This is a genomic window from Neorhizobium sp. 05N33 (assembly GCF_056397445.1).
The window spans coordinates 1-57,671 of the sequence record NZ_JBFTNK010000015.1 but is presented as its reverse complement, the minus strand read 5'-3'; the positions used below and the strand labels follow the sequence as shown (position 1 = coordinate 57,671).

Sequence of the window (57,671 nt, the reverse complement as noted above, 5' to 3'; positions counted from 1 at the left end):
GGGGTTGCGGAATCGGTGCGGAATACGGCTGTCGAAGAGGTAAGCCTCGCCGGCCTTGAGGATGCGGATGTCGTCGCCGACCGTCACTTCCAGCTCGCCCTCGACCACATAGCCGCCTTCCGAGGAACCGTGCTGCAGCCGTGTTTCGCCAGTGTCCGCATGGGGGCCGTAAATCTCGTGGAGGATCTGTAGGTTATGCGCCCGCGCATCGCCGATCTGGCGAAAGATCAGCGTGCCGTCACCGCCTGCAATCGGCGATGTGGCAACCTTGGAAGTCAGGTCGACCAGGTCATGTGCCGAGAAGAACGGGCCTTTCGGCGGGCTGCGCTCCGGCTCGAAAAAATCGCCCATGCCGACGCCGAGACCGTTCAGGATCTTGCGGAGCGTCGAAACGGAAGGACTGACCTTGTTGGTCTCGACATTGGATATCTGTGCGTGCGGAACGCCGGCCCGCTCGGCGAGCTGGCGCTGCGAAAGCCCGGCCGCCCCGCGCATGGCGTTGAGGCGCGCACCGATATCGAACTTTTCATCCATTGGCTTGGTCCCGACTGTTCGGGTCGGTTATGCCGTGGATCTGGATCGCGATCAACTGGATGATATTTTGAGCGGATGATGGCCGCAAGCTTTGGCGCAATCAACGTAGGGTCGCCCCCGTCGATAGGCCTAAGGATATAGCTCATTTGGCGCAACTGCCTGCGACTCACGCGCGTGTTATCCTCCGGCCCTGCGGATCACAGAGGATTTCGCCGATGTTCAGGTGCAGAGACTGCAAGGACACGGGCTGGGTTTGCGAAGCTCATCCCGCCAAGCCGTATACCGGTACCCGATGCTGCGGCTGCGGTGCGGTTGAAATGCCATGTCCCCGCTGTTTCGCGACCCATGGCCTGGACAAATATCCAGAGGTCGGGCGGGTCTTCCCGAAGCAATTCGGCTTCGAGCTCAGGTCATCGGTTCAAGGTTCTGACGATCGCCCCTAGCGGAGCGATACCGTATCGAGATATCCGCCGACCAGTTCGGGTTCGGAGCGCTCTGATGTGGTGCAAGTGTAAATCTACGCACCCAGCGGAGTCTCCTTGAGGAAAGCTGCGGCATCTTCAGGAAATCGACCTTTAGAATGACAGCCTTTTCGTTGCCGCATTGAACCATGATTGGGCGAGCATCCCTATGCATTTGGCAGGGTGTTGGCTAACGGAGAAGCGCCCATCGCCGCCGTGTGATCCCCATCAAAACTGAGGGGAATGCGAAGGGGGGAACGCTATTTTTTTCCCGGTTTCCAAGGTGGGACGCCAATTCCAGGTTGACCGGCGCGATGGGTAATTTATATATCTGCTAATGTTCTGATTGAGCCTAAACGCAGATCGGGAGATGGGGGGTAAGCGCTTGGAGGTTGGAGCGCCCGCTTCCGTGACGGTTGGATTCGCAATTGAAGCGGCCGCCAGGCTAACCCCGGGGGAGTTTGGGTTCCATGGTGAAATATTTCCTGAATGTCGATCTGAAGGACGGTTTCATTCCGGATACGGAAGGACTTGATTTCCTCAACCTCGAAAGAGCCACAGCTGAAGTCATCTCCGGAATGAGAGACATCATCGTCGAGCATATTCAGCAGGGAGAAACCCTGGCGTTGCGGGCCATATCGATCACCGACGATGCCGGGCATCTCATATCGATCGTTACGTTGGCCGACGCCGTCAACGGTTTCCTGCCTGGGATGAAGGTCTCGGGCCTGGGGTAAGGCTTTGCGGATTTAGGTCGGGAAGCCGTAACGTTCGGTGATCCCCCAGAACATCCGGTTGATTGCGACGAGCGAGTTGATGCTCTCCTGAATACGGCCGATTTCCCGGGCGTCAAGTTCCTCGATCTTTCCGTATTTGATCTCGTCCCGGCTTTCGAAGATGCGCATCGATTGCGTGACGTTGCGGCCGCTGTCGGGATCGAATGAATAGATGCAGTGGTTGTATTTGTTACGGAGCTTGGCTTCCTCGGAAAGGCGGCGGGTGGCTTCCAGGATCTCCCTGCGGCAGACCGGTGCGGTCTTGCGCATCTTGGTCAGCCTGTCCACGAGGTCGATGCGTGCGCGCGTCGTGTTCAAGGTCAGGAAGATGACGATCGCCGTTTCCTTGTCCACTTTGGCAAGGCCGGCAATCATGTGGATCAACAGGCTTTCTGTGTTGGTCCACGTATAGTTCAGCTGCCCAATCAGGAGCAGGATGTCCTGCAGCCTAGTACTTGTCGCCCGAGAGGGAGCGGCCGTCCTGGCCGCGGTTCGTGTCGCCTGCATTGCCGGTTACATCCTTGCGTCTATATTCAAAATAGAGAGCGACGACTTCCGTTCTGTTATGCACGCCAAGCTTGGTAATGATGTTGTGAATATGAATCTTTACTGTGTGTTCTGATAGGCTCAGGGCGGCGGCGATGATCTTGTTCTGGTTGCCCATGGCCATTCTGGCGAGAATTTCGTTCTCACGCTTCGTGAGCTTTTCGATCGCCTGTTTGCCGGCATTGTATGGGGCCGGCTTGGTGTCAGCCGGATCCTCGCTTGTTTCCGGAGGCGGGCTTCGCTGAGCGCGGTAACCTGTCGACGGGAAATATGTACCGCCCTTCAATACGATCCGCAGGCCTGACAGGAAGACATCGAGATTGACGTTGAACGGCAGTATCCCCTGAACGATTTCAAGCTCTTTTGCTCTTTGATGATCGGAGGCTATTTCGCCGTCATCGGTACCGATCAGCGCGAGCGTTGCAGCGGGATGATAGCGAGCCAGTTCCGGCCAGTATTCGGCGAGCGCAGAGGCTAGGCGGACATCCGCCAGCATGAGCTGAACCGGATTGTCAAATTCCGCCGAGGCCAGCTTGAGATCGGGAACCGTCTTGACGCAAAGCCACGGAAATTCGCTTTCGATGGCCGCAGTCATTGCGGTGGAGATTGTTCCCGGCGAGCAGATGAAGAGGAGTGTCCGGATTGCATTCATTCTCTTCAAGGCGTTTGTTGCCAGATCCAAGCCGACATGTTGTGAAACACCATGCGGAATTTGCATGGATAGACCTCCCTCCCGTCGTTGATCGAAAGTACACGCAAAGTGGTGCTCCGAAGATCTTATTAGGGAACGGTAAACCAAGACCGGAAGGGTGGGAATAGACCGAACGATTTACCGAATAGATCGAATCGGTGATGGGATTTGGCATTACAGGTCGTTTTTCCGCGAACGAACCATGATCAGACAGCGTTTCCTCCGGTGAGACGCGAGTTGCTGCATACATAAGGCTGCATTTATCACCGATGTGCCTACCTCTTCTTGGTTAGACCATTTCACCCATAGAACTATGCTCACATAGTATTCATCAGGTTGCGCTAGCTCGAAATATTACCTTATTTCTTCTGAGCAATCGGGACAAAGTGCCTCATCCCGAAGCAGCTGAAGAACGAGCGCTGAAGAACGTTCGTCGATGCGCGCTGTCACGAGCATACGGCCATGCCGCCGCTCGTTCCAGGTCTCTCGGGAAACTAGGGGAGAGCTAAAAAAATCAGACATCACGAGAGAAAGACCGGCGAACGGTCGCGTTGACGCGCGCCCTCTCGCCAGAGGCCAATGACTCACTTCAACAGCGACGAGCAAAGACCCCAAGAAGATGAATGGTGGTCACGCCGTCGCAGTCAAAGAGGATACTGTGATGGTAGACAAACGCCACGCGTTCAACACTGTTGTCGACGATCCGACGGACAGCCAGGAACAGCAGCAGCAACAGCAGCAGCAGGAACAACAACAGCAGCAACAGTCCAGCGACCAGAGCCAGACGAGCGAGTCGACGAACGACAACTGGAATGGCAACGGCAATCTGAACCTGAACGGTAACGGCAACCTGAACCTTAACGGCAATCTCAACGAGAACGTCAATGAGACCACCGTTGGCGTCGCTGTCGATGTCGGTGTCGATCTTGAAGGTTACACGCCGACGGACGACGACTTTGCCGATGTCGACATGCAGCACAGTTCCATCGACGGGATGTTCAACATTCGCATCGATGACTTGCTCAACAACTCCCTGAACGGTGAAGGCAATGATGTCGGCAACGTCTTCAGCCAGGTCGCCAACATCCAGGACAATGACAAGCTCGAAAGCGCCACCGTCAGCAACGATGGGTCGTTCGAGCTGAATGGCACTGCCGAGGGCGGCATTGCGCTCGCCTCCGACGGTATCAATGCCGGCGGCGGCGGTGGCAATGGCGGAAGCCATGCAGATGCCGATGGCGGTGATGGCGGCAATGGCGGTACCGCGCTTGGCGGCTTCGCGGTTGGCGGTGACGGCCTTGGCGGTTTGGCCGCAAGCGTCGCAGCCGGCGGTAAAGGCGAAGGCGGCGATGCCGATGGCGGCGACGGCGACAGCGGCGATGCCGAAAGCGATGCCGATGGCGGCAAGGGTATCGGTGGCCGTGGCGGCAATGGTGGCGACGGTCTCGGTCTCGGCCTGGGTCTCGGCCTCGGTCTTGGCGCCGGGCTCGCCTTTGCCGGCGATGGCGATCAGGGCGGCAGCAACACGGCTGGCGACGGCGCTGCAGGCGGCAATTCCGGCAACTCCACCGGTGGCAATGCTTCCGACGCCGGAGACGGCGGGGATTCGAACGGCGGCGCATCGGCAACCACGATCGGCAGCAGCCTCGGCCTGCTCAATCCGATCTTCGCCGACGGTGATGGCGGTGCGGGCGGCCCTGCCGGCGACGGTGGTGGAAACACCGGTGGTGCCGGTGGCGATCCGACCGGCGGTGACGGCGGCGATGGTGGCGACACCGCGGATGCCGGTGACGGCGGCGCTGGCGGCGGTGCCCTCGGGGCCGGTCTCGGAGCTGGTTTCGGCGCCGGGCTTGGTGCCGGGCTTGGTGGCGACGGCGCAGCAGGTGCCGCCGGTACCGGCGGTGCAGCTACATCCGACGCAGCAACCAGCGGCGATGCTACCGGCGGTGACGCAACATCGGGTGCCGGCGAAGGCGGCGCGGCGCTGAGTGGCGCATGGGCCGATGGTACCGGCGGTGGCGCGGTAGGTGGCTGGGCATTCGGCGGTGCTGGTGCTGCTGGCGGCGATGGCGGCCTGGCCTATACCGGCGCCGGCGGAGCTGGCGGCGACGGCGGCGTCTGGGGCTCGCACAACGGTGACGACGGTTTCGTGACCGGCACAAGCTCCGCTTCGGCCGATGCGTCGATCGACACCCACGCCTTCAACCAGGAAATCGTGATGGGTGCGAACCTGCAGCAGAACGCAATCGACATGACGATCGTCGGCGGCGACCTCCACAGCACGGTGGCAGGCGACGACACCCACGACGGCACCAGTCTCTAAGCCGTCGCTTTCCCTGGTCCAGGCAGAGACCTTCACATCGCGGACTGCGCAGACCTCCTGCGCAGTCCCTCATTCCGAACGACCTGTGGTCCAGGCATGCCAATGCAGAGGCAGCGGTTATGACGATGATGGATACAATCACGGAGGAAATCGCTCATTTCATCGGGCTCTTCCACACGAACGTCGAGGATGCGCGCCTGCGGGATAATTACACCGATTTCTCGCTCAACACGCCCGAACAATTCATCCCGCCATCTGTCGCGACCCCATCCCATTTCGAGGCGCCTTACGACCTGCTCGGCTTCGATCCGTCGGTGGTCTACAAGGCTCCCGCCACTTTCACGCCCATCTGGCATCCCCACTTTGTGGGTCGATATGACCATCCGTCAATTCCCATCGTAGAAATCAGGACACATTACGGCCGGCATGAGATGCCGCGGCACGAGTATCCGTCCTATGCGAGCGGCAAGTCATTTACATTGGGGATACAGCCTCTTGGCTCGGTGGTGAACTTCATCGTTCAGGCCGCCTCGCTTTCCGACAATGACAGCTTCGGCGTCGGAGGGCACGGCCTCACGTTCAATCCTGCTCCGGTTGACAACGGCGAGCTGCTGGATAGGGCGCAGGAGGTCTTGTCGGACGCGCCGGTCGGCCATCTCGACATACCCGAATCCTCGGCAGACCTTATCGAGATCATCAAGTCCGTCGCCAGCGAGCTGGAGTCCCTTTCAGCCGATTCCGGCGGGCCGATGGAAGCTTTCGTCCATCAATCCACGACGATCGAAGGTACCTACGTCAACGGAGTGCTCGTCGACGAGGCGCCGAAGCTGGAAGATTATCACTCCTTCGGTAAGGATACAGATGACGCCGACGCGGAGGAGGATGCTCATTCATCCAACGCCAAGATCTTTGCGGATGGCTCCGTCCAGGTAGACGCCTCGGTCGAACTGATCGGCGGCGCCAATACCACCGTCAACGATGCCGTCCTCAAGAATATCTGGACCGGCGCAACGGTGACGGCGGTCGTCGGCGATCATTTCGAGATCAACGCGATCATCCAGGTCAATGTCATTCAGGATGTCGACGCCATTACCTCGGCGATCAGCAGCTGGACGAACGACGGCGCACCCGACGAAATATTCAACATCGCCACATTCCACAGGGTCGATCCGCTGCAGGACGACAGTGCCTCCTCGCATGCCAGCGGAGGTTATCCCGGAAGCTGGATCGTCACGGAGATCCAGGGCGACCTGCTGATCGTCAATTGGCTGGAGCAGTACATCTTCATGTCCGACAATGACGTCGGCATCCTGTCGTCCTCCGGCGCCACCACCAAGGTCATTGGCGGCGACAACATGAGCGTGAACCAGACCTCGATCTACGAGCTCAGCCATGCCTACGATCTGATATTGGTTGGCGGCAGCCTTTACGACGCCAATATCATCCACCAGATGAATATGTTGTTCGACAACGATATTGTCGGCGCGGTTACGGGTTTCGAAACGACCGGCGAGGGCACGTTTTCCAGCGCCGGGAACCTGCTCTGGAACCAGGCCCATATCTATAATATCGGCGGCGCCGATCGTTTCGACACGCTGCCTTCCGCCTACCTGGACACGGCCGCCGATTTTGCCGGCGGCGGAAGAAATCTCTCCAGCGGCGTTCTGACTGATCCGGCGTTTGCGGGATTGGCCGGGTTGCGCGTTCTTTATATCAGCGGCGACATGCTGAACATCCAGTATATCAGCCAGACCAGCATCGTCGGCGACAGCGATCAGATCGCCCTGGCGATGAATGCCGTCAATCCTCACGCGGAAGCGACATGGTCGATCTCGACCGGGGGAAATACGCTCATCAACAATGCCGCGATCGCCGACCTGGACTCTCTTGGCCATACCTATGTCGGTGGCGAGCAATACTCCCAGGAAACGCTTTTCCAATCGGGATTGATTTCAAGCCATCCGGAATGGGCGGCTCACGATCCCGATGCACTGGTCAACGAAGCGGTGGCCTTTCTCGACGATTCGATGCTGCAAGCCGATCCAACCGAGCCTGGATACGGCGTGCCTGTGGATCATGACGGCCACTATCAGAACGATGGACTGCAACATGTGCTCGGATAATGGGGGGAAACATGTCGGACGCCCAAAAGAGGGCCGACCCAGAACAGGCCCACGATCACGATGAAAGTCGGCAACTTGCCGGGGAGGAATTTTATGCAAAATTGGAGCGCGCCGTGGACGAATGCCTGAAAATGACATCCGGTGACGCAGTCCCTTCAGCAACGATATCCAGGCTGGAACCCAAGAACTCACCACCGAGTTCACTGCGCGTAAACGAGGGCTCGTCGGGCGCCGATATTCTGGCCATGCCTGCCAATGGCAGGATCATCGAACCGGAGATCGAGCCGAAGCCTCCGCAGCGCGAAGCGACGGAGGCAAAGGCGCCGGAAGGCATGATCACGATCGATGCCGACACCGGGCCATTGCGGACAGAGGCAAAGCCCTTTGGAAAGCCGCCGACGACCGGTGGCGGGCGTGGCGGCGACGGTACGTTTCACAAGCGCCTCGCGCCGGTCGACTTTTCTGCCAGCCTGCGCGCGGGCGTTACTGCGGTGCGGCGGAACCTGGCGATCGTCATGTTTTTCACCGTCGCCAGCAATATCCTCGTGCTTGCGATCCCGACCTACCTGTTCCAGATATCGGACCGGGTGCTGACCAGCCGTTCTCTCGACACGCTGGTGATGTTGACGATCGTGATCGTCGGAGCGGTCATCCTGCAGGCGGCCTTCGACGCTCTTCGACGCTTCATCCTGATGCGGACCGCGGTGGAAATCGCGGCACAGCTTGGCGCTCCGATCCTGAGCGCGGCCGCCCGCGCCTCGCTTCAAAGCAATGGTCGCGAATATCAGGTGCTGGGCGATCTTCAGCAAGTTCGTTCATTCCTCGTCTCCAGGACTTTGCTGTCGTTTCTCGATGCGCCGATCGCACCTCTCTTCGTGGTGGCGGTCTTTCTCATCCACCCGCATCTCGGCTTCATCGTGGTGCTGACAGCCCTCATGCTGCTGGCCTTCACCCAGATCAACCAGCGGATGACCGCCGAGCCGTTTGCCGAAGCCAACACGGCGCAGGTGAAGGCCAACCTTCATCTGGAATCGATGTCGCGCAATTCTCAGATCATCAACGCGCTCGCCATGATCCCGGAGACGGTGCAGATCTGGGGCAAGGACACGGCTTCGTCGCTCAAGTCGCAGGTCATTGCCCAGGACCGGAATATCACCATTGCGGCCATATCAAAGGCCTGCCGCCTTCTGACGCAGATCGCGATGCTCGGCTGGGGCGCCTTCCTGTCGATCGAAGGGCAGCTCACCGGGGGCATGGTGATCGCTGCCTCCATCATTGCGGGTCGCGCGTTGGCGCCGATCGAAGGGGCCATCGAAGGATGGAACCAATACAGCCAGTCCCGCGCGGCCTACGGGCGCATATCGGCGCTGCTGAAATCCTCGCCATTGAATTTCGACCGCCTGAACCTGCCGAAGCCCGAAGGGCGCCTGGACGTCGAGCGCCTCCTTTATGTACCGCAGGGAACCAAGCGCGTCGTGCTCAACGGCGTTTCGTTTGCCCTGCAGCCGGGAGATTCCCTGGCGATCATCGGCAATTCCGGTGCCGGCAAGACGACACTCGGAAAAATGCTCGTCGGATCGGTCCTGCCGACGTCGGGGAGTGTCCGATTGGATCTGATGGATCTGAGGAACTGGGATCAGCGCCAGTTCGGCGAAAATATCGGCTACCTGCCGCAGGATGTGCAGCTCTTTCCCGGCACGATAAAGTCCAATATCGCCCGGATGCGGATGGACGCCGACGATGAGCAGATCTACCGGGCCGCAATGCTTGCCGATGTTCATGAAATGATAGCCAGCCTGCCACACGGATACGAAACCGTGGTGGCGGCCGATGGCTCTCCTCTTTCCGGCGGCCAAAAGCAGCGTATTGCGCTTGCCCGGGCATTTTTCGGCGATCCAAGGATGGTGGTGCTGGATGAGCCGAATTCCAATCTGGACAATGCGGGCGATGCGGCGCTGCTCCACGCACTTCAGCATGCCAAGGAACACAAGATAACCGTCGCGACGATCACGCAACGTCCGGCTCTCCTCAGCAGCGTCGACAAGGTCCTGCTGCTGGTCAACGGCACCGTCGCGCTGTTCGGAATGCGGGCGGACGTGCTGAAAGCCATCGAAGCGCGCGGCATCGATATCAATACCGGGTCATTCGGCCATCAGTTGCTATAGGGGTTGGGGCATGTCTGCTGTCGCGAAGGTACACGATCTCGAATGGTACTCGGAGGTTCCTCGGTCGGTCTGGAAACAGACGGTCGCCGGCCTTGCGCTGACGGCCATAGCCTTCGGCGGTTTCGGTACTTGGGCTGCGACCGCCCCGCTTGCGGCAGCCGTCATCGCCCAGGGCAGTTTCGTCGCAACCGGCCGCAACAAGATCGTTCAGCATTTCGAGGGCGGCATCATCAGGGAACTGCTGGTCAACGAAGGCGACCAGGTTGTCGAAAACCAGCCGGTGATCAGGCTGGACGAGACCGCGTCGCAGGCCAAGAAACGGGAATTCTTCCTCAGACGCGTCAGGCTGGAAGCAACGGCCGCCCGGCTTACCGCTCAATCCGAGGCCGCCGACTCCATGACGATTTCGTCATACCTCAACGATTTCAGGGATGACCCGGATGTTTCCGCGATTATCCTCACGCAACAGCTCAACTTCAAGGCTCAGCGCATGAAGCTGGCGACCGAGCTTTCTCTGCTGAAGCAGAATATGAAGGCATTGGAGTTCCGGAGCGAAGGTTACACCCGCCATCGCGATGCCATGTCGCGGCAGCTCATGTTGCTCAAGGACGAATACGATACCAAGCGGGTCCTGCTGACCAAGGGATTGTTGCGCGCAACCGAGGTCAGAGCGCTTGAGCGGGCGATCGCCGATGCCGAGGGGCAGATCGGCCGCCTGGAGGCAGAAGTTTCGGAAACCGGAGCCGAGCTCCTGAAGGGGCAGCAGGAGATCACGCGTGCGGAGGAAACGTATCGGGAGGAGGCACTCGACCGCTTGCAATCGATCCAAGGCGAGCGTGATGCGGCGCGTGAACAATCACGCGAAGCCGACGACGTGCTGCGCCGGGCGACGATCCTCGCGCCGGTCTCCGGCACTGTCGTGCGGACCTACTACCATACGACGGGTGGCGTCATCGAAAGCGGCAAGGGGATCATGGAGATCCTCCCGGCCGGCGTGCCGTTGATCATCGAGGCAAAGGTGCCGCGCAACGAGATCGACAGCGTCAAGGTGGGACAAAAGGCGACGATCCGTCTTATCGCCTTAAATCAGCGCACCACCCCGGTCCTGAGGGGCGAGGTGTTTTATGTCTCTGCGGACGCAATGGAGGATAGCAAGGCGGGGCTCTCAAACCACGACGTCTATGTCGCGCGCATCAACATCTCGTCCGAGGAGATCGCCCGCATCAAGGGATTTACCCCGCAACCCGGCATGCCTGCGGAAATCATGATTCAAACCGCAGTCAGGACTTTTTTCAGCTATCTGATCAAGCCGGTTGTCGACAGTATGTCGAGAGCATTCACCGAGCGTTGATAGGTGTGACCCGCCCGAAGCCAGCACCTGGTGGGGTGCTTTCTCGCTGCCAAAAAAGAAGCCCTCGCCGATCAAACAGCGAGGGCGTCCACAAACGGGAAGTCATCGAGGCCGACAGGACGCCTCGCACACCATAACACCACGAGCCATGAGAAATGTCAGGTTCACCAAAAGGAGAAGGCCCGACCGTTTTTCCCGTTCGAGCCTTCAGCAGTCTGTTTGGCGAAAGTATTATTCCCTTATCTGCACACCATATCAACTCAATCAAAAGGATTAGGTTCTATCAAACGTTGCAGTAAGTATGTGATTTAATAATCACCGGTTGATTCCTCTTTTTCCACATAGGATTTGAGGCGATGTACATGAGGTAGATCGCTATTCACTCAAAATTTATTGAGCTAAATTAGGTATCGGAAAGTTACACTTGAGGTGTGGCCCGTTTGCAATATCGCCGATCTAGGATTGTGGTACTTTGTAGTGCGGACTTGAGCAGAACGCCTCGGGTTTCGGCGTGGTAGGCTGACCGGTTGCCATACCCAGGCAGCCGGTCAGTTGTTTGATGAATACCTTCATCGCATCCGCTCAATCTTTCGACGACCAAAGTCTGGCGGGCATCCGCTCCTCGAGGACATCGGATTTCAGGCCCATTGCTTTTGGGGATGGAGCGCATCAGTCGCCAACCGGCGTCCATGGCAAGGACGTATGTCCATACCTTTCGCGGTTCCGCCTTCGGGTGATGTCGCGGGTTCCAACTGCCGAGCAGAAAGCGGATGAGACGGCTTACAGGGCAGGTTTGCGCTTAAGAACCTGTTGGATAGCTTGCCATTTCGGGTGGCTGCCGCCCTCTTCTTCCAGCAATCCCCAGCTGCCCCATTTGTTGGGTTCGCTCATCGACGAAAACACGGCGTAGAGGCCTCCGCCCGACATCCGCCAATTCTTGAGATGGCGAAGGTAGAGTTCGCCCATTCGGCGGTCGCGATTGGCTGCAACGAAGAGATTTGTCAGTCTTTCGTTGTTTTCCGCTCCGCTGCTGCCAACCAGGTGCTGGCCCCCTTCGTAGGCGTAGAGCTTGACGCCGTATTGTTTGGCGATCGCTGCCTGCTCCTGAATCGTTTTCTTGTTGTCTGTCTCGACTTCATTCTCGAGTGCCGAGAAGAGGCGGTTGAGCGACCATCTCGAAACCTCTTCCTGTCGGTCCGGCGCGCCAAAGCCCCCACCGAAATAGGGAGCTATCGCAAGCACATCCGCATGCGCCTTGACACCTTTCCACGACAGGATCGTCTCGCTGGTCCAGACGTTTACGGATTGTGCCGAATAGACGCCGACGATCCTCTGTCTGGCGGCACCGAAAATGTCTTCCCAGATTGCCAGTATTTCGTTTGTCCGCTGTGCGTAATAGCGGAGCTGCGCTTCGTAGTCATTGGTCGAGAAGCCGAGAGCAAGGCCGCGGCTGCGGGCATGGTCGGCCTGATCGAAGCTGGTGTTCCAGACTTCATTGGAATATTCCACATGGATCTTGAGATCCGGGTCGAGGTCTTTCCTGACCTGTTCCGCGAAACGACGAACATAGTCGTCGTCGGCAAGATGGGGCATGTTGAACCACGGATCCGATTTTACCAGATTGCAGAGCTCGATCATGTGTTCGAGCGGGACGCCGAGTTCGGATTTACCGAACTGGCCGGGCCTTGGCCTGTCGCTCCAGCTCTGGACCTTCGAATTGTTGGTTCCCATCCAGTCCATGAAGCGCAGCGTCGACATGCCGCTCAGCCGGTCCAGAAATGGCGCCCTGAACGTCTCCTTCGGTATTGGTCCGCGCTCATACACCCGGATATTGCGGATCGGATCGGTCGGATCGGTTTCCATCACCATGGAGGTGAAGGGAGCTTCCTTTCGAAGATTGCGCACATCGTCGCGCCCCGGCGACCGAGACTCCAGTTCGGCGCCGGCTATGTAGCCAAGCTTGCCCTTGCCGTCGTAGTGGACCGAAAGCTGGACCGGCAGGTTTTTTCGATGCGCGGTGAAGATCAGGAAGCTCTCGACGAACGATCCGGCCGGAACTCGCGTCGGATACCCGTCCTTGGTCATCGGCGGTAGTGGCGTATCCCATGTGAAGGGGGCGTCCTTGACCTGCACCCGCCAGGGCGAAGCATTGTAGGCGAGGTTGGAAAAAGCCTGCTCGGTTGCCCAATAGCTCATTCCGGTGATGTTCAGTCCCACTTGCTCGGGAAAAATCTCGTCGCTCGCGTTGGCGCCGGAGGGGATGCCGCTCAGGACTGGTGCGATCGCGACATTCGACAGCATTTGGAGAAACATTCGGCGGTTCACGGCGGATCCTTTCCTGATGCTGGCGTTGGGTCGTCGGTTAACTGTGGGCGCGGCCGTCTTGAATCGAACGGCATAGCAGGAGCGCAGGCAAGCAAGGCAAATGGCGGTACGGGGGCTACGATCGAAGTAGGCGTTAGCTCTTTTGGATATGTGTGGGAAGGCGAGCCGGGCGTGTAGCCTAAGTCGAGGCGCGCAGCCGGGGTTGCGCATTGGCAAGGGGCAGCCATATGGGGAAAAGTCGCAGCGCGAGACGTCTTCGCACGGGCGCGGTTTCAGGCGCGAGAGCTTAAATGCCTGAGTATCTCCGTGCTCTCCTCTACGTTCTGATCATCAGTGCTCCCGCGCTTTATATCGCCGGCAAGGTTGCCGTGCCCCTCATCGGCGAAGCTGAATTCAAGCTTTGGCGCAATTGCTGGGTCATCGCGACCTGCGCTACTTTCCTGTCGCGAAGTTTCTTCGATTTCGCTGCCGCGCTTGCGATCATGAGCCTATATATCCATCGAAATTCCAAGCAGCCCGTCCTGCTCTACGTGATCCTGATGTTCGTGGCGCCCTGCGTTCCGATCGGGGTGGGCATTCCGGGCGTTTTCAACAGGATCATCGATCTTGATCCGCCGCGCCTGCTGGCGGTCGTCATCCTGTTGCCGATCGCGATCAGGCTCTGGAGAGAGCACGACAATCGAGAACTTCGCGGCCCGGACGTCCTGGTCATCGCCTTCTTCGTCTATATATCCTTGCTCGCCCTGCGTCTGGGGGATCTGAATTCTATTCTGCGCGTCGTACCGGGCTATTTTCTCGACATCCTGCTTCCCTACTTCGTCTTCAGCCGATCGCTGCGCTCGGCGCTGGAAATAAACCAGGTATTGCTCGCCTTCGTCGTCGCGGCGCTGCCGCTTGCCGCGATCGGATTTTTCGAAATCTGGAGAAACTGGCGGATCTACTACGTGGTGGTGCTGCAATGGGACGTGGTGTTGATCACCGTCTATCTTTTCCGCGACGGTTTTCTGCGTGCGGCTACGACGTCGGTGGAATCCATCGCGTTCGGATTCCTTTGCATGACCGCGGGTGGCTGTCTGCTGGCGTTGCGGACGCCAAAGTCGTTGGGCCTCTGGCGATATGCTGCGCTCGGCGTGCTGATGATCGGGCTTCTGTCCAGTGTCTCGCGCGGCCCCTGGCTTGGTTTCGCGCTCTGCGCAATGGTGCTGCTGCTGACCAATCTGCGGGTCTCGCTCAAGCTGCTGGTCGGAATGATCCCGGGTATTGCCACTCTGATATTTGTGCATCCGCCATTCATCGACCGGTTTACCAACCTGCTTCCATTTGTCGGTTCTGCCGACAAGGGCAGCGAGACCTATCGCTCCAGGCTTTTCGAAAACTCGATTATCGTCATCGAGCGTTATCCGCTTTTCGGATCGGACACATTCGTGCGCGAGCCGGAGATGCAAACGATGATCCAGGGGCAGGGCATCGTGGACGTGGTGAATACCTACCTGCAGATTTCACTCCATTATGGATTGATCGGCCTGCTGTTGTTCGCGATGTTCTTTGGCGTGCTCGCGATCAAACTCGCTGCCATGTTCTGGACGAGCAAATCGGATATCGTCAGTTATGAGGGCGTGCTTGCGCTCCTAGCCGCCATGCTTTTCACCATCGCGACCACCAGCAGCGTTTCGGTCATTCCCTATATCTACTGGCCGTTCTCTGGTCTCTGCGCCGCACTTCTGAGACGAGGCGCGGGCATGGAGTGGGAGTTTTTTCCGCTGGCCAGGGCAGGGATGAAAAGCATGGGAACCGGGCTGCCATACCCGGTCATGCAGACTTCCGTCGAGGTCAAAAAGATGCGGGTTCTGGGGTCGCGCCACTAGCGGCGGACAACCGCCGAGCCGGTGTTCAGCAATGGCTACTATTTATATTCGATGATCCGCTGTTGGCGATTGATCAGCCGGTTTACATAAAACTGAGCGATGCCCTGCATCTCCGGGAACTTGCCGAGGACATCGAATGTGGCGAAGATCCATCTATCACCTGGTTTGGATGCGGTTCTGAACGCCAGGCGCAGGATCTGAAGCGGATAGGCCAGCAGCAGCGCGAGGCCTACAGGATCGAGAACCGTGCCGAAGATCGCTGCCAGTGGTACCAAACCGCCCCAGAAAACCGCGCGCCTGAAATTCCTGGTCCATATCCTGGATGGAGATTTCCGGTGGAGATGGGACACCTGTGCATAGGCATGCCCGCAACGCACGCTTCTCCGCCACCATTGGCTCAGACGGCTTATGTCCGCATCGTGACGCGTCATTTCGCAGGGAAGGCGCCAGATCTTCCAGCCCCTCTCTCGCAGGCGGACGCAAAGTTCCGGTTCCTCTCCCGCGATCAGCTCGTTGGAGTAACCGCCGAGATCCTTGAGGGCAGAGGCTCTGATGAGGATATCGCCGCCGCATGCCGGGACTTCGCCGGGCGGGCCCTCCCATTCGCGGTCGCACATGGCGTTGAAGATCGTGCGGTCGGGATGCCGTTCGCGCCGATCTCCGAAGACCAGCGCGACATCCTTGCGCATGACCAGAAAGGTTGTGGCCGTCGCGATCCACCTGGCGTCAAGTTCGCAGTCCCCATCCAGGAACTGCACAAAGGCCGTGTCGGGCCAGCGTCGCATGACAGCATCAAAACCTGCATTGCGCGCGCGCGCCGCCGTGAATGGAATTGCCATGTCGAGCGGCAAAACCTCTGCGCAGAGCTTGGCGGCCGCCTCGACGCTGCCGTCCGACGAGGCTGAATCCACGTAGATCGTACGCTCGCGATGGTTCTTCAGCGAATTGAGGCAGTCGATGAGACGCTGCCCTTCGTTACGTCCGATCACAACGACGCAGACATCAGCCCCGAGCCCCGAGTAGCTGCCGCGGTGCATTTGGATATCCATGTCCATGTGCGCGTATCCCCCGGCCGTTGGTTTATTGGTCATCTGTCGCGATCTCGGCCTCGGAACGTGATAAGCCTCTATACTGTCTGTATAATTTCGGCTCGCTGGTGTAAATTTACCTCTTTGGTGGAAGCCGATGCCGCGCTCCTAAGCTCTTTGTTGCACTGAGCCCGCGAAACCCTTTTTGCTATACCTGATCCAGGGGAATTGCCGCTGATAGGCAAATATGAAGGGGCGCTTGTGGAATGCGGATTGCGTATTTCACCAACCAATATCCGGCGCCGAGCCACACGTTCATACGGCGCGAAATCGTGGCGCTTGAGGCGAGGGGGCATCGGGTCGAAAGATATGCGATACGCCCCTTTCGCGGCACATTGAAGGATCCCGAGGATATCGGGGAAGCCCGCCGCACCCGCCATATCCTGCGGACCCCGTTGATAAGAGCCTTCGCAAGCGTCGTTCGCCAAGCGCTTGGCCGCCCCGGTCCTTCGTTGAAAGCCTTGGGAATTGCGCTCCGGTTCGCGAGGACGTCCGGAGGGCGTTACCTGCGTCACCTGGTCTATTTCTGGGAGGCGATGATCCTGGCCGATTGGTGCCGCAGGGATAAGATCGATCACCTGCATGTGCATTTCGGCACCAACCCCGCGACGGTCGCGACATTGGCGCATGAGATCGGCGGCATGAAGTTCAGTTTCACCGTGCACGGGCCGGAGGAGTTCGATCGGCCTGAGACCCTGGGCCTTGGCGACAAGATCCGGGCATCGTCGTTTGTGGTCGCTGTCAGCTCCTACGGCCGCAGCCAGCTGCTGCGCTGGGCCGACCTTGGAGACTGGCGGAAGATCGAGGTGGTCCACTGCGGTATCGACCAGCGTTATCTGAGCGACGATGTGGAGCTAAACCGCTCCGATCCGCGTCTTGTCTGCGTCGCGCGGCTCTCCGAGCAAAAAGGCCATCTCCTTCTGCTTCAGGCGGCGGCTAACCTGCGGGCCGAGGGGACGCATTTCGAACTCGTTCTTGTCGGCGATGGCCCGTTGCGGGCCGAAATCGGACGCGAGATCGAACGGCTCGGACTCGGCGACACAGTCGTACTGATGGGCATGATCTCACAGGACGATGTGCGCAATGAAATTCTTCGCGCCAAGGCTCTGGTTCTGCCAAGCTTCGCGGAGGGCCTTCCCGTCGTGCTGATGGAAAGCATGGCGCTGAAGCGCCCGGTGATCTCGACCTATGTCGCCGGCATCCCGGAGCTTGTTCAACCGGACAATGGCTGGCTCGTTCCAGCCGGCGATCTGGAGGCATTGACCGGCGCAATGCGGCAGGCGTTGTTCGCAAGCGATGTCGAGTTGTTCCGCAAGGGCGAGGCGGGGCGGCGGCGGGCGCTCGAACGGCACGACATCAACAAGTCGGCGGCGGCATTGGAAATATTGATGGCCAGACCGGGCATCATTTGAGCCGGATGTTGTTTGTGAAAGCGCTCAGACCCTGCGAAACGGCCCCGAGTGACGGATGAAATCCTGCAGCAGATGCGGCGGCCCGCTGGAGCTCTTGCCTTCGGCGAGAAGCCGGATGCGCCAGGCGATGTGTCCGCAAAGCCAGGCAAGGTCCGAGAGGACCGAGAAGACGGCTCCGTAATGCTTGAGATGGTAACGCCGCCGGGACTCGAACCAGTAGGCTGGTCGCCTGGACGGTTTGACGTGTCGAGTCACGCCCGTCGACTGGCCGACCAGGTGGATGATGCGGCTTTGCGGCACATGCCAGCAGGACCATCCGGCGCGCGCTGCCCGAATGCAGAAATCCACTTCCTCATAATACAGGAAATATCCTTCATCGAGGGTGCCGATCTGATCGAGGACGTCTGTCCTGACCATCAGGCTGGCTCCGGAGACCCAGTCGATCCGGCTTGGCTCCCGCGGCATATCCGGGGCGATACGCCAGCGCCCGAGCAGGCGGGTAACCGGCCCCAGCTTCGCCTCGCTTTCAAATTCATTGGCAATCGAGGGAAATCGGAAAGCGCAGGCCTGACCTTTCCCGTCCGGATGTTCCAGACGGCTGCCGGCGATGCCGGCGTCGGGCTTGCGGTCCATGAATTCGACCAGGCGCGTAACACTGCCGGGGCGGGCAATGGTATCGGGATTGAGGAGCAGGACATAGTCTGGTCGACCGAAGTTTGCCATCGCATATTCAATGCCCCGGTTGTTGCCGTAGGCAAAGCCGCCGTTCACTTCCAGCGGAAGGCATACGGCATTCGTCCAGCCGTTCTTCTTTATGGCTGCTGCAATGAGATCGGCCGAGCGATCGCCGGATCCCCCCTCGACGGCAACGATCCGCGTCCCGTCCGGGACCGTGCCTGGGACGCTCAAGGATGCAAGGCAATCGATGGTGAGATCGGCGGTCCGATAGTTGACGATGACGACGACCAGTTTCAGCGCCGTGGCGTCGTCCTGCCGGTTAAGTTCGACATCCATCAAAGGCCGTGCCTCTTCGTTTTGTTCAGGACCACCTGCATGCTTTTCTCGGGGCCAAGATAGCTCCGGCAGATCTCCAGTTCCGCAAGTTTTGACTTACCGATCGCGAGTACGATCAAGGCGGTGTCCGACATTTCGACAAACGGGATCACCTCATCCGAACTCAACATGGGCGGCAGATCGAAAAGAACGATCGTCGGTCTCAGCATCTGTCGCGCAAGATCGACCTGCGCCGTCATCCGCGCCAGGTCCGCCGGCAGCGGAATTTTGCCCGGCCCCCAGGCCGCGCGCAGCAGATGACAACGGACGCTTCGAATATCCACCGTCGTCAGCCAACCGTGAACCGGATCGTCCGATACCGGACGAGGCGACAGCCCGAGTATATTGCCTATTGCGGGATCCCGGGAGTTCGCATCGACGAGCAAGACATTAGCGCCGGGTACGCGGGCGAAGCTGAGCGCCAGATTGATGGCGGTTACGGTGGTGCCGCATCCGATCGTCGGGGCGGTCACCGAAATCACCCGCGTGTCCCGGTCCTTGTGTGCGTTGAGCAACTGGTTTCGCAGGACGTCGTAGGAATGTGCCATCGGACTGTCGCTGTCGAAGGCGATGATGCGATTGGAATACAGAAAGGTGGGGGAGACTGGAGAGATGCCCGGCAGCGGCGGACACTCCTCATGGGAGTGGATGACCGAGCCGTTGAGGTAATTGGTATTCAGCTCAGCAAGGCCGGTCCCATCCAGTCTCTCCGCCATTCTTCCCCGAGATGAAATATTCTTGATGACTTCCATGAAATTCCTGCCCTGTCCCATCGATACCATTTTCAACTAGAGGCGGTTCGGCCGTAGTCGAACCACGTCACCCTCCCGCAAGCGGACTTGGGTTCGCAAAAGCGGAATTCCGGAATGCCCTGGCAATACGCCGCTTCGGCTTCCACCGTGGAATAACCACCAGCGTTTCTCCGGCCAGAGCGTCGCTGAGATCGAACGTGCCGCGGATGGTCTGGTCAAACAGATGCGCGCCGTAGATGCCCGCCGCCGCAGCCATGGCCGCTGCAGCACAGGCTCCAGCGATCAATTGGAGTCGCCGTGGTCCCGTAGCGGCTTTGGGAACTTCCGGCTCCTCGACCACCTCGATCTGCTGGGCGGCATCGCCGTCCTCCAGTCGCTCGCCAAGGCGTGCCGCATCGAGCTTAGTCTGCATCTCGTCCATGTTTCGCTGCAACGACACCTTCTCGGCTTCATTCGCCGCGATCTGTGCTCCAACTTCGGGAGCGTGAGAGACAAGCTCCCGCAGCTTGGCGATGCGTTCCGTAAGGGCGCTCCTTTGCGCGATATTCTGTTGCTGGCGCGGCTTTGCCATCGCGATACGTTCTGCGATCAGCATGAGCTCGGGCGAAAGCGTCTTGATCTCTTCAGGCGTCGGCATATTCCCCGATGTGTCGCGCGGTGCCGGTGCAACTTGAGCCCGCATCTCATCGAGACGCTGCTTCATGGCGCGAATCTGGGGATGCGTGTCCGAATAAATGACCGACTTGACTGCGAAATCACGCTCAAGCTCGACGAGCTGTGCATGAAAGCGCGTACTTTCGGTCGTCTGTCCGACGCCCATGCGCAGCTGGGCTTCGTAGATTCCTATCTCTTCGTTCAGCGCAACGGCGGCCCGGTCGAGTGCCGCGAGTTCCACTTCCTTTGCCTGAAGCTCAATCAGCAAGGTTGGGATTCGCGTGGGATGAGATTCCTTGTTTTCCTCGAGATATTTGGTCCAGACGCCTTCCCTATCGCGGAACCGCTGGGTGACGTTATTGGCCTCCTGCGTCAGGAATTTCGTTGCCTCCGAAGCGCGTGCCATGCGGATGCGCCGGTTTTCTTCGATAATTTGCGAAACGAGGTCCGAAACTACATTCGCGGAAATGACGGGATCGCCATATTTGAAGCCAATTCTGACCGAGGCGTTACTTGCGACGCGGTCGGCACCCTCGGTCACCGATATCAGCAGAGTGATCTGGTTGCGTATCAAGGCCGCAAAATTGTTCTTGGCCAAGGTATCCGGCATATTTGGAAAGAGACGGTATTTTTCGGCCAGTGCCAGCAGGTTATTGCGCGACAATACCCGTTGCTCGATGAATTGCAGGCGGTCGTTCGATACGGTCGGTGATACGAGCGTCGTTGGTATCTGCTGAAATTCCATCAGCAGCAGCGCCTCGGAATAATAGCTCCGTGGCATCGTGTAGATGAAATAGGCGCCAACCAGAATGGCAATCAGTCCTGGTACGATGGCGTAGAGAGGTTTGGCGAGGGCGATTTCGATATAATAGATAATATTGCGTCCTAACTCGTTGATCATGCTGTCGCCTCATTGCTTCGCGTACGAGATACATTGGTCATCACGAAGTCTCCGTCATCGAGCTGCCCTCGTTACTTCGGACGAGCGGGTTTCGGCTCGAGCCACCGGCTGACCAGCCCCCGCATCCCCGGTCTTTGTCGGGTCTGTGTAGACGACCCGCAACAGGTCGCCCGGCAGGATCGGGGTCATCTCGGTTGCGACGAACTCGCGGGTTTCGCCGTTGGCGGTCCGCACGACGTGATAGCCGAGCTGCCGCCGCTCCCTCTGCTGGCTTGAGGCAGCACTCTCCCCATAGATGGTCATGATCCGCGTGCTGTCGGCCAGCCGCGCTGCGGTTTCTTCCTGCTCGCGCTGGGCCGCGTTGAGTTCGACCAGCAATTGGGTCCGCTGTGCCTGTCGAGCGCTATCGTAACGGGCGAGCTCCGCCATCTTGGTGCGCTCGGCAACTGCAATTTCAGATGTCAGTCGGCTGATCTGTCCCTCGAGCTCGGCGATCGTGCCTTCCTGGACCATCTGCTGCGAACCTTCGGTCACGCCCTTGGCGACGAGCCCGGTGATGCTCTGGAGGCGGCGTTTGGCCAGGTCGATCCGTTTCGTCATGGTATCGACCTGCTCCTGCATCGCGAGACTGTTTCGCTCCGTGAGCTGGTTTGCCTGTGCCTGGGCTTTTTCCTCCATGGAAAGCGCTTCCATGCGGGCGTTCAACAGCGATTGTTCCTGGGCAAGGGCCGGATCGGCGGCAAGCGCTTCGGTCGTGCCGATGGATTTTTCGCCCCGCAGTTCTGCCTCGAGGCGGACGATGCGGGCCTTCAGTTCCTGCAGGCGTTTTTGGGAGTGTTCGACGTCGCGGCGTACAATCACGGACCGGTCCTGATCGGCGGCCAGCAAAGCCGTGCGGTAAACGCCGCCGGCAACGCTGAGGCCGTGAAGGACAGTCATGTTCGCCCGATACGGGTATGCGCCGGGTGTGGCGACCTCGCCAAGAACGTAGATCAGCTGCGGGTTCTGGGTGTTGGGCCGCAACATGATCGTCAGATTGGGTTTGTCGTTGAAATAGGTTTTCAGCCGATCGAGAAGTTGCGCCTCCAGTTCCGAAAGGGAAAGCCCGGCGCTCTGAATATGGCCTGCAAGGGGGAATGACAGCCATCCGTCGGGGGCAATGACGACCTCGCGGGTGAGCTCTGGCTCCTGGGCAATCCATACCTGAAGCGTATCGCCTGGCTGTAGGCGATAGGCTGTCTGGGCGGCAACGTCCCCAAATGTCAGGCAGAGCAAAAGCCCCGCGAGACTCGTTATCCCACGCATCTGTAGACCCCCGGTGATTGGTAACCCCTTCCCATCCAACTGGGATAAGACGGTTTATACTACGGCCGCGTCGGGCACCTGCAAACAAGGCACAAAGAGGTACGTGTCCGATCCCTGTTCCTAACCCGAACGGATGAGTGCCAAGCAATCCGTCCCCTTTAGGATAAGGCCATCCGCCGCCAAGAAAGCTTGTGAAATGGCGACCCGGCGCTGACCATGATCCTTCTGCATTCAACCGATTAGTGCCTGCGGTTACCGACCGCGCGTGGTCCGTCATGCGAGTGCCGCAGCCGACAAGGTCGCGTGTCGCGGGAGCGTCGGAACAAGGAGGGGTGATGGGTCGCAGGATAGGTTTCTTCATACCGGAATTTCCGGGTCAGACCCATATATTCCTGTGGCGTGAACACGAGGCCTTGTCCGAGCTCGGTATCGAGGCTCAATTCGTTTCCACGGCGCCTCCTCCGAAAGCGATCGCGTCACATGCCTGGGCCGACGAAGCCCGCAGGGAGACCGACTACCTTCTGCCGCTCGGCTTCCGCGGAGCGCTTGCAGCGATGGCGGAAATTGTTCGCGCCGGTCCGCGTCGGGTCGGCCGGAGTCTTGCCGCCGTTTTCGGTGCGGAAATCAAATCTCCAGCCGGTCGACTGCGCATGCTCGCCATCCTATTGGTTGCCGGCAAGCTCGTGCGGCTCGCGCGTCGTGGAAACTGGTCCCATATTCATGTCCATTCCTGCGCCGACGCGGCGAACGTCGCGGCGCTGGCGTCGCTCTTGTCCGGAATACCCTATAGCCTGACGCTTCATGGCCCGACACTCGAGGGCTATGGTCCCAACCAGCGGCAGAAATGGAAGAATGCCGCCTTTGCGACGGTAATCTCCAAGCGGTTGTTCAACGATATCGATGTCAAGCTAAACGGCTCGAAACCGTCCCGGATCGCGATTGCGCCGATGGGGGTGGATCTGGAGCAGATTCGCAGGAGCCGTCCCTACAACCCTTGGAAACCTGGGGAACCATGCCGGATCTTTACCTGCGGCAGGCTCAATCCGGTGAAAGGACATGACCTCCTGCTTCAAACCGTCGAAATTCTGCGAAGGCGTGACATCGACGTCCGCCTGCAGATTGCCGGCGAAGACGAGCAGGGCGGCAGCGGCTATCGCAGGACATTGGAAGCCCTGATTGCGGAAAAGAAGCTCACCGGCTGTGTCGAACTTCTGGGAGCGGTCTCCGAAACCCGGGTGCGACAAGGGCTGGAGGACGCGCATATCTTCGTGCTCGCCAGTCTGAACGAAGGGATTTCTGTCGCCATCATGGAGGCGATGGCAATGGAGATGCCGGTGATCGTCACCGATGTCGGTGGAAATAGCGAGCTCGTCGACCATGGTGTGGATGCCATGCTGGTTCAAGCGCAGCGTCCGGAGGAGATGGCAGCCGCTATCGAAAGAGTATTGCTGAACGATGATCTCTCACGCCGGTTGAGGCAGGCATCGCGGGCCAAGATCGCCGCGAAATTCCACCATCGCATCAGCGCCCAGGCGATTGCTTCACTGCTGGAGCACGAGGAAAATATCGTTATCTGATACTTCGAAATGAGTAGGCCGATAACCCAAAGATCACGGCGAAACCATTGGCCGCTATGCGATTATCCTGCCCAGGGCGGTAGTTTGGGGGCATGGAGCCTCAGCGTTCGAAGCGCCGTCGCGGGCCCCGGGAGGATGGTTGATTGATATCTTTTCCGCCGATCATGCATTCTTTGAGAAGAGCGGCCCGGATCTCTGTTCCGGACATCGAGGCGGTCGCATGCGAACGTTGGACGATCGCTCCGCAAGTCAGACGCTTCATCCACCCGGCCAAATTTCTTCCGCATCATCTCGATCGCATCACGGGTGCGGAATTCGGTTCCGTTGCCGAGATATTGAAGGGCTTCAGGGGAAATTACGAAACCATCCAGGAGGCAACAGTCGGTTACCGGGTCAAAAATATCGACCTGATCGACGGCGTACTCTATGGACAGAAGTCGTCGAGGAGCCTCAGGCCTCGCAGCCGCCGGCTGCCGGTCTATGTGCCCCCCAAGCAATCGGCTAGTGGGGCACTGTTCGAGAGCTGGGTCGGCAATCGCTGGTTCGGCAACTGGCTTTTGGATGACTGTCTGACTTATTCGCTGGCGGACGAATATCAGACGCCGGTCAGGACGCGGCTGGCCACGTGGGAGCACGAGCCGCAATACGCCCAGAAACTGGGCTTCAAGCCGATCCAGGTCAGCGACGTCCATTTCAACGAAGTGGTCCTTTTCCGGGACAAGGGGCAGAACGCGAGCAAGAGGAAACGGGCCGATCAGCTGCGCGAAAAGCTGCTGGCGTCGGTGCCGCCTTTTCCCGTTCATCCCGGTGTCTTCATCCTGCGGGGGAACGGGGGAAGCAGCCGGAACCTGACAAACGAGGCCGAGATCGCCGAACAGTTCGCATCGAAACTCGGATTCCGGATCCTCGATCCGATGGCGTCGTCGGTTGACGACATTATTCTTGCCTGTGCCGGCGCCCGCATCGTCGCCGGCGTCGAAGGCAGCCATCTGGTGCATGGCCTCACCGTCATGCCGCCGGACGCGACCCTCTTCGTCATCCAGCCCCCGGACCGGGCGGTTTCAGCTCTCAAGATCATCACCGATCGTCAGGGACAGGGCTACGCTCTCGTCATCGGCGAGGGAACCTGCGAAAACTTCAGGGTCGATTGGGATGATATCGGCCGCACATTGGAGATGGTGTTCGCATGACCTCACGGCTTCGTTTTCTCCACCCTCAATCGGTTGCGATGCAGGACCACAATAGTACGGCATCTCTGCAGGCGCCTCCCGTCCCGTTCGGCCAACTGGTGCGCAAGGACTATGACCGTCACGGCGGGACGGTCCTCAATGCCGCCTTTATCGCGCTGTTGGTCTATCGCTTTGGTCGATGGGCGGGCAGCCGCCGAAGCTACGTCGCCAGGCGGTTCTTCCAGAAGATCTACGGCGCGATCAACATGGTCGTTTCAACGCTGACGCGCGTGTGGATCCCGGCCGAGGTGACGCTTGGCGAGGGTTTTCACATCATCCACGTCGAGGGGTCGATCTCGATCCACCCGGCGGTCGTGATCGGAAAACGATGCGGCATCATGCACAATGTCACGATCGGCACGAACATGAGCGCCGGCGCGCCCAGGATCGGCGATGACGTCTTTATCGGCGTAAATTCCACCATTCTTGGCGACATTCGGATCGGCGATCGGGTGCGGATAGGAGCGAATACGGCGGTCTCCACCGATGTCCCGTCGGATTCGATCGTCGTCGGCTCACCGGCCAGGATCTATCCCCGCCTCGGCCCGTTTTTGAGCGAGCACACCAAGGCTGATGCCGGCCCTTGATCCACCCATCGCTGGAGGAGTTTGCCATGAACGCGTTGACCACCAACTTCTATCAGCTTCTGGCTGACAACCTTGATGCAAGGCCGGGCAAGCCGGCGATCATCGACGGTCATCGTGCAGCGAGCTATGCCGCTGTGGTGGCCGAGGTGGATCGGCTGGCGGGCTATCTTCAGAGCCGCAATATCCGGCCGGGCGACCGGGTGATCGTGCACCTGCGCAAGAGCATCGCAGAAGTCACCGCCATGTTCGCCATCGCCAAGGTCGGTGGAGTGATCGTCAACGTCAACACGCAATGGACGGTCGAGCAGCTCGAATATGTCGCCAACGACTGCGGCGCACGCCTGCTGATCGTCGAGGCAAGGGTCGCCGAGGCGCTTGGCGCACGCAAACTACCCGACACGGTCGACAATGTCCTGGTCAAAGGCAAATTGCCGGCCGACACCATATTCGATGTCTGGGATCATCTTCCGGAGGACTTTTCCGGCGACGAGATCGCGCGCCTCGACACAGAACTTGCAATGATCATCTACACATCCGGTTCGACGGGCATGCCGAAGGGCGTGATGCTGACCCATCGCAACATCGTTGCCGGCGCCCGGTCCGTGTCGCGCTATCTGGGCCTCAGGGAGGACGATCGGCTGCTCAGCGTCCTGCCCTACAGCTTCGACTATGGCCTGAATCAGCTGACGACGATGATGCTGATGGGCGGTACAGTCGTGCATCAGGCGGTGCCGATGGCGACCGAAATCGTGCTGGCGATGCAGCGGCATCGGGTGACCGGCGTCGCCGCCGTGCCGCCGCTGTGGAGCCAGATCGTGCGGCTGCTGAAAGACAACCCCGTGGAATTTCCTGCGCTCAGGCGGATCACCAATTCCGGCGGCAAGATTTCGCTCAATATCCTGGAGCAGATACCGCGGGTTTTTCCGGATGCGGATGTCTACTTGATGTACGGGCTGACCGAGGCCTTCCGCTCCACCTATCTTTCGCCGCAGAAGTTCACCCGCAAGATGGGCGCGATCGGCCAGGCGATCCCCGGCGCCGAAGTCTATGTCATCAAGCATGGCGAAGGCATCGCCTATCCCGGCGAACAGGGTGAACTGGTTCACCGCGGCCCGCTTGTGAGCCTTGGATATTGGGGCAAGCCCGAGGTAACGGAGCAAAAGATCAGGCCGTGTCCGGAGCTCTGGCACCTGATCGGCGACGAACCGGTCGTCTATAGCGGCGATATCGTCAGGATCGATGCCGATGGCGACCTGTGGTTCATCGGCCGTAACGACGCGATGATCAAGACCAGCGGCTTCCGCGTCAGTCCCGATGAGATCGAGGATCTCGTCTGCCGCAGCGGCGTGGTGGCGGAAGCAGTCGCCTTCGGTGTCGACGACGAGGAACTGGGGCAAACCGTGCATGTGGCGATAACGCCGATCGGCGAGTTCGATGAGGAAGCCTTGCTGCGTTACTGCCGGCGCGCGATGCCGTCCTATATGGTGCCGCGCCAGTTCCATGTGTGGGCGGAAGGAATGCCCCGGACGTCGAGCGGCAAACTGGCGCGACCGGATGTGGTGCGCCTTTCCCGCGAATGCATGCAAGGCGGGGAAATTGTCCTCAGTGCGCCCCCGCCGGCAGTCCCAGTCAAAGTGACCGAAACGAGGGAGAACTTGCAATGAGCCTTACCCATGGAAAATTGATTGGTTACCTGCGGGAATCCCTGAATATCGCCCATGCGGACAGCGAGAGCGAACTGTTCTCCTCGGGGCTTCTCGATTCCGTCTCGATGGTGAACCTGCTGGCCTTTGTCGAGCAGACGACGGGCCTTGCCATCCGCGCCGAGGACGTGACGCTCGAGAATTTCGATACGCCGTCCCGGATCATCCGTTTTGCCGAAGCCAGCGCCTGATGAACCACTCTTCGGCGCTCGATGTCTGGCTGCAGACTGCGGCGGCATCATTCGGAACCCCCTCCTATGTTTATCTCGCGTCGGCGATCGAAAGCCGGGCAGCGCTCCTGAGGCAAGCTTTCGAGGGGCGTTTTGCGCTGAGCTTTGCCGCGAAGAGCAATCCCAATCCGGCATTGCTTTCCCTGATGAGGGGACAGGTTGAATATCTCGACGTCTCCTCCATCGGCGAATTCAGGACAGCTCTTGCAGCGGGATGGGAAGCCGCGCGCATCAGTTTCACAGGTCCGGGAAAACGGCAGTTCGAAATCCGGGAGGCGATCGAAGGCGACATTGGCGAACTGATCCTGGAATCAGTGCGTGAGGCTGTACTTGCCAATTCCATCGCCGCCGAACTCGGGCGTATCCAGCATGTCCTCGTCCGCATTGCTCCGACCACGGTTCCCAAAGGGTTTGGCGATCAGATGGCCGGGCGGCCTTCGGCCTTCGGCATCGACTGGGAAGATGTTGCGAGAGACATGCCTGAGATCGCAGCCCTGCCCAATCTCAAGATCGTCGGGTTGCACATCTATTCCGGCACGCAGTGCCTGAAGCCCGAAGCTATCTGCGAGAACTATCGCAACTTCATCGGCATTTTCCGGGAGGTCTGCGAAGCTTACATTCCGCTGCCGGAAAAACTGGTGTTCGGTTCCGGGCTCGGAATTCCCTATCATGACGGCGACTTGCCGCTCGACCTGGCCGCCGTCGCTGCCGGCATCGCGGCGGATCTCGATGGTCTCAAGGCGTTGCCGCAATTTACCGAGACCCGGCTGGTGCTCGAACTTGGGCGCTATCTTGTCGGTGAGGCCGGATATTTTCTGACGCGCGTCATTTCGGTCAAGGAATCACGCGGCGTGCGGATCGGTATCTGCGATGGCGGCATGAACAATCACCTGCCGGCTTCCGGTCATTTCGGAATGGTGATGCATCGGAACTATACGATGCACAAGGTCGGTGGGCAGGGTAAACCGGAGAAAGTCAATCTCGTCGGCCCGCTTTGCACCTCGATCGACCGGCTCGCCGTCGCGGCGATGCTTCCGCGGATTAAAGAGGGTGATCTTGTTGCCGTGCATAACAGCGGCGCCTACGGGCTGACGGCCAGCCCAATCCATTTCATCAGCCACGCACCGCCCTGCGAAGTCCTCATCGAGGCCGCCGGGATGCGGGATGTCACCCACATCCCGGCGCTGCCATCGGCTTAAAGCCTTCCGATCTTGCAGTGAATCAGTAGACCTTGCCGAAATCGCAGATCTCGATTGCGGTGCGGACGACGATCTTCATATCGAGCCAGAACGACCAGTTGTTGATGTACCAGAGGTCGTGGAATATCCGTTCTTCCATCTTCTCGATATTCGGCGTCTCGCCGCGGCAATTGTTGATCTGAGCCCAGCCGGTCAGCCCGGGTTTGACATGCCGCCTGAAGGCATATTTGGCGATCTGCGCATCATAGAGTTCGTCGTGGGCGAGCGCATGCGGACGGGGGCCGACGATCGACATCTCGCCTCGGAGGACGTTCCAGAGTTGCGGCAACTCATCGATACTCGAAGCGCGGATGATGGCCCCCATCCTCGTGACGCGGGGGTCGTTCCTGGTAGCCTGGCGAATATCAGCAGAATCTTCCATGACGGTCATGCTGCGGAACTTCAAAATTCGGAACGAGCGGCCGCCATATCCTTTGCGGACCTGCCTGAACAGAACAGGACCCCTGGAATCGCATTTGATGGCGATCGCCACGACGAGCAACAGCGGAAACAGCGAGAGGATGGCCAATAGCGAGAAGATGATGTCGAACGCGCGCTTGGTGCCGCGTTCGTAAAGGTTCAGCGGCGGCCGCTGCGTCTGGAATGCCGTCATGCCGCCGATCTTGCGGGCCGGAGCACTGGTAAGCCGGCCGACGACGCCGTCGAAGATGACATTGACTGGCGATGCAGAGCGCCTGAGTTCTCCGAGGTAGAATTCGAGCTTGGAGACGTTCGGGTCCCGCCAGATGATGAATACCTCGTCGATGTTGTCGGTCTCGCTCTGCCCCAGTCTCTGCAGAGCGTTCACGGGCAACAGATTTTCATCCGAGAGGCGGAGGACCTGCACGAGTGTCATACCGCTTGCGGCCGCCTTATGCTGCCAGTGTTCCGCTGAAAACTCCTCATGACAGATCAGGAGTACTCGTTTCATCTTGAAGGACGCCGCAGCCGCTGCCGACGGCAGATACCAGTGCCAGAACAGGCGGGTGCAGATCAGCCCAGACAGAGAGATGACAGCTGTCATCAGGATCGCCCCGCGCGAGAAGGTCGTTCCGATTTTCAAAAAGAAAATGACCGTCAGCAGGAAAGCGAGAGCGCTTGGAATCAGAATGCAGATCAGCCGGATTTGTGGCCGCAGGAGCTGAATGCTCTCCGGGCTGTAGGCCTGCGCGCTGTGCATTGCGAGCACGAAGATCGTCGATAGAACCAGGCCGATCCCGATAAAGAGCGACGGATCGGGCGCAGATCCGAAAACGGCATATTGATAACCCGTGAAACCGACGCCGGTCGCTCCGAGAAGATAGATGAAGTCGGCAGCGGCAGCCACATAGGCGATAACATGATATTCAGGCCCCCCGCGTTGAGACTTCTGCTCATACGAGATGTAATCATTTCCAATCTTCGGCTCGAATGGTGTGATCATCGTTAAAAAACCCCTACCAGCGATAAGAGTATAGCCGAGGAGAGGGTGGGCACAATGTATCCAGCCTACCTCCTAAGAATGATCTCCCTATTACCTACTTTTGTTGCTGGGCCGATTGAATACAATCTTTCCTCTATAGGGTTGAATCTGCCTTCGAGATTTCCGAGGTAATTTTATTTTGACTTAAGTTAAATGGTATAGATCAATTTTATATTTTGAACGAGAAGGCGGGACTGTCTTGCTCTGCCGATGAAAATGAACATTAGCAGCAATTTTGGATATCGGGGCTCAGCCGCCGGAGGGGTCCTGCCGGCTGAAGGCTAATCGCAACAGCCCTTTGTTTTCAGTTGGGGGTGTGGATGGAATTTGAATGGGACGTTGCCATCGTCGGCGCCGGAATGGGCGGGGCGGCAATGGGATACGCTTTGGCAACCGCCGGATATCGCGTCCTTTTCATCGAAAAAGGTCTGGCTGAGTTCCCGCAGGATGAAGCTGATGATCCTGACAGTCCGGATGAAACGAAACGCCTGAGAAATGGCCGGTGGCCGCAGCAGATTTCCGGCACGGTGGATGCCCATCCCGTGCGCTTCTTTCCTGCACTCGGTTGCGGCGTCGGCGGTTCGACGCTCATCTATGCTGCAGCGCTCGAACGGTTTTCCCCAAGCGACTTCAAAAACGTCGACAAGTCCGGCAGGTCGGCCTGGCCGATCGGTTACGAAAATCTGGAGCCTTTTTACCGCAAGGCGGAAGGCCTTCTGCACGTTCGCGGCAGCCAGGACCCGCTGCAGCCGCAATCTGATGTCATCGAGCCTCCCGCCATGACCCGATGCGACCAGCACTTTTTCGACTCCGCGCAGTCGAATGGAATGCATCCCTATCGGGTTCACACGGCCTGCCGATATATCGACGGATGTAGCCAATGCGGCGGCTTCATCTGTCACAAGTCCTGCAAGCAGGACGCACGGCGGGCATTCGTCGAGCCGGCGCTCGCGACGGGCAATGCGATGATCATCGATCAGTGCAGTGTGGAAAAGATCTCGGCCGATGACCGGGCGGTCACGCAATTGTCTTGCCGGAAGAACGGGAACGAGCTGGCGATCGTCGCAAAGCTCTATGTGCTCGCCGCCGGCGCGCTTTCAACGCCCTTGCTGCTTCTTAATTCCACGAACGAGTTCTGGCCGAACGGCCTTGCCAACACGTCGGATCTCGTGGGGCGCAATCTGATGTTCCACGCGTCTGATTTCTTCGCTGTCTGGCCTCGCGGCAGAACCCGTGTTTCAGAGCCGGGAAAGGCTATCGGTCTTCGCGATTTCTACGAATATCAAGGCCTCAAGCTGGGCGTCATCCAGTCTACGGGTCTGACGGCGACCGCCAACAACGTGCTTCACTTCCTGAAATCGTTGATCGACCGGAATGGCTGGATCTGGCTGAAGCCGCTGAAGCCCTTGATGCGCATCCCGGCGATGATCGGCGCCCTTATCTCAGGCAATGCGACGATATTCACCTCTATCCTCGAGGATCTGCCTTATCCCGAAAATCGGGTCAGGCCCGATCCGGAAGATCCGGCCAGAATGTATTTCGAATATACCATTCATGCCGAGTTGCGGCAAAGAATGCAGGCATTCCGCAAACTATACCGGACAGCATTCAAGTGGCACCGGATGATGATGCTCGGTTCCGAAGTCAACCTCAACTACGGCCATGCCTGTGGCACATGCCGGTTTGGTTCGGATCCCTCTACTGCGGTATTGGATACCAACAACCGCGTGCACGACCTGGACAATCTCTATGTCGTCGATGCTTCGTTCTTTCCGACTAGCGGAGGGGCCAATCCAAGCCTGACGGTCGCCGCGAACGCCTTGCGTGTTGCAGAGCATATTGCTCAGAAACTCTCGGCGACAAAGACGAACCTGACGGAGGCCAAGGCCGTCCCGGATCCCGCGTCTTGAGCCGGCTCTCCGAAAGGGGAATGCCCCTCTCGCCCCGGATCAGTGGACCCTGGTTCGATCGGTTCTGATCCAGGTGGCCCCGCCGGCTTCGATGACATGGCGCGGATAGAGCCTCAGTTTCCTGAAGATGTATCCAGGGATGTCAGCCATGGCATGCATGGGAAGCGCGCGTCTGCCGTGACGCCACCAGGCTACCGACAGCGCGATATCGAAAGCCAGGATGCTGATGATCGAGATAGCCAATGGCGCGATCGCAATTCCCGAAGTCGCGAGGAAGACTGCCGGAAACAGTGAGAGCAAGAGAAGCGCTGCCAGCAATGTCAGCGGCGGTATGAGCGCATCGACGACGAGCGCCAGATAGGCTCTGTTCCGCAACGTGTTGACGTCAAGCAAAGCCGAGAAAAGGTGTGCCGCTAACGCCAAGCGGCCCGCGTTCCATCGGGAGGCTTGTGTTTCGAGGCCTTTCTTCGAATACGGAAACCTGCTGCTTACGGCTGCGGCATCGCAAAAAAGCGGAGCCTGGCCGATCCGCGCGAGGTCCAGCCCAAGCTTCATGTCTTCGACCAGATCGCCATTCGCAAGTGCGGCGTCACGCAGGACGGCCCAGGGAAATGCCATGCCCGAGCCGGTCAATTGCGCAGGAAGCCCGAGTTTAGCCAGTCCGAGAAGCCGGATCCGGTTCTTCAGGAGAAATGCGAATTCGGAAACCGCGAGGTTGATGCTTGCGTCCGGCGGCGCGAACATCAGGTAGCGGGATTGCACGGGTCCGTTCGTTGCCGCAGCCATGAGGGCGAGGTTATCGAGCGCGCCTGGTTCCAGCCAGCAATCGGCGTCGACAATGACGACCACGTCCGGCGGCAGCAGGCCGAGGTACCTGACGCCAGCGTCGAGGGCGTATCCCTTGCCGCGGCGAAGCGGATCGAACCGTACGATGACATCTGCGCCCGCTTCGCGCGCCAGCGAGGCGGTGAGATCGTTGCAGTTGTCCGCCACGACGACCAGCCGATCGCCATCGCGCATCTGGCTTTGGATGCTCTGCAGGGTGCCGATGATCTGAAGCTCTTCGTTGTGCGCCGGGACAAGAACCGCGACTTGCGGTCGTCGGCCGTTCTGACGAGGCGGTGTGCTCTGCCGGCCGATGCTTCCCGCGAGGCATTCAATCGCGAAAAAGACAGTCGGAACAAGGACAACGACGGACAATAACAATGCTGCGGCGACCAGTATGTCCTGTTGCATGACTTCCCTCCGACGATAGCGTCTCAAGGAGTCAATCATAACGGGAGGGCCGAGCGTTCTAAGCTGACCACGCTACACAGTTCGAGTGAGCGCGGGCTCATCCTATTTTGGGGCAGGTAGGATCAGGTCGAACCTATCTACGCCCATTTGATGGCAGGTGGGTCAATTGAAGCCTGTTCTTCGTGCCAAAATGGTTATTGATCGAGTGAATGCAGCCGGCTACGGCAAAATGCCGCCACTGGCTTCCGGCCGGCGGCCTCATGCTGAAACGGGCTGGAAGTGCGTCGTTCTCGACGGTTGGCGGCCTGGACCAGGTCCGAACTGGCTGCGGCTGAATGCTTCAGCGGATGATCATGCCGGCGACGACATATCCGTCGCGCAGCCTGATCCGGCCCACAAGCCGGTCACCAGTCCTGAAGGGCGGGACATCGATCTCGAAATAAGCGGCGAAATGCCCGTCGGCGAGGTTCAATTCGATACGGATCGCCTCAAAGCCGAACATCGTGCGCGTCAGGCCGTATTGGCATTTGTAAGTGCATTCCTTGGCGCTGAAGATCGCCTTCACCAATCGGCCGCGAGTGCCCCATTGCTGGCGATTGAGCCATTGCCGCTCGCGGGGCGTACAGATCTCCTGCGCATAGGTGTCGTCAAGCGGCGTCGCTTCCTCCAGATCGAGTCCGAGAGCCTTGATGCCGTCCGAATGGCGGCCGATAGCCGCTACGCATCGCGTGGTGGAGTGGCTGATGCTTCCGGCAATGCCGGCCGGCCAGATCGGCGCCCGGTCCGCCCCCACGGGGATGGCCACATCCGGCAGGCCCAGATGGCCCATGGCCCGCCGGGCGCAGGTGCGGCCGGCGGTGAACTCCTGCTGCCGGCTCTTCACCGCCGTGGCGATCGCCGTTCTCTCTTCGGGATAGAGTTTCGAAACGTCGCCGTACAGGTCGGATTCGGCGACCGACACGGAAGAGTCGAATATTCCTTCCAGCAGCATAGCTAGACCTTTGTTTCCACGCGAACCAGCGTCGGGCGCCGTTCCATCGCATTGCGGCGCAATGCGGCTCGCTCGGCCACCCTGCTCAGCTGGATATCGGCCTTACCCTTGCCGGCGATATGGTCGGCCAGAAGGGCAACCGTCGGGAAACGGAAGAGGTCGGTGATCGTCAGATCCGGTGCCAGCTTTGCCTTCATTTCGCGATGGACCTGCACAGCGAGCAGCGAATGTCCTCCGAGTGCAAAGAAGTTGTCGAAGATGCCGACCTTTTCGAGCCCAAGTGCGCGGCTGAAGACCTCGCTGATGTCGCGTTGCAGACTGTTGGACGGTTCTATGAACGTCGCGGGCGTGGACTGGACCTTTTCCGTCGGAGCCGGCAGCTTGTTGCGATCCACCTTGGCGTTCGGCGTCAGCGGGAAGGCCTCCATCGTCACGAAATGCGATGGTATCATCGCATCGGGCAGGGCTTCGGCGATATAGGCACGAAGTTCCTGTTCGGAAACTGCCGTGCCGTCCGTCCGAATATAAGCCACCAGGCGCACGTCGCCGGGGTTGTCCTTGCGAGCGACCACGACCGCCTCGCGGATGCCGGCGAATGTGCCGATCCGCGCTTCGATCTCGCCAAGCTCGATGCGGTGGCCTCGGATCTTCACCTGGTGATCGGTACGGCCGAGGAAATGCAGGACGCCGTTCCGGTCGAAGCGAGCAAGGTCGCCGGTCCGATAAATCCGGCCCTCCATGAACGGGTTCGGCAGGAAGCGTTCTTGCGTCAGTTGTTCGCGGTTGTGATATCCGCGGGCGACGCCGTCGCCGCCGATATAAAGCTCGCCGACATCGCCGGGCGGCACCGGATTGTAGGCGTTGTCGAGCACATAGAGCTGGGTATTGGCGATCGGATGGCCGATCGGCACGACGCCTGTCGATGGTCCGGCCGTGAATGTCGAAGACCAGATCGTCGTCTCGGTCGGGCCGTACATGTTTTCAATCGTCGCGTCGGTGACGGTTCGCAAGGCTGCGAGAAGCGAGCCCTGCAGCGCCTCCCCGCCGAGGAAGAGATGGCGGACATCGCTTAAGGCAGCGCGGTCCTCGTCGATCATCATGAACATGCGGGCCATCGAGGGCGTGCATTGCAGATGGGTAACCCGATGCTTGCGGATCTCTTCTGCAAAACCGTCTCCGGTCTCTTCGCTGACGGGATTCTTGCTCGTCTTGACCACTTCGGCTAACAGCGGCAGCCTTTCCATGACGATATCGTCGGCCAGGCCGAAATCGATGAGGCATGCAATGTCGTCGACGCCGGCCGCCTTGACCTGATCCAGCCTTTCCAGCGCATCCTCGACCGTGCCGAACAGGCCGCTGTCTTCGAAATAACGCAGGAAGGCGAATTCCAGGATGGCATCCATCTCCTCGGGCGCGAGCGACTGGAGGTCGATATCCATCGGCTGGGCGATGCCCTGTGGCTTCTTGAAGGCCGGAAACGCCCAGGCATATTGCTTGATGAGAGCGGCTGCGCTGCGCAGGTATTCCTTCATCGGGCCGCGCGCCAGATCCCGCACGTCGTTACGATCTTCGCCGATCAGGGTGTGCAGCATTAGCGTGACTTTGTAATCGGCGGGGTCGCGACCTGTCTCAGTGAGCGTCTGCCGATAGATTCGGATTTTTTCCGCAAGCTCGTCGACCGACTGGCCGAGCAAGTGGGTGAGCACGTTGGCGCCGAGCCGAGCGGCTTCCCGATAGCTTTCCGGATTGCCGGCGGTGGTTAGCCAGACAGGAAGTTCCTTCTGGACCGGCCGCGGCTGGGTCACGACTGCGACCGTGCCGGCGCCGAAATCGAAATCGACGCTGTCGCCACGCCACAATTTGCGGACGACCTCGATGTCGCGGGTCAGGCTCGCCTTGTTCTTCGGCGGCGCGTTTTCGGGCCGCAGCACGAAGTCCTCCGGCATCCAGCCGGAGGCGAAGGCAAGTGCGACGCGCCCATTGCTGAGATTGTCGATGACTGCCCATTCCTCGGCGACGCGCGCCGGATGATGGAGCGGCAGAACGCAGCTGCCGGCGCGGATTGAAAGGTTTTTGGTGACCGCCGCGACCGCCGCGCCGGTAACGGCCGGGTTCGGATAGGGGCCACCGAAGGCGTGGAAATGGCGCTCCGGCGTCCAGACGGAATCGAACCCATTTGCATCGGCAAATTTCGCGCCTTCGATCAGCAGGCGGTATTTGTCCGGACCAGCTCCGCCGTCATTGCCCCAGTAGAAGAGGCCGAAATCCAGATGGGTGCCTCTCCCGGCGGAAGACGCGCCCTTTGCCTTGGCTTCGATGACTTCCGAGGAATGGATGACGACCTTGAAGCCGCGGGCAAGGGTCCAGAAGAGTTCCAGAACGGAAATATCGAAAGAGAGGCTGGTGACGGCCAGCCAGACATTGCGACGATCGGCGGCGCGTGGCACCCGCTCGTCCATGCCGGCGAAGAAGTTGACCACGTTGCGATGCTCGAGCATCACGCCCTTCGGCAGGCCGGTGGAACCCGACGTGTAGATGACATAGGCGAGATTGCTGGAAGTCACGTTGGTTGCCGGGCGATCGGCCGTGGCGTGGTTTCTCAGGACATCTTCGACACACAGAAAATCGGTGCCATCAAGCGTCTCGGATTTTGCCAGCCGCCGCTCGGTCAGAACCAGTTTGGCGCCGCTGTCCTTGATCATGAATGCGAGGCGGTCGGCCGGAAAATGCGGGTCGAGCGGAATGTAGGCCCCACCCGCCTTCATGATCGCAAGCGCTCCGACCACCAGGTCGAGCGAACGCGGCAGGTATAGGCCGACGGTGACGTCCGGGCCGACGCCCTGAGTGACCAGCGCTTGCGCGATGCGGTTCGCCCGCTCGTCCATCTCGCGATAAGAAAGGGAACGGCCGTGGAATGCCAGAGCTTCGGCATCCGGCGTCCGGTCGACCTGCCGCTCGATAAGCTGGTGGACGCAGGCGGCGGTATCGTATTCCCGCTCAGTCCGGTTCCAGTCGAAGAGGACCATGTTCCTGTCGGCGTTCGACATCAGGGGCAAGTCCTGCAGCAGCGTGGCGCGGTCCTCGAACGCCGAGGCCAGGATCGCAAATGCCGTCGCCAGATCCTGTGCCTGACGTTCATCGACGCGTGCCCGATCGTAGACAAGGTCGGCCCTCGTCTCGCCAAGCCGGAAGGTCAGGGCGCAGCCGTCGATTTCATCGGTGAGCGCCGGATTGGAGATGTCCGCGATACCGACCGTCAGCTCAGCCGCGGTCAGGCCGGGATAACGGTCGACAAGATCGCGGCAATAACCCTGGCGTTCGTCCAGCACGTTGAGCAACCGGTCGACATGCCCGAGCAGGTCCTCGACCGAGACCTGCCCCGAGGCGTCGATCCGCAGCGGAATGGACTTGGCGAAATAGCCGGGGTGGCGGGCACCAAGGTCTATCAGCCTGTCGTTCGTATAAGCGAGGTCGAACGTCGGCTGACCGGAAAGACGGTTCAGGAAGGCTGCCGTCAGCGCAACCCGTTCCTGCCGTGAAAGCTGTCCGGTAAAGGGCAGGGGGATGGTGCGAATATCCGGTACCTGGCCGACTTCTGGCGCTTTTACATAGGGTAGCGTGATATCGGTGCTGGTTTCGAGCATGCGGCGGAAGAAGCCTTCATGTCGCGCAAGAGTGGAAACCGCTTGCGATAACGTGTCCTTCTCGCGGTCGTTCATAAGCGGCAGCCGGTCGCCGGGGCGCAGCACCGAGGAAAGGACCACCTGCCTGGCGCCGTCCTTGCGGATGGCTTCGAGCAGGACCGGCATGTCCGCGGTGCCGACCGTCACGCCATGGGCGCCGACCGAGAGGACCAGGCCGGGTTCGCCGTTCAGTTCGCCGTCGAGGACGCGAAGATTTCTGACGGTGAAGACGTCGTTGCCAAACTGGACCTTTGGCGTTGCCAGCGGGTTGAGATAGGTCGCGCCGAAATCCAGGCCGCGCACCAGGCGCGAAAGCTCACTTGCCGAAGCGGTAAAATCGAGGGTGCCGGCGGCCGGAGGACGCTTGAGCTGCTCGTAATAGGTGCGGCTCTTAAAATCCTGGCGGTGGGGGATCAGGGTACGGCGCTCGATGTCGCCGAGCACCTCGGAGAAAGTCGCAATCCCTGCTTCAAAGCATTTGGTGTTCAGCGTCAGCGCCGTCTCGTCCGCGCTGATCTCGAAATGCTGCTGCGCATAGATATCGCCTTCGTCGATACCTTCGGTGATTGCGTGCCAGGTGATGCCGTGCCGCTCGTGACCTTCGAGGATTGCCCAGGCGGGTGTGTTGAGACCGGCCATGTCCGGCAGCAAGCCGTCATGAAAATTGGTGGCGCCGATGCGCGCGTGCTGCCAGATCGCATCCGGGACCATTTTCAGGTTGGCGATGCTGAACAGCCAGTCGTAGTCATATTGCGTCAGCTGGGCGGCGTAATCGCCTTCGGGTGTTATGACCGGAATGTCCTGGGCCATCGCCCAGTTTCGAACCGATCCATTGGAGGTCGCTATGGCCTGGATCTTGTGTCCGCGCCCCCGCAGAATTTCAGCGCATTGAACCAGCAATAGTCCGCCACCGATCAAAACACACTTCAATTCGCCCATAAAGCTTGTCCCCACTCGTTGCTGTTCCAGGCACTTCGATAGAAACGGGGGGCGGTATAAAACTCAACATGCGCCTCACCACCCATGCGGATGATCGCGGCTAAGCCTGAATCGCGGGCCTTACCTGCCTCTCCCCCATACGGATGATGATGGTTTCCAAAGGAGTAATTGCGATTGCTTCTTAGCTGGAAGCACATTGAGAATGCGGGTTTGCGCTCGCGGTTTTTCAATGGAAGCGGAACGAGGCCAATGGCTCATTGGGGTGATGTCATCGGGCCGACCTCCGCGGGTTGGGACGGTATCGATGCTTGAGGGGTCTAACCAGGTCAGTGCCGGCGATATTGCGATCGTCGGCATGGCTTTGAGAGTGCCGGGTGCGCGCAATGTTTCGGAATTCTGGCAGAACCTGCGAGACGGCGTCGAGTCCGTCCGCACGTTTTCGCCGGAGGACCTGATCGCCGAAGGCGAAGATCCCGAGCGGCTCCATCATCCCAACTACGTTCCACGCGGCGCCGATCTTCCCGATATGGAAATGTTCGACGCGGAATTCTTCGGTCTGAACCCGAAGGAGGCGGCGATCATGGACCCCCAGCACCGCCATTTCCTGGAATGTGCCTGGGAAGCCATGGAGGATGCCGGCCGGACGCCGAACAATCAGCCCGGCCCGGTCGGTATCTTCGCCGGCTGCGGCATGGGCAGCTACTTCTATTTCAACGTCTGCAGCAATCGCAACCTGATCGATCAGGTGGGCATGTTTCTGTTGCGCCATACCGGCAACGACAAGGATTTCCTGGCGACTCGCGCCTCCTTCACGTTCGACCTGCGCGGTCCGAGCGTCAACGTCCAGACCGCCTGCTCGACGTCGCTGGTCGCGGTGCACTATGCCTGCCAGAGCCTGATTTCAGGCGAGTGCGACATGGCGCTTGCCGGCGGGGTGACGATCGAGTTCCCGCATCGGCGCGGATACACGTTCCAGGAAGGTGAGATCCTGTCGCCCGACGGGCATTGCCGGCCCTTCGATCATCGCGCTGCCGGGACTGTTTTCGGCAGCGGTGTCGGGGTAGTCGTGCTGCGCCGGCTTTCGGATGCGCTCCGCGACGGCGATGTGATCCATGCCGTGATCAAGGGCACGGCCGTCAATAACGACGGCGGCAGCAAGGCGGGCTATCTGGCACCGAGCGTCAGCGGGCAGGCTGAGGCGGTTCTGGAGGCTCAAGGGCTTGCAGGCGTCGATGCCGACACTATTCAATACATCGAGTGCCATGGCACGGGTACGTTCCTCGGCGATCCGATCGAGATCGAGGCGCTGACGGCGGCCTTCAGGCAGAGCACCGACCGGACCGGCTTCTGCCATGTCGGGTCGGTCAAATCGAATATCGGCCATCTCGATACCGCAGCGGGCGTCGTCGGCCTCATCAAGGCGACGCTTGCCCTCAACGAGGGTGAGATTCCGCCGACGCTCGGCTTCGAGCGCCCCAATCCCTCGATCGATTTCGAAAAGAGCCCGTTCCGGGTCAACAACAAGCTGGTGAAGTGGCCGCGTGCGCCGGGTCCTCGCCGGGCGGCCGTCAACTCGCTCGGCGTCGGCGGCACCAATGCACATGCCATCATCGAGCAGGCGCCGACCCGCTATGTGCCGGATGTGGTCAAAGGTGACGCGCAGGCCGGTGCCGATTCCGATCCGATGCTGCTGTTCCTTTCGGCCCGCCAGCGCAAGACGATCGACCAGGCGGCCGAGCGGCTCGGTTTGGCGATGTCAAACCAGCCCGGCCTTTCGCTTGACGATGCCAGCTTTACTCTGCAGCACGGCCGCAAACATTTCGACCATCGCATGGTGGTCGCCGTCCGTGGCCGTGAGGACGCCGTCGCGGTCCTCGCGAACCCCGGCGGCCGCGGTTTCGTTCATCAGCCGGTGCCGAACAACGCCGGTGCCATTTTCCTGTTTCCGGGCGGCGGCGCGCAATATGTCGGCATGGCCAAGCGGCTCTACGAGGAGGATCAGACATTCCGGCTGATCGTCGAGGAGGGGCTTTCCCATCTGCCGAGCGATGCGGCAAAGGAAATCCGCGCCACCTGGCTCGGGGAAAGCTCCGCAGCGACTGCAAAAGCCTTTCTCCGCCCGTCGCTCCAGCTTCCGGCCATTCTGATCACCGAAATCGGTTTGGCCCGCCTCTGGATGGATTGGGGTGTGAAGCCAAATGCGCTGATCGGTCATTCCATGGGCGAGAACGCCGCGGCCTGCGTTGCCGGCGTGATGTCCTTCAAGGACGCCGTCAATCTCGTGCACCTGCGCGGAAAACTGTTCGAGACGATCCAGCCGAGCGGCATGATGAGCGTGCCGCTCGATCACGACCGGCTTTCCGAACTGTTGCCGTCATCGCTCGACATTGCTTCGGTCAATGCGCCGTCGCTTTGCGTCGTGTCCGGCCTCAACGAGGATCTCGACACATTCCGGGAATTCCTGGCGGGGCAGTGCATCGACGCGACGCGCGTGCCGATCAACATCGCCGCGCATTCGCGGCTGGTCACGCCCATTCTCAAAGCCTTCGAGACTTTTCTGCGCGGTATAACCCTTCGCGCGCCGGCAATTCCGATCCTGTCGAATCGTACAGGCCTGCCGCTCAGCGCCGAAGAGGCGACGGATCCGATGTACTGGGTTGGCCACCTTCGTTCGACCGTCCATTTCGCGCACGGCATGGCCGCGCTTTCGGCCGAACCCGGACGGATCTATATCGAGGTCGGCCCCGGGCGGGTTCTGTCGTCACTGACGAAGGCGCAAGGGTCGATCCCCGCAAACCAGGTGATCAACAGCCTGCCGCATCCGGATGAGGCCGGCGATGATCGGCTTTATTTCCTCTCGGCCGTGGGACGGGCCTGGGCGACCGGCCTTGAAGTCGATATCGACCGCCTGTGGCAGGGCCGTTCGCCGCGCCGGGTTCGCCTGCCCGCCTATCCGTTCCAGCACAAGCGCTTCTTTATAGACCGTGCCGGAGCGAATGAGAGAGGCAAAAGCGCCGAGCCTGTCCTTTCGAAGGAACCGGATATCGCACGCTGGGGTTATCGTCCCTCCTGGAAGCAGACGCTTGCGGATCACGAACTCGGTGCCGAGAAAGAGGCGCAATCCTGGCTGTTCTTCCTCGATGATACCGGCGTCGGCGCGCGGCTGGTTGCTGCGCTGAGGACGGCAGGACACCGCGTCGTGACGGTGTCGCTGGGCGATGCTTTCATTCGCCGTAGCGCCGAGGATTATATGCTCTGCCCGGAACTGGGGCGTGCGGGATACGACGCCCTTGTTGCGGGACTTGTCGGCGATGGCGGACTGCCGTCGCGGATCGTGCATATGTGGCTTCTGACCCAGGCGGAAACCTTCCGGCCGGGCTCGAACTTCTTCCATCGGAATCAGGAATGCGGCTTCGACAGCATGCTGCATCTCGCCCAGGCTCTGGGGGATGCCGCCAGCGTTCCGGACATACATTTCACCGTTATCACCAACGGTATGCAGCAGGTTACGGGCGAGCCCTTGCCCTATCCCGAAAAGGCGACCGTTCTCGGTCCCGGCCTAGTGCTACCGAAAGAAATGAGCGGTGCGACGGTCAAGGTGATCGATATCGATCTGCCGTCCAAGGCTGAGCGGAACAGCAAGCGTTTCGCTTTTGCTCGTTCGGCAGAGAAAAAGGATGCCGTGGACCTGGCGCCATTGACCGAGCAGCTCTGGGAAGATCTGCACGCGAAGCCGGGGTCGGAACTGGTGGCGCTGCGCAAGGGTCGGCGCTTGTCGCAGATCCATCAGCGGCTGCCATTAAAAGAAGTGTCATCCGAGCGGGCAAAACTGCGTGAAGGCGGCGTCTATTTCTTCTCCGGTGGTTTGAGCGACGTCGCCCTGGCACTTGCGGACGAGCTCGCGAGCCAGTTCCGGGCGCGGATCGTGCTTGTCGGCCGCCTGGTTCTTCCGCCGCGCGAAAATTGGGAATTCTACGATCGCACCCACGGCCACGACGGAGTGCGGCGCGCGATTTCGGCGATCCGGGGGCTCGAAGACAAGGGAGCCGAGGTCCTTTATCTCGTCGGCGATGTCAGTAATCCGGAGCGGATGAGCCGGGCGGTCGAGACGTCGCTTTCCCGTTTCGGGGAAATCAACGGTGTCTTCCATGCTGCCGGCGCGGTCGATGACGGCCTGATCCAGACCAAAACCCGTGACAGCATCGACACGGTGCTGACGCCGAAAGTTCTCGGTACGACCGTCCTGGATGCGGCATTCGAAAACGTCGCGCTCGATTTCTTCCTGATGTTCTCCTCCACCAGCACCGACGTGGTGCGGGCGGGACAGGTCGATTACGTTGCCGCAAACGCCTATCTCAATGCCTTCGCGCAGAGCCGTTTCCATCGCACCGACCGGGCGACCGTCGCGTTGCACTGGGGCGTCTGGAACGAAGTCGGTCTTGCGGCACGAGCGCTTGGCGCGTCGGAAAGCGGGGGATGGATCAGGCCGGTTGCCGGCCCGGCAGCGGGTCCGTTCTTCCATCACTGGAAAGAGGACGAGACGGGATTGCCCTGGCTCGAGGCGCTGGTCAGCCCCGAGACGGAATGGATGCTCGACGAGCATCGGCTTCTCTCCGGCCAGGCGGTCATGCCGGGTACGGGCTATCTGGAATTGATTACACAGGCGTCTCGGGAACACGGACTTCCGTTTGCAGCGGAAGTGGCGGACCTCGTATTTCTGAGACCGCTTGTCTTTAGCGACGGAGAGATGAAAGCGGTTCGCGTCCGGCTGGAACCGGTGGCGGAGCATTTTCGCATTGTGGTTCTGGCAGGCCCGGCGGATGGCGAAGATGCGCTGTTCGTCAAGCACGCCGAAGCCGTCCTCAAACCGCAGCCGCAACAGAGACGCGAAACCGTCGACATCGCCACTATAGCCTCTTCGTTTGACGAGACACGGGTTGCCGGAGGCGGCAGCGCGCTTCGTGCTGTCCAGGAGAAGCATATTCGCTTCGGCCCCCGCTGGTCGGTGCTGCGCTCCATGGCAATCGGTGGCGGCAAGGCGATTGCGGAGCTGAAACTGGACCCCTCATATGCGGATGATCTTTCGAAAGGCGTTCTGCTGCACCCGGGCCTGCTCGACATTGCGACCGGCTTTGCCATGGAACTTGCCAAAGACTACGACGCCGAGACGTCGCTTTGGGCGCCGGCAACTTATGGCCGGGTGGTCCTTCACATGCCCCTGCCGGCCGAAATCATCAGCATCGTCAGGCTCGCCGACAGCAGCGATTTCGGCGAGGGTTATGCGGCCTTCGACGTGACGATTACTGACCCCGGCGGCAATGTTGTCTTCGAAGCCGAGAAGTTCGTCATGCGCAGGCTGGAGAATGATCTTGCGCTCGGTCTCGCACCCCAGGCGGATGCACCGGCTGCTGCGAAACCGAAACATGCCCCCCTGTCTCCGGCGATGCTGAAGCTCGGCACCCAGGTGCGCAACGGCATCCTTCCGTTGGAAGGCTTTTCGGCGCTGCAACGCGCACTCGGTACATCCGAACCTCAACCAATCATCAGTTCGATCGATCTCGACACCTTGCGCGAATGGATCGCCGCCTCTGCCGAAACCGCGACGCCGTCTGGCGACAATTTCGAGAGGCCGGACCTCGAAAGCGAATTCGTCGAGCCCCGCAACCCGATCGAGGAAACGCTGGCCGGTTATTGGCGGGAGCTTCTCGGCATCGCCAAGGTCGGCATCAATGACAGTTTTTTCGACATGGGCGGGCATTCGCTGATTGCAGTTCGCTTGTTTCGGATGATCAAGAAGCAATACACGCTCGACCTGCCGATCTCGACGCTGTTCGAGGCGCCGACTATTGCCCAGTGTGCCGAGCGCATCGCTGCCGAACTGCCGGGTGGCGGCGAGACCACAGGATCCGAAATGACGGCGAGTGTTCCGACGATGACGGCAAAGCCGGTTCATCTGGTGCTGATGAACCCCGGCAAGGACGCCAAGGCGGTGCCGCTGTTTATCTGCGCCGGCATGTTCGGCAATGTCCTGAACCTTCGCCATCTGGCTATGACCATGGGGGCGGACAGGCCGGTCTACGGATTGCAGGCTCGCGGTCTCTATGGCGACCACGAGCCGCACGCGACTTTCGAGGAAATGGCGGTCGATTACATCGCCGAGCTCCGCACCGTTCAGCCAAGCGGCCCCTATCTCCTCGCCGGTTATTCGGGCGGCGGCATAACCGCCTATGAAATGGCCCGACAACTTCAGGAGGCGGGAGAAGAGGTTTCCCATATGTTGATGCTGGACACGCCACTGCCGCGGCAACCGGGGCTGGATCTGCGCGACCGTATCACCATGAAACTGCAGGATATCTGCCGGCATAAAGCCAATTATCTCGCCAAGTATCTCCAGGACCGTCTGCACGACAAGATGAACGGCCGCGCCAAGCAAGAGGCGGAGCATCAGGCCGGCCCGACGGAGCATTTCAACAACGAGAAGATCGAGGTGGCGTTCAGGCGGGCGGCTCATCAATACCAGGTGAAACCCTATGCCGGAGCGGTGACGCTGTTCCGACCGAAGCCCGCCATCTTCTACCGGCTCAGCGGCGGACGCGGCCTCAAGGAGAACCGCGATATCCTGCTTTCCGACAACGGCTGGAGCGAGCATGTCGTGCAACTCAGTGTCTCTGAGGTGCCGGGAGATCACGACAGCATGGTGCTCGATCCTTATGTTCGCGTGCTCGCCGAGCGCATGCGCGCGATCGTTGCCGAGGCGGTGGAAAAACGGAAGTCAAAGGACGCCGGACCGGCGCAGCCGTTTCAAAGCAAAACCGTTGCCCAGAAACCGGTGATCGAGCTTGCGTAACGTTCCCCGGCAATCCGTTTCGATGCCGTCGCCCACGCTCGTGGCCTTGCCATTGGACGGGCCGCCGTCGCGACATCTTTCCCAGACGCAAAACCAGGCCAATAGAGTAGTGAAGTAAGGAGCCCGCGGTGGTCGAAGCAACAGTTTCTCCCGATTGGAATGGCGAACCTTCCGGTCCTGCGGGTGTGCTCGGCTCGCCCGCTCCTTCGGTCGAGGCACAGCCGCGTTTTCGCAATATCATCATGCGGGCGGCCGGCTGGTCGATGATGGGATATGTCCTGCTGCAGGTGCTGCGCATCGCCAGCAGCCTGATCCTGACGCGCCTGCTGATCCCGGAAATGTTCGGCATCATGGCGGTTGCCACGATGGTTCATGTCTCGGTGTCGATGCTCTCCGACCTCGGCCTCAGGCCGGCAGCGATCCAGAGCCGGATGGGAGACGAGCAATCCTATCTCGATACCGCGTGGACGCTGCAGATCCTGCATGGATGCCTGATCTGGTTTACCTGTGTGCTGGTGGCGATCGGCATCGGGCGTGCAGCCCATTACGGTCTGTTTCCCGCCGGGTCGGTCTATACCGTTCCCGAGCTTCCGGCGATCATCATGGCACTGTCGTTCTGCATGGTCATCATGGGCCTGCAATCGACGAAACTCATCTCCGCCTTCCGGCATCTGGATCTCGGACGGCTGACGGTTATCGAGATCACGGCACAGGTGATCAGCCTTACCGTTGCGGTTCTGCTCGCCTGGAAAACGGGGTCGATCTGGGCTTTCGTCGTTTCGACCTATGTATCCTGCATCGTCACCACTGTACTCAGCCATGTGTGGCTCCCCGGCGTGAATAACAGCTTTTCCTGGGAGAAGGAGGCGGTTCGGGATCTCATTCGCTTCGGCCGGTGGATCATGCTGTCGTCGATCCTGACGGTGGTCGCGGCCAGCGGGGATCGCGTCTTTCTTGCCGGCTGGACGAGCCCCATGATGCTCGGCCTCTATAGCCTGGCCTTCAATCTCATTTCGATGCTTGAGGGCGCAGGCGGACGGCTTTTCTCAACCGTCGCGATGCCGGCACTCAGCAAGGTGGCGCGGGAGCGGCCCGAACAGCTGCGCGGCATGTTTCTGAAAATTCGCCTTCCCTTCGACCTCGTGTTCATAGGAAGCGCCGGGGCGATCTTCTCAGGCGGCAAAGCGATCATCGAGTTTCTCTATGACGATCGTTATCTGGAGGCCGCGCCGATCATCCAGATACTGTCTTTCAGCCTTCTCACCACCCGTTTCGGACCGCTGTCGGCGATATACCTTGCCGTCAACGAACCCAGAAACCAGACCATTCTGAATTTCGTCCGGGCGATCTCGATTTTCGTCTCAATTCCGGTCGCCTATTATATGTTTGGATTTTACGGTGCGTTGTGGGCGATCGCCCTTTACGGGCTGCCTGTTTTTGCCGTGATATTCTATTTCAATCGGCGCCATGGCCTCCACAGCTTGTCCTATGAAGTCGGCGTGCTTCTGGCCTGGCCAGTCGGTTTTCTGGCCGGAACCCTCGCGACGCTGATTTTTGAGCACGCCGGCAGCATATTCTGATCGATCCAAATCAGAAGGCGATCCGTCCTCAGTCGAGCGGTGGTGGTGGACGATTCCGTCCTACCCCTAAAGCAGTAATGTTCTCCCACTTCCGATAGATTGATGAAGAGGGGAAGGCGAAATAACATTCATCATCAATACATACTTGTGACGGCCGGCGAGTAGCGGTTATTCAACCGTCACGTCAGCAGAATTTCATCAATTCAATTTGGAAATACTCCATGCACGACAACATAAGTTTCCGGAATGTTCTGGCGTTGGTGAGATTTTTCCACTGGGTTGGTGGCGTTGACTGCAAAGGGGTTTGTCAATGAGCGTGGCCGGGCCGCATTCCGATAGCCTTCCGCAGGTCTTCCGCGCTTTCGCCGATAAACTTTCCGAGCAGAGCCGTGCCGGAAACGGGTCTCACTCCAATGTTGCTAAGTCACCAGGCAAGACGCTTCGGCCCTTGTTGATTGCCGAGGCAGCGAATCCGGAATGGACCAGCGTGCCGCTGGTCGGCTGGAACCTCGCCCATGCGATCATGCAGAAGACCGACGCTCTGCTTGTCACGCAGGTCCGGAACCGGGATGCGCTTTTGCGCGCCGGGTTGGTCGAGGGGCGCGATTTCGTCGCCATCGACAACGAAAGGGTAGCGCGTGCCTTTTACCGTCTCAGCGAGCGCCTGCGGGGCGGGGAGAACAAGGGCTGGACGGTCGTGACGGCCTTTTCCTCGTTCTCCTACTATAGTTTCGAGCGAGAGGTATGGAAGCTGCTGGGCAAGCGGCTGATGGCCGGCGAATTCGACCTGGTTCACAGGATCACGCCGCTCAGTCCCACGAGCCAAAGCCCGATTGCCAGGAAGCTGAAAAAATATGGCATCCCTTTCGTCCTAGGCCCCCTCAACGGCGGCGTGCCTTGGCCGAAAGGTTTTTCGGACGTGCGAAGCCGTGAGCGCGAGTGGCTGTCGGCAATTCGCAAGCTCCATTTTCTGATGCCGTATTACCGGACGACGCGATCGGAAGCGGCAGCACTTATTGCGGGGTCCGGTCATACGCTGAGCGAGCTTCCCACGAACTGTGCGGAAAGAGCTTTTCTCATTCCGGAAAACGCGGCCGATCCGGATCGTTTTCCATTTCAGTTGCGTGAACTCTCCGGCAACAGGTTGGCCGTCGCCTTCATCGGCAGGCTGGTACCCTATAAGGGCGCAGACATCCTCATCGAGGCCGTGGCCGCCTATCGGGGGCGTTTGAACATCGAAGTTCTCATTGTCGGTGACGGTCCCCAGCGAAAAGAACTGGAGGAGACCGTGCGTCGAAAGGGGCTTCGGGATTCCGTCAAATTTGCGGGATGGGTGGAGCAAAGGGACCTGGCTTCAACACTGGCCGGATATCAGGTGCTGGCATTGCCGAGTGTCCGGGAGTTTGGCGGCGGAGTCGTTCTGGAGGCAATGTCCATGGGCCTCGTCCCGATCGTTGCCAATTACGGAGGCCCGCCGGAGCTCATCGACGATCAATCCGGCATAGCGGTAGACTTCCACGATCGCGAGACGTTGATTACCGGTTTCACCAAGGCGTTCGAATACTTGGAAAGCAATCCCGGGCTTGTCGCTCTACTCAGCGACGCAACTTCAAGACGTGTTCGAGAAAGATACAGCTGGCATGCCAAGGCGGCTCAGATGTTCGAAATTTATAACTGGATCCTGCATGGCGGTCTAAAGCCTATATTTTGACGTGTGCGTTAACTATAAGCAGATATCCAATTCCCTATCGGAACTTAGCTCGCCACTTTGATAAATATTTTTATCTATTTGCTTACTTGCTGATAGACTAAATTACGTATCAGTTGTATATTGACGTTAATAAAAGGTTGATGAGGTGGTAAGACAGTCTGTTGGCGTACTTATAGTTGTGGTTCCTGAAGGGGACAATCAGTCCTAGACTTCAGGCAAGGGGGTAAGATGAGTTCCACACCAAGCGGCTACAGCCGTTCTCCTGCTGTGGCAGATTCCTTTCGCATTATGAATGACATCCCGAAGCTCGCCGAACGAGATGATCGCGGCGGTGAGGGGGTAAACCACGATGGATGCCTGGTGATCATCGACGCGAGAGCGCTTGATCGCGAATGCCTTGCCAAAGCCCTCATCGGGCGTGGCCTCGAGATGGATGTCTGCGCTGTCGGCTCCATCGAAGAATGGAAGTTAGAGAAAGATCTCTATCCGCCCGTTCAAGCCGTCCTATTCAATATAGGCAGCCGAAAGGCCGACGATTCAGCACTCGCGGCCGACATCTCGAAATTGACGACCGAGTTCAAGTCGCCGCCGATCATCGTGCTCTCCGACTCCGATGATCTCGCGCAGGTCGTGAAAATGCTCGAGTATGGGGCTCGGGGTTTCATTCCGTCCTGCGTCGGCATCGGCGTCTGCGTGGAAGCGATCGGCCTGGCAGTTGCCGGCGGGATTTTCGTTCCTGCAAGCAGCGTCCTCTCCATGAGGCATCTGGTCAGCGCTGCGACGCCGTCGGCTGAACATCGGCCGCTCTCGGGGATGTTCACGCTGCGCCAGGAAGCGGTGGTCGAAGCGCTTCGCAGGGGCAAGGCCAACAAGATCATTGCCTACGAGCTTAATCTTCGGGAAAGCACGGTCAAGGTCCACATCCGCAATATCATGAAGAAGCTGAAAGCGACCAATCGAACAGAGGTCGCCTACAAGCTCAATGACCTCTTCCCGTACGGAGCGGCTAACTAGATCCGCCGTTCACCTGACGGACCATCCCCAAGATATCACGGCTGCGAAATCCGAATGTTCGCAGCTGCATGAAGACTACCAAAAACCACGTCAACGCTGGCAGGGGCGTCGCCGCGGTACTGCCTCCTGACCTTGAAGAACTCCCGGCAGGGATCGTTCTTTGACGTTGGTGGTCGTGCATGCGCCATTGCATTGGCGAGAGAGAAGGAACGGCGTAGCGCGCGCGTTCTGAAACGAATTGCGAATTCAATCTGTACGCCATCCAATCTGGCAGTCAGGGCAATGCCGATAGGGGTTCGGTGTGCCGAGACCGTGAGATCGGCTTCGTGTGTCCTGGCGGTCGGATGCGGGATCGTCGGGCCCCGCCGGGCATACCATCATCGGGATGACAAGGAGTTAGGGCGACGGCTTTGGCAGGGCCTTCCAATTGGGATCCGGCCAGACAAACGGGTTGTCTCCGGGTTTCGGATGGATTTCGGCAAAATAGCTCTGGCAGCGACCGACTTCGTTCGGCTCACCGGCCAGCGTCCAGTAGCTTCGGCAGACCTTTTCGACGATGACGTGCCGGCATTCTTCCATGCTCGGCGGGTCCAGGCTTTCCTGCTTCAGAAAATCGCGAGTGACGGTCCAGGCAATCTTCTGCAGTTCCTTTGCAAGATCCCGGGGTATGGTCGGCGGTGCCGCGGCACCCTCTGGCGACTGATGATAGATCGACGCGTAGTGGACTGCGGCCACAAAATAGATGCCGATATCGGTCAAATGGACATTGTCGCGGAAAATCCGATCCAGTTTCTGCCTGGTGCTTCCCGTCAGACCGACAACCTTATCGTCAAGTGTTCTTTTCACCAGTTCCACCAGCGCCGTGCCGGCCGGCACGACAGAGAGATTGGCCGGGCGTTTTTCAGCCTGCAGCGTCAGCCTCGCTTTCTCCGCTATGCATTGCCAGACAACCGACGCGTTCGTCTCGTGTTCCAGCCAAAGCGCGGGCTTGTCCTTGTCGACATCCAGCCAGGTGTGGACATAGAGAGTTCGGCCGTTCGGATTGCCGTCGAGAAGGCGGTCGTGAAAGTGGCGCAGGTAGCCGATCGCGTTTTCCCATATGATCGAGCCAATCGACCCATGGCCTTCCGCCACGACAAGCGTGTCGTAGGGTCGTCCGGTGCGGACATGGGTCGGGTGCAGCAGCTCCTCAATGACATTCATTTCGTCGCCATTGCGGTTCTTTCCGTATTTATATCCGGCCCAGCCGCTGCTTTCGGCGTCGTCGCCCCGGGTGCGGACCCTCAGAGGCGAGCCGATGACGATCTGTTCCTCCCAGGCAATGGTCTTGCCCTGGCTTTTGGCGATCAGCTCCACCCAGTCGGGCAGGGGATTGTCGATCAGGCTATGGCCGGTGAAGAAAACCTGTGCGGAATTTCGTGCATCGGAGACCGGCTTGGTTTCTTGCGACAGTGCGGCGCCAGACAATAGACATCCGAGAGATGCTATGACGAGGCGCTTGCGTCCTCTAGATCCGGTCAAGAGCATTGGCCTTCTCCTTTGATCTGGAGGTGTCTCCCTGCAAAGCTGCGAAATGTACCGGCTTGCCGGTTTCCGGTTGTCCGGTCGGAACCAGCTTGTCCACGCCCGATGCGCTGCCGAACACCCAATACTTGTTGAGAAGAAAAAGCGCGGCCGGGACGAGGGTCGCCATGAAGGGCAGGGCATAGATGCCTGGATAATCCAGCCACGTGACGATCACGAAGACGATCGACGTATTGAAGGCGAACCCCGCGACACTCGCAGCCAGAAAACGCGTCAGGCGGGCGGATGTGAGCCAACGCCCACCCGCATCGTCCCGAAAGGTCCACCCTGCTTGTCCGGTGAAAGAAATTCCGAATGCCAAGACAAAGGCGATGGCGTTGGCCGCCAGGGGCTCGACAACGAGAAGTTCGGTCAGCGCCGAATAGATGATCAGATGGGCGGCCGTCGCAAGGACGCCAACGGTTGCAAAGCGCCAGATCTGTCCGATAAGCACCGCCGTTCCTGATCGGCGTTGAGTTCCGGCCGCTGATCTAGCTAGTTCAATCATCAGACCCGCCCCAATCAGGAGTGCGCATGATTTCGCGGACAGAAGGCCCTCGAAATCTTCACGAGACGACCATACACGTCGGACAGACGCGCCATCATCCTGCCCAAAAGGCGTAAGGCTGACAGCATCGGAGATGCAGGTGGTTCCATCAAAAGCATAAGTGGGCAAGGGTGGAGAGGTCGGCCTAGGATTGCCACATCGAACCCGCGAGGACCGCGATGCCGAAGCGCCCAATCGAGAGCAGGCCAATATCGACGATCAGTCTGATCATCCCGGTCCACAACGAGGAGGCGACCATAGCGCCATTTCTGGAAGCGGTCCAGGACGCCCTGGATCCTTTGCGCGACGACGGTATCCTGTTCGAATTCATCTTCATCAACGATGGCAGCCGGGACCGCACCCTCGATCGTCTGACGGAGGCCCAGCACGGTGAGGCGCGCATCCGGATCATCGACCTGTCGCGCAATTTCGGCAAGGAGGCGGCAATGACGGCGGGGCTCGATGCCTGCCAAAGCGATGCCGCGATTCCGATCGACGTCGACCTGCAGGATCCTCCCCACGTCATTCCCTTGCTGATTGCGAAATGGCGCGAAGGTTTCGACGTGGTGCTGGCCAAGCGGGCGGACCGTTCAAGCGACGGCTTTCTCAAGCGCCACACCGCCTCGATGTTCTACCGGCTGCACAATCTGATCGCCTCGCAGGAGATACCGTCCAATGTCGGCGATTTCCGGCTGGTAGACCGCCAGGTGATCGAAGCCCTCAGACAGCTTCCGGAACGACGCCGTTTCATGAAGGGCCTGTTTGCTTGGGTGGGCTTCAAGACCACGATTGTCGAATATGTCCGGGAGCCGCGCATCGCAGGGCAGTCGAAATTCTCTGGCTGGCGGCTTTGGAATTTCGCGCTGGAGGGAATCACCTCCTTTTCGAGCGTGCCGCTGGAGATCTGGACCTATGTCGGGGCATCGATCTCGCTCGCGTCCTTCGGTTACGGCCTGCTGACCATCTTCAAGACACTGTATTTTGGCGTCGAAGTCCCCGGTTATGCGTCGCTGCTGGTCAGCATGCTGTTCCTCGGCGGTATCCAGCTGATCGGTATCGGCATACTCGGCCAGTATCTCGGACGCGTTTATGCCGAGATCAAGCAGCGACCGATCTATATCGTGCGCCAGAACCCCGCCGCGCAGGCTCCGCAGGACAATCTCGTTTCGATCGGTCCGAGAGTGCGCCGTCGACGTGCCACGACATGAGCGCCAATATGGACGCCGTGCGAACCGCCTATCAAAGGGCAATCAGGCGCAAGGACGCTGCCGCCGAATTTGAGAAATCTTCACCGCGGCGCGGAAAGCCATCGGACGTATCTGGCGATACCCGGAGATGGGGCAACATCCCGATCTTTCTCCTCGCGCTGATCGCCGCCGGCATAGCGCTCCGAATTCTCAACCTGACCCTCGACGCCTCGCTCTGGGAAGACGAGGTGTTTTCCGTCGCGCTGGCCGAAAGCCCGCTGATCGACCTCCTATTCGCGGCGTTGCGCTTCGACACGCATCCGCCGCTCTATTATGTCCAGCTGCACTTATGGGCGGCGTTCGGCGACAGCGACCGCTGGTACATCCTCAACTCCACGCTTCTGAGCATTGCAGCCATCGCGGCGATCTACGAGGCTTGCAGGCGCATTTACGACCGCAGCGTCGCGCTCTGGGCAGGCGCCATCTTCGCCGTGATGCCGCTCCAGCTTTTCTTTGCGGAAAATGTCCGCATGTACCCGATGCTCGCCATATTGGAGATCGCCCTCTGGTACGTGCTGCAGACGATGGTGAGAGATCGCCATGCGTCGAGAGGGCGGCTCATCGCGGCGCTCTGCCTCGGGCTTGCCGTAACCCTCACCCACGGGCTCGGGTTCTTCGTGACCTTCTTCCTCTTCCTGCATGCGGCGATCCGGCTTAGACGGGCCGCCCCCGGCCGGGATCTGCTATTCCTGATAGGGATCTACGTGGCGGTGGCGCTGGCCGCGCTCTATCCGCTGGTGATCGGGGCAATCCGGCAGACGGAGGGTATAGCCGGTTTCGATATGCCGACGATCGGTATCCATCTGACGCTGACGCTTCTCGGCCTGGAGTTTCCATGGCCAACCGTTGCGGGCTTCCTGATGCTGCCGCTGGTGACACTTCTGCCGCTTTCCGAACCCCGGGCCCGTTGGCCCGGCGGTCTCCTGGTCCTGTTGCCGCTTGCGGTGCTGCTCGCCATCTCGCTGCTCTTCAAGCCGGTCTTCATCTACCGGACGCTGGGGCTCTTCCTGCCGTTTCTGGCAATCTCGCTCGCCCTTTATGCCGATGCGGTTTTCAGAGCTCATGCCGTCGCACAGCGGTTTATCGTCTCGGCCGTTGTTCTGCTGATGTTGGCCGGCGGCCTGAACTACACCCTGAAATTCGAAAAGCGAGGATATCGCGAGATCATAGCCGCATGGGAGGCACAGTCTCCGACGGACGCCGTCCTCATGACGAACGGGCCTTCGGAATTCTGGGCAGTCCTGCGATACCTCAATAACGGAGAGGGAAGACGGAGCGCCCTGGAGGTTCAGCCGCCGGTCAGGGACGGCATGCTGCGGATCAAACAGAAACTGGAGGGTGTCGGCGCCGCGAGCCTGGGGCTGTTCGGGCGTTCGAATTATGCCCAGGTCGGAAACCGCAGGATCTTTCCGTATTTCGCCGAGGATGTCGCGTCCGGCCTTTCTGCCTTCTGGACCCTCAATCCTCCGAAAGCCGGCTGCGCCCTGGCGAATGCGGGAATTGGTGCGGCTGTCTCCGGCTACCGGGAGGATGCCGATATCTCGCTCAGCGGCCACCATCTTACCGAATGCCGCAATTTGAGGTTCGGCCCGAAGGCATAAACCGCGCCATGCGGACCCGGCGGGGTAGGGGCCCGCGAGAGATGATATAAATTTTATTAAAATTTTATGTAGTATAATCGGCGGATTGTTCGGCTTCTTACGGAGCGTTGCTTGAATGACCGAGCAATCATCGTTTCCGGCAGCGAGTCCGCGGGTCTGCCAAAGCAGACCTCGCATGCCAGCCAGTAAAATCATCGCGTTATAGCTTGCCTGGCTTATCCAACACCCAATCTGATTGGGCCTATCCGCCACCGGCCAGGCAAAGTTGCGGGCCGAATCAACCCTCGTCCGTCGGCGAATCGGTTGCCTGAGACGACCCTAGCCCGATCAGGTCGAGCGTATGCCTGTAGCAATCATCCAAGATACCGTTCGGAAACCATGTTTTTAACCCGGTAGGGGCAAGATGTGTGGCTTTAATACGTCTCCCGGGACCCCAGTTAACCTTCCGTCAACAATTCCTTTCCCCGCACATAACCGGCTATATCCCGAAGGTTAAGGAACTCTTGCTTTATATTTGGGGGCGGAGTTGATTGCGGCACAGTTTTTATTGGGGGTTAGAGTCATGTCCGTTGAAGATCCGCGCCTGTCGAACATCTCGGAAGAAAATCTGACTGAGAATTTCTCGTCGGATATCCAGGAGGAAATTGCATCCTCCTCGACACCTTCTCCGATCGAGCACGAGATCCAGGTGGCGCAGGCCGGCGATGGCCGCACCCCGACGACGGGCCGTGTCCCGACGGATCCGAACGCGCCGGTCGCTCCTGCAGCTCCGGCAGCGGAAGTGACCCCGGATGCCAACAACATCGTTCACCTGGCGGCAAACGTTGCGATTGACGATGTCCACGTCGACGGCGCCAACCTGATCCTGGTCCAGGCGGACGGCACCGAGATTGTCATCCTCAACGGCGCCACCAAGATCCCGACGATGCTGATCGGCGAAGTCGAGGTTCCCCAGCAGGTGCTTTTCGCAGCGCTGGAAGACAGCGGCATCAACGTCGCGGCCGGCCCCGATGGATCCTATAGCGCAAGCGGCCGCCCCGACAGCTCCGGCGCTCAGTTCGAAGACTCGATCCAGGGAAACCAGAACGGCCCCATTCAGCTGGCATCCCTGCTTGGCGACACGGACTTTGGTGGTGGCGGAGGGCTTGACGCCCAGACGGGCGCAGACGATCAGCCGATTGCTATCAATATGTCGACGCCATTTGCTCTGACCGAATCGGTGCTCGCTGACGGCATCCCCGGTAACGAGACCATCACCGGCGTGCTGCAGTTCGACGGCGGCGACGACTTTGGAATTGTGACTTCGGTCAATTTCAACAACGCCAACGATCTGAACGAGGGACCGACCCCGACCCCTGGCGCCTCGGAGGCGCTGTTCTCGGGCGGGCATCCGGTCACCGTCACGACATCTCCGGACGGCCTGACGGTCACCGGGACGATCACGGTTGGCGATGTTACCACCGCGGTATTCACGTTCCACGTCACGAATGCGGTCACTGGTGAGTTCACCTTCACGCAATCCCAGCCGCTCGATCATCCGGACGGCAACGAGGTCAGCACCGACGATATTCTGCGGTTGAACTTCTCGTTCACGGTTACCGACAAGGACGGTGACGCATCCACCGGTTCGTTCATGATCGATATCGCCGACGACGGTCCGTCGATCAGCGGTCCAGTGAAGCTCGCTTCGGTGAACGAGGACGATCTTTCGAATGGCAATGACGAGGGAGAATCGCACGAGAGCCTCGTCAGTTCGGCAGCTCTTGGCATTTCCTGGGGTGCGGACGCCAATGTCAAGGGCGAGTCGGAAGGCGACACTTTCGGTCGCTCGATTGCCTTCAATAGCGACGGCCTGCCGCAGAACCTGACGTCGGGTGGCGTTGGAATCGTCTATGGCGAGGCGACGGTTTCGGCCAATGGTACGGTGACCATAACGGCATACAAGGGCGTCGAAGGTCCGGCGGTGTTCACCGTCACCCTCGATCCGACCTCCGAGCATGGCACGGCGACGTTCGAGCTGAAGGGGCCGCTTGACCATGCTTCCGACAGCGATGCTCTTCCGCTGACTTTCAATTATACGGCAACGGACGCCGATGGCGATTCGCAGACCGGCAGCTTCTCCGTCACGGTCGACGACGATATTCCGACGATCGGCGAGAATTCGCTGGTGCAGCTCGATGACGATGCGCTGACCGGCGGTAATCCGGCAGGCAACGGCGATGATGCCGACTCCGTCAATGCGACGGGCGTACTCGCGCATGCTTACGGCGCCGATGGCGCCGGCTCGGTGCTGTGGATCGGCAGTGGCCTGACGCTGCCTGAAGGCTTCACCGCGACGCCGTCCGAAGACGGCAAGGTGATGACCATCTATCAGGGCGAACGCGCGGTCGTTTCGATCACCATCACCGACACGGTGACGGGCGCCTATGAGGTCACCGCCTATGAGGTCAC

At 59.6% G+C, this 57,671-nt stretch carries 36 protein-coding genes (1 of these 36 running past the window's edge); 21 read left to right on the top strand and 15 right to left on the bottom strand.

The window, feature by feature from the left end; genetic code table 11:
* On the bottom strand, positions 1–534 hold the 5' portion of the coding sequence (locus AC1DLT_RS26055; RefSeq protein WP_477488683.1) for a cupin domain-containing protein. 51 nt of this gene lie to the left of the window's left edge; only the first 534 of its 585 coding nucleotides appear in the window; it begins with the start codon at positions 532–534; its stop codon lies beyond the left edge, outside the window.
* A 931-nt stretch (positions 535–1,465) separates the two neighbouring features.
* Between AC1DLT_RS26055 and AC1DLT_RS26050 the strand changes: the two genes are divergently transcribed.
* Positions 1,466–1,732, top strand: a complete 267-nt coding sequence (locus tag AC1DLT_RS26050; RefSeq protein WP_038546054.1) for a DUF6894 family protein — start codon at positions 1,466–1,468, stop codon at positions 1,730–1,732.
* A gap of 12 nt (positions 1,733–1,744) precedes the next feature.
* On the opposite strand, the gene AC1DLT_RS26045 is transcribed toward AC1DLT_RS26050, so the two are convergent.
* Positions 1,745–2,278 carry a hypothetical protein gene (locus AC1DLT_RS26045; protein ID WP_038546051.1) on the bottom strand — a complete coding sequence of 178 codons (534 nt, stop codon included), beginning with the start codon at positions 2,276–2,278 and terminating at the stop codon, positions 1,745–1,747.
* Entirely contained in the window at positions 2,220–3,035 is an 816-nt protein-coding gene (locus AC1DLT_RS26040) for a response regulator transcription factor (RefSeq protein ID WP_157885179.1), read from the bottom strand. The genes AC1DLT_RS26045 and AC1DLT_RS26040 overlap by 59 nt, the downstream gene beginning before the upstream one ends.
* 634 nt (positions 3,036–3,669) lie before the next feature.
* On the opposite strand from AC1DLT_RS26040, the gene AC1DLT_RS26035 reads away from it, so the two are divergent.
* The 4 genes from AC1DLT_RS26035 to AC1DLT_RS26020 all read left to right on the top strand — a co-directional run bounded on the left by AC1DLT_RS26035 (position 3,670) and on the right by AC1DLT_RS26020 (position 10,970).
* Positions 3,670–5,331, top strand: a complete 1,662-nt coding sequence (locus AC1DLT_RS26035; RefSeq protein WP_477488682.1) for a hypothetical protein — start codon at positions 3,670–3,672, stop codon at positions 5,329–5,331.
* Between the two features lie 125 nt (positions 5,332–5,456).
* Positions 5,457–7,454, top strand: coding sequence for a hypothetical protein (locus tag AC1DLT_RS26030; RefSeq protein ID WP_477488681.1), 1,998 nt, complete (start codon positions 5,457–5,459; stop codon positions 7,452–7,454).
* A gap of 131 nt (positions 7,455–7,585) precedes the next feature.
* Entirely contained in the window at positions 7,586–9,619 is a 2,034-nt protein-coding gene (locus AC1DLT_RS26025) for a type I secretion system permease/ATPase (protein ID WP_477488680.1), read from the top strand.
* Positions 9,620–9,629: 10 nt separating this feature from the next.
* Positions 9,630–10,970 carry an HlyD family type I secretion periplasmic adaptor subunit gene (locus AC1DLT_RS26020; protein WP_038546045.1) on the top strand — a complete coding sequence of 447 codons (1,341 nt, stop codon included), beginning with the start codon at positions 9,630–9,632 and terminating at the stop codon, positions 10,968–10,970.
* Between the two features lie 780 nt (positions 10,971–11,750).
* Here AC1DLT_RS26020 and AC1DLT_RS26015 read toward each other — a convergent pair.
* Positions 11,751–13,295, bottom strand: coding sequence for a hypothetical protein (locus tag AC1DLT_RS26015; protein WP_477488679.1), 1,545 nt, complete (start codon positions 13,293–13,295; stop codon positions 11,751–11,753).
* A gap of 290 nt (positions 13,296–13,585) precedes the next feature.
* Between AC1DLT_RS26015 and AC1DLT_RS26010 the strand changes: the two genes are divergently transcribed.
* Complete coding sequence (locus tag AC1DLT_RS26010) at positions 13,586–15,160, top strand: O-antigen ligase family protein (protein ID WP_477483479.1); 1,575 nt, start codon at positions 13,586–13,588, stop codon at positions 15,158–15,160.
* 38 nt (positions 15,161–15,198) lie between these two features.
* Here the strand turns inward: AC1DLT_RS26010 and AC1DLT_RS26005 are convergent, their stop codons facing one another.
* Positions 15,199–16,215, bottom strand: coding sequence for a glycosyltransferase family 2 protein (locus AC1DLT_RS26005; protein ID WP_477488678.1), 1,017 nt, complete (start codon positions 16,213–16,215; stop codon positions 15,199–15,201).
* A gap of 239 nt (positions 16,216–16,454) precedes the next feature.
* Between AC1DLT_RS26005 and AC1DLT_RS26000 the strand changes: the two genes are divergently transcribed.
* The gene (locus tag AC1DLT_RS26000; RefSeq protein ID WP_477488677.1) at positions 16,455–17,660 is read left to right on the top strand and encodes a glycosyltransferase; all 1,206 of its coding nucleotides are present in this window, start codon (positions 16,455–16,457) and stop codon (positions 17,658–17,660) included.
* 24 nt (positions 17,661–17,684) lie between these two features.
* Here the strand turns inward: AC1DLT_RS26000 and AC1DLT_RS25995 are convergent, their stop codons facing one another.
* From AC1DLT_RS25995 to AC1DLT_RS25980, 4 genes are all read right to left on the bottom strand, one after another.
* Complete coding sequence (locus tag AC1DLT_RS25995) at positions 17,685–18,674, bottom strand: glycosyltransferase family 2 protein (RefSeq protein ID WP_477488676.1); 990 nt, start codon at positions 18,672–18,674, stop codon at positions 17,685–17,687.
* Entirely contained in the window at positions 18,674–19,465 is a 792-nt protein-coding gene (locus tag AC1DLT_RS25990) for a P-loop NTPase family protein (protein WP_477488675.1), read from the bottom strand. The genes AC1DLT_RS25995 and AC1DLT_RS25990 overlap by 1 nt, the downstream gene beginning before the upstream one ends.
* A 67-nt stretch (positions 19,466–19,532) precedes the next feature.
* Entirely contained in the window at positions 19,533–21,020 is a 1,488-nt protein-coding gene (locus AC1DLT_RS25985; RefSeq protein WP_477488674.1) for a GumC family protein, read from the bottom strand.
* A gap of 54 nt (positions 21,021–21,074) precedes the next feature.
* Positions 21,075–22,325 carry a polysaccharide biosynthesis/export family protein gene (locus tag AC1DLT_RS25980; protein WP_247033154.1) on the bottom strand — a complete coding sequence of 417 codons (1,251 nt, stop codon included), beginning with the start codon at positions 22,323–22,325 and terminating at the stop codon, positions 21,075–21,077.
* Positions 22,326–22,660: 335 nt separating this feature from the next.
* Between AC1DLT_RS25980 and epsE the strand changes: the two genes are divergently transcribed.
* The 6 genes from epsE to AC1DLT_RS25950 all read left to right on the top strand — a co-directional run bounded on the left by epsE (position 22,661) and on the right by AC1DLT_RS25950 (position 28,850).
* Entirely contained in the window at positions 22,661–23,902 is a 1,242-nt protein-coding gene (epsE, locus tag AC1DLT_RS25975; RefSeq protein ID WP_477488673.1) for an exopolysaccharide biosynthesis GT4 family glycosyltransferase EpsE, read from the top strand.
* Between the two features lie 143 nt (positions 23,903–24,045).
* The gene (locus tag AC1DLT_RS25970) at positions 24,046–25,092 is read left to right on the top strand and encodes a glycosyltransferase family 61 protein (protein WP_247136425.1); all 1,047 of its coding nucleotides are present in this window, start codon (positions 24,046–24,048) and stop codon (positions 25,090–25,092) included.
* Entirely contained in the window at positions 25,089–25,718 is a 630-nt protein-coding gene (locus AC1DLT_RS25965; protein ID WP_477483473.1) for a serine O-acetyltransferase, read from the top strand. Before AC1DLT_RS25970 ends, AC1DLT_RS25965 begins: the two co-directional genes overlap by 4 nt.
* Before the next feature lie 26 nt (positions 25,719–25,744).
* Positions 25,745–27,382, top strand: coding sequence for an AMP-binding protein (locus AC1DLT_RS25960; RefSeq protein ID WP_247136427.1), 1,638 nt, complete (start codon positions 25,745–25,747; stop codon positions 27,380–27,382).
* The gene (locus AC1DLT_RS25955; RefSeq protein ID WP_038546019.1) at positions 27,379–27,612 is read left to right on the top strand and encodes a phosphopantetheine-binding protein; all 234 of its coding nucleotides are present in this window, start codon (positions 27,379–27,381) and stop codon (positions 27,610–27,612) included. Before AC1DLT_RS25960 ends, AC1DLT_RS25955 begins: the two co-directional genes overlap by 4 nt.
* Positions 27,612–28,850: a type III PLP-dependent enzyme domain-containing protein gene (locus AC1DLT_RS25950; protein ID WP_477488672.1), complete on the top strand. Its 1,239-nt coding sequence runs from the start codon at positions 27,612–27,614 to the stop codon at positions 28,848–28,850. Before AC1DLT_RS25955 ends, AC1DLT_RS25950 begins: the two co-directional genes overlap by 1 nt.
* Positions 28,851–28,872: 22 nt before the next feature.
* On the opposite strand, the gene AC1DLT_RS25945 is transcribed toward AC1DLT_RS25950, so the two are convergent.
* On the bottom strand, positions 28,873–30,312 hold the full coding sequence (locus AC1DLT_RS25945; RefSeq protein ID WP_477488671.1) for an exopolysaccharide biosynthesis polyprenyl glycosylphosphotransferase: 1,440 nt from the start codon (positions 30,310–30,312) through the stop codon (positions 28,873–28,875).
* 359 nt (positions 30,313–30,671) lie between these two features.
* Between AC1DLT_RS25945 and AC1DLT_RS25940 the strand changes: the two genes are divergently transcribed.
* Positions 30,672–32,261 carry a GMC family oxidoreductase gene (locus AC1DLT_RS25940; protein WP_477488670.1) on the top strand — a complete coding sequence of 530 codons (1,590 nt, stop codon included), beginning with the start codon at positions 30,672–30,674 and terminating at the stop codon, positions 32,259–32,261.
* A gap of 39 nt (positions 32,262–32,300) precedes the next feature.
* On the opposite strand, the gene AC1DLT_RS25935 is transcribed toward AC1DLT_RS25940, so the two are convergent.
* The 3 genes from AC1DLT_RS25935 to AC1DLT_RS25925 all read right to left on the bottom strand — a co-directional run bounded on the left by AC1DLT_RS25935 (position 32,301) and on the right by AC1DLT_RS25925 (position 38,981).
* Positions 32,301–33,497 carry a glycosyltransferase family 2 protein gene (locus AC1DLT_RS25935; protein WP_477488669.1) on the bottom strand — a complete coding sequence of 399 codons (1,197 nt, stop codon included), beginning with the start codon at positions 33,495–33,497 and terminating at the stop codon, positions 32,301–32,303.
* A gap of 340 nt (positions 33,498–33,837) precedes the next feature.
* Entirely contained in the window at positions 33,838–34,488 is a 651-nt protein-coding gene (locus AC1DLT_RS25930) for a 4'-phosphopantetheinyl transferase family protein (protein ID WP_477488668.1), read from the bottom strand.
* Positions 34,489–34,490: 2 nt separating this feature from the next.
* Positions 34,491–38,981, bottom strand: coding sequence for a MupA/Atu3671 family FMN-dependent luciferase-like monooxygenase (locus tag AC1DLT_RS25925; protein WP_477488667.1), 4,491 nt, complete (start codon positions 38,979–38,981; stop codon positions 34,491–34,493).
* Positions 38,982–39,414: 433 nt separating this feature from the next.
* On the opposite strand from AC1DLT_RS25925, the gene AC1DLT_RS25920 reads away from it, so the two are divergent.
* From AC1DLT_RS25920 to AC1DLT_RS25905, 4 genes are all read left to right on the top strand, one after another.
* Positions 39,415–45,957 carry a type I polyketide synthase gene (locus tag AC1DLT_RS25920; protein WP_477488666.1) on the top strand — a complete coding sequence of 2,181 codons (6,543 nt, stop codon included), beginning with the start codon at positions 39,415–39,417 and terminating at the stop codon, positions 45,955–45,957.
* A gap of 128 nt (positions 45,958–46,085) precedes the next feature.
* Complete coding sequence (locus AC1DLT_RS25915) at positions 46,086–47,537, top strand: oligosaccharide flippase family protein (RefSeq protein WP_477483463.1); 1,452 nt, start codon at positions 46,086–46,088, stop codon at positions 47,535–47,537.
* 310 nt (positions 47,538–47,847) lie between these two features.
* Positions 47,848–49,248: a glycosyltransferase family 4 protein gene (locus AC1DLT_RS25910; protein WP_477488665.1), complete on the top strand. Its 1,401-nt coding sequence runs from the start codon at positions 47,848–47,850 to the stop codon at positions 49,246–49,248.
* Positions 49,249–49,476: 228 nt separating this feature from the next.
* A complete protein-coding gene (locus AC1DLT_RS25905; protein WP_038545991.1) occupies positions 49,477–50,262 on the top strand; it encodes a response regulator transcription factor in 786 nt (261 codons plus the stop codon).
* Positions 50,263–50,658: 396 nt separating this feature from the next.
* On the opposite strand, the gene AC1DLT_RS25900 is transcribed toward AC1DLT_RS25905, so the two are convergent.
* Positions 50,659–51,729, bottom strand: a complete 1,071-nt coding sequence (locus AC1DLT_RS25900) for a hypothetical protein (protein ID WP_477488664.1) — start codon at positions 51,727–51,729, stop codon at positions 50,659–50,661.
* A 40-nt stretch (positions 51,730–51,769) separates the two neighbouring features.
* Positions 51,770–52,501, bottom strand: coding sequence for a GtrA family protein (locus AC1DLT_RS25895; RefSeq protein ID WP_477488663.1), 732 nt, complete (start codon positions 52,499–52,501; stop codon positions 51,770–51,772).
* 50 nt (positions 52,502–52,551) lie between these two features.
* Here AC1DLT_RS25895 and AC1DLT_RS25890 point away from each other — a divergent pair, with 50 nt between their 5' ends.
* From AC1DLT_RS25890 to AC1DLT_RS25880, 3 genes are all read left to right on the top strand, one after another.
* On the top strand, positions 52,552–53,580 hold the full coding sequence (locus AC1DLT_RS25890; RefSeq protein ID WP_477488662.1) for a glycosyltransferase family 2 protein: 1,029 nt from the start codon (positions 52,552–52,554) through the stop codon (positions 53,578–53,580).
* Entirely contained in the window at positions 53,577–55,220 is a 1,644-nt protein-coding gene (locus tag AC1DLT_RS25885; RefSeq protein WP_477488661.1) for a glycosyltransferase family 39 protein, read from the top strand. The genes AC1DLT_RS25890 and AC1DLT_RS25885 overlap by 4 nt, the downstream gene beginning before the upstream one ends.
* 562 nt (positions 55,221–55,782) lie before the next feature.
* The coding region (locus tag AC1DLT_RS25880; RefSeq protein WP_477488660.1) for a T1SS-143 repeat domain-containing protein at positions 55,783–57,671 on the top strand (1,889 nt) is incomplete at its 3' end.

Coding starts and splice junctions, on each gene's coding strand:
- AC1DLT_RS26050 (WP_038546054.1), top strand. CDS start 1,466: ATGGTGAAATATTTCCTGAATGTCGATCTGAAGGACGGTTTCATTCCG.
- AC1DLT_RS26045 (WP_038546051.1), bottom strand. CDS start 2,278: ATGCAGGCGACACGAACCGCGGCCAGGACGGCCGCTCCCTCTCGGGCG.
- AC1DLT_RS26040 (WP_157885179.1), bottom strand. CDS start 3,035: ATGCAAATTCCGCATGGTGTTTCACAACATGTCGGCTTGGATCTGGCA.
- AC1DLT_RS26035 (WP_477488682.1), top strand. CDS start 3,670: ATGGTAGACAAACGCCACGCGTTCAACACTGTTGTCGACGATCCGACG.
- AC1DLT_RS26030 (WP_477488681.1), top strand. CDS start 5,457: ATGATGGATACAATCACGGAGGAAATCGCTCATTTCATCGGGCTCTTC.
- AC1DLT_RS26025 (WP_477488680.1), top strand. CDS start 7,586: ATGACATCCGGTGACGCAGTCCCTTCAGCAACGATATCCAGGCTGGAA.
- AC1DLT_RS26020 (WP_038546045.1), top strand. CDS start 9,630: ATGTCTGCTGTCGCGAAGGTACACGATCTCGAATGGTACTCGGAGGTT.
- AC1DLT_RS26010 (WP_477483479.1), top strand. CDS start 13,586: ATGCCTGAGTATCTCCGTGCTCTCCTCTACGTTCTGATCATCAGTGCT.
- AC1DLT_RS26005 (WP_477488678.1), bottom strand. CDS start 16,215: ATGGACATGGATATCCAAATGCACCGCGGCAGCTACTCGGGGCTCGGG.
- AC1DLT_RS26000 (WP_477488677.1), top strand. CDS start 16,455: ATGCGGATTGCGTATTTCACCAACCAATATCCGGCGCCGAGCCACACG.
- AC1DLT_RS25995 (WP_477488676.1), bottom strand. CDS start 18,674: ATGGATGTCGAACTTAACCGGCAGGACGACGCCACGGCGCTGAAACTG.
- AC1DLT_RS25990 (WP_477488675.1), bottom strand. CDS start 19,465: ATGGAAGTCATCAAGAATATTTCATCTCGGGGAAGAATGGCGGAGAGA.
- AC1DLT_RS25985 (WP_477488674.1), bottom strand. CDS start 21,020: ATGATCAACGAGTTAGGACGCAATATTATCTATTATATCGAAATCGCC.
- AC1DLT_RS25980 (WP_247033154.1), bottom strand. CDS start 22,325: ATGCGTGGGATAACGAGTCTCGCGGGGCTTTTGCTCTGCCTGACATTT.
- epsE (WP_477488673.1), top strand. CDS start 22,661: ATGGGTCGCAGGATAGGTTTCTTCATACCGGAATTTCCGGGTCAGACC.
- AC1DLT_RS25965 (WP_477483473.1), top strand. CDS start 25,089: ATGACCTCACGGCTTCGTTTTCTCCACCCTCAATCGGTTGCGATGCAG.
- AC1DLT_RS25960 (WP_247136427.1), top strand. CDS start 25,745: ATGAACGCGTTGACCACCAACTTCTATCAGCTTCTGGCTGACAACCTT.
- AC1DLT_RS25955 (WP_038546019.1), top strand. CDS start 27,379: ATGAGCCTTACCCATGGAAAATTGATTGGTTACCTGCGGGAATCCCTG.
- AC1DLT_RS25950 (WP_477488672.1), top strand. CDS start 27,612: ATGAACCACTCTTCGGCGCTCGATGTCTGGCTGCAGACTGCGGCGGCA.
- AC1DLT_RS25945 (WP_477488671.1), bottom strand. CDS start 30,312: ATGATCACACCATTCGAGCCGAAGATTGGAAATGATTACATCTCGTAT.
- AC1DLT_RS25940 (WP_477488670.1), top strand. CDS start 30,672: ATGGAATTTGAATGGGACGTTGCCATCGTCGGCGCCGGAATGGGCGGG.
- AC1DLT_RS25935 (WP_477488669.1), bottom strand. CDS start 33,497: ATGCAACAGGACATACTGGTCGCCGCAGCATTGTTATTGTCCGTCGTT.
- AC1DLT_RS25930 (WP_477488668.1), bottom strand. CDS start 34,488: ATGCTGCTGGAAGGAATATTCGACTCTTCCGTGTCGGTCGCCGAATCC.
- AC1DLT_RS25925 (WP_477488667.1), bottom strand. CDS start 38,981: ATGGCCCAGGACATTCCGGTCATAACACCCGAAGGCGATTACGCCGCC.
- AC1DLT_RS25920 (WP_477488666.1), top strand. CDS start 39,415: ATGCTTGAGGGGTCTAACCAGGTCAGTGCCGGCGATATTGCGATCGTC.
- AC1DLT_RS25910 (WP_477488665.1), top strand. CDS start 47,848: ATGAGCGTGGCCGGGCCGCATTCCGATAGCCTTCCGCAGGTCTTCCGC.
- AC1DLT_RS25905 (WP_038545991.1), top strand. CDS start 49,477: ATGAGTTCCACACCAAGCGGCTACAGCCGTTCTCCTGCTGTGGCAGAT.
- AC1DLT_RS25890 (WP_477488662.1), top strand. CDS start 52,552: ATGCCGAAGCGCCCAATCGAGAGCAGGCCAATATCGACGATCAGTCTG.
- AC1DLT_RS25885 (WP_477488661.1), top strand. CDS start 53,577: ATGAGCGCCAATATGGACGCCGTGCGAACCGCCTATCAAAGGGCAATC.